Raw genomic sequence first — 42,737 nt, forward strand, 5'->3', positions numbered from 1 at the left:
AAGGCCGAGCACGCGCGAAACCTCTTTCGCAGCCACGCCACTTGCGCTCATGAGCTCAGCTCGCCTCCGCAAAGGAGGACTGGATGACCTTCTGCTCGGTCACCTCGTCGCTGGTCAGATCCGCAACGATCGCGCCGTTGCGGAAGACATAGACATGGTCGCATTGCTTCAATTCATCGGTTTCGGTCGTGTACCAGAGAAAGGTCCGGCCAGCGTCCGCCTCTTCGCGGATCAGATCGTAGACTTCGAGCTTGGTGCCGACGTCGACACCGCGCATCGGATCGTCCATCAGCACGATGCGGGCGTCCGAGCCGAGTGCGCGGGCGAACAACGCCTTCTGCTGATTGCCGCCGGACAGCGAGAGAATGTTCTGGTGAACGTCGGGCGTGCGGATCCTGATCTTGTCGCGCCAGAGATTGGCCAGCGCATCTTCGCGTCGCGGCGAGATCAAGAGGCCCTGGCGCAGGCTGGGCAGCGAACGCACCCCGATATTTTCGGCGATCGACCATAGCGGGAACACGCCGTCAGCCTGCCGGTCACCCGCCACCAAGGCCACGCTGGCCGTGACCTCCGCACGCGCATCAGCGCGCATCGCAGCCGAAAATATGGCGAGCAGGAGCTCGGTCTGGCCATGGCCGGCAAGCCCGGCAAGGCCGATGATCTCTCCCTCATGCGCGACCAGCTCGCCGATGCCACTTTGTCGCCTGGGGCGGCCACGGGCCCGAAGCGGCGATTGCCCGCGCGCCCGGCCCTTGTTCGTGCGAGACTCGCGCGCGTGAACCTCGACGTCGCCCATGGCCGCGACCAGCCTGTCGCGATCGAACGTCGCAGCATCAGCGTCGGCGACCGTCCGGCCATCGCGCATCACCACGATGCGATCGCAATGCTCGAGCACCTCGCCCAGGAGATGCGAAATGAAGATGAAGCTGACGCCGTCGGCGACGGCGCGACGCATGAAGCCGAGCAGCTGGCGAGCGGTGTGGGCATCGAGCGATGACGTCGGCTCGTCGAGGATGATCAACCGCACAGGCTCATCGGTCGCGGTGAAGGCGCGCGCGACCTCGACCATCTGGCGCCGCCCGATCGGAAGATCCTGAACCAGATCGGATGCACTGATGCCGTGCCCCGGAAAAATGGCGTCGAGCTTTTCGAGGATCAGCCGACCCGCCTTGCGGCGCCAGTTGAACCCGGTGAGCGAGGGATGAAAGACGCGGGTGTTCTCGGCGACCGTCAGGTTGGGACAGAGCGAGAGCTCCTGAAAGACGCAGCGAACCCCGAGCTTCTTGGCGACACCAGGCGAGTACCCGGCCGGCGCCTCGCCCAAGATCGTCAGAGATCCACGATCGGCCGATGCCGTGCCCGCGAGGACATGCATCAGGGTCGATTTGCCCGCGCCATTATGGCCGACTAACCCGAGGCATTCGCCCTGCCCGACCGCGAGATCGACACCACCGAGCGCACGGACGGCACCAAAATGCTTTTCGATGCCGTCCAGCTGGACGAGCTTCGGACTCGTGACAGTCATTCCACCCCTGCCACCCTTGGCCCTTGCTCCCTTGCGCTTCGCGAACCGCGCGCCCCTTCAGCCGTCATTTCATGTTGGCTTTGATCGCCGCGATGGCTTCCGCTTGCGTGTATTCGTGGCTCGCGACACCGCCGTTCGGGATGTTGGGCAATTCGGTCTCGAAATTGTCCTGCGTGAAAGCAAGATAAGGCACCAGCAGATCGTGCGGGATGGTCTTGTTGCCGTCCAGCACCTGCTGAGCGACCCAGAACGCCAAGGTCGAGACGCCGGGCGCGATCGAGGCGGACCAGGTCTTGTAGCCGTCCTTGGCCTTCTGCTCCTTCCACCACTGCAATTCGTCCTGCCGGTTGCCCATGATGATGGTGGGGCGCGGTTTGCCGGCGGCTGCGAAGGCCTGGGCCGCACCATAGCCGTCGCCGCCCTGATCGACCACGCCGATAACGTCAGGCAGCGAAGGCAGCACCGTCGCGACGGCCTTCTGGGCCGTGGTCTGATCCCAGTCGCCGGTCACCGAGCTCACGATCTTGAACTCCGGATGCGCCTTGACCCCCTCGAGGATGCCGGCGTGAATGGCGTCGTCGATCGAGGTCCCCGCAAGGCCGCGGATTTCGAGCAGGTTGCCGCCCTTGGGCTGGAACTTGGCCATCTCCGTGACTTCCTGCGTCCCCATCGCCTTGAAATCGACGACGACCCGGTAGGCGCAAGGTTCGGTGACGATGCCGTCGAACGATACGACCACGATGCCGGCATCGCAGGCCTGCTTGACGGCGCCGTTCAGGGCATCCGGCGAAGACGCATTGATGACGATCGCGTCATATCCCTGCAGGATGAGATTTTGAATCTGCGCCGCCTGGGTCGGCACGTCCTTGTCGGCGGTGGTGAAGACATCGGCCGCAGCGACGACCTTGTCGGCGACCGCCTTCTTGGTGACGATGTCATAGCTCTTGAGCATCGCCTGGCGCCAGGAATTGCCGGCATAGTTGTTTGAGAACGCAATCTTCTTTCCGCTGGTGTCGGCGAACGCCGAGCCCGCGAACATTGCGCTACCGATAGCGCAAACAGCCAGAATCCGGATGCCGGACGTCATGAGTTTCCTCTCCCTCATTGGCCGCACTTCAGACTGCGGACCTTGGTTTTTCTGGTAGGAGTGCGCCGGACGATATCGCCGCGCTGACGGTTCGACAAGCTGACATGTGCCATGCATGTCGGTGTCACCGCGCAAGCTGCTGGCCTCGCATGTCGACCGATCATGCGATGATGTCACACGTGCTCCGCGGGCAAGTCGTTCTGGTCACACTGCGGGCGGCGCTGGGAATCGCGCGTCGGACCGCAAAATCAGAGAAAGATGCAGTTGCATTATCTTGGGTGCCACCCCATCTCGGAGGCGCGCGCATCTTTGCGACGTCTCCCTTTCACGAGAGCATCACATGTCCTTTTACGATTCGACCGTTCCCGCCTATCTCCAGATCCTCACCAGCCTCACTGGCCTGCTTGCCAAGGCCGAAGCCCATTGCGAGGCCAGGAAAATCCAGCCGGAGGTGCTGCTGAACGCGCGGCTCTACCCGGACATGCTGCCGTTCACCCGCCAGATCCAGCTCGCCTGCGATTTCGCCGCCAAGGGCTGCGCCCGGCTCTCCCACAGCGAGGTGCCGAGCACCCCCGACACCGAGACGAGCTTCGCGGAGCTGCAGCAGCGCCTGTCAAAGACCATCGATTATCTGAAGACCTTCAAGCCGGCCCAATTCGAGGGTGGTGACACCAAGGACGTCATCTTCCCCAGCGGGCCGAACGCGACCGCGACGCTGAAGGGCCAGGACTTCGTCAACCGCATCTCGTTTCCGAATTTCTATTTCCACGCCGCGATCGCGCACGGGATCCTGCGCCACAACGGCGTCGAGATCGGCAAGCGAGACTTCCTGGGCATGGCCTGACCGATGCAGCCGGCCGCGGCTGCCGATCGCGGCCCTCCTCTGCGCAGTGCGAATGGCTGCCCCGATTGCGACTTTCGCCGCAACGCACAATTGTCCTTCACAGACCATCATCCGGAAAGATCACATGAGCACGTCGTCGAAGTTGTTTGAGCCTTTCAAGCTTGGTCCGATCACGCTGGCAAACCGCGCCGTGATGGCGCCCTTGACCCGCAACCGTGCGGTCGACGGCATGGTGCCGGGTCCACTGGCCGCCGAATATTATGGCCAACGCGCCTCCGCCGGCCTCCTGATTACCGAAGCCAGCCAGATCTCGCAGCAGGGCCAGGGCTACCAGGACACCCCCGGCATCTATTCCAAGGCGCAGGTCGAAGGCTGGCGCAAGGTCACCGACCGCGTGCATGCCAATGGCGGCCGCATCTTCATCCAGCTCTGGCATGTCGGCCGCATCTCGCACGTCTCGCTGCAGCCGAATGGCGGTGCGCCGGTCGCACCCTCGGCGATCCAGGCCAAGACCAAGACCTTCGTCGGCGGCGCCTTCACCGACGTCTCCGCGCCGCGCGCGCTCGAATTGTCGGAAATCCCTGGCCTCATCGAGAGCTACAAGCAGGCCGCGCTGAATGCGATCGAGGCCGGTTTCGACGGCGTCGAAATCCATGGCGCCAACGGCTATCTGCTCGACCAGTTCGCCAAGGACGGCACCAACAAGCGCACCGACGCCTATGGCGGCTCGATCGAGAACCGCGCCAGGCTGATGCTGGAAGTTTCCAAGGTCGTGGCGGACGCAATCGGGCCTGAGAAGACGGGCATCCGCATCTCGCCGGTGACACCTGCCAACGACGTCTCCGATTCCAATCCGCAACCGCTGTTCGATTACATCGTCGACCAGCTCAACGCGCTGAACCTGGTCTATCTCCACGTCATCGAGGGGGCGACGGGTGGTCCGCGCGACATCGCGCCGTTCGACTACGCCTCGCTGCGCAAGCGCTTCAAAGGCGCCTACATGGCCAACAACGGCTATGACCTGGCGCTCGCCAACAAGGTGCTGGACGCCGGTGCGGCCGACCTGATCGCGTTCGGCAAGCTGTTCATCTCCAACCCCGATCTGGTCGAGCGGCTGAAGCGAGGGGCGCCGCTCAACGATTTCGACAAGAACACCTTCTATGGCGGCGGCGCCAAGGGCTATGTCGATTATCCGGCGCTGAAGGAGGCGGCGGAGTAGTCGCGCCTCCCCTCTCACACGGTCATTCCGAGGCGATGCGTAGCATCGCCTCGGAATGACGGACCACAAAGGCCGGGATCGCTCCCGGCCTTTCTTGCCATTGCGCTCACGATCTTTCACCTGAGGCGCGATGACATCGCGCGCACTCAGAACGTCGCCTTGATGCCGGCATAGACTGCGAGCGGCGCGCCGGGCAGCATGCTGCGGGGATCGTTGAAGGTCATCAGGTTGGCCCCGCCCGGGGTCGAGTTGTTGAACCCGGCCGGATTGAAGACGGTGCCCGCCGAGTAATAGTGATTGTTGAACAGGTTCTGCACCAGTCCGAACACTTCGACGTTCTTCGTCACCTGGTAGGAGGTGTGCAGGTTGACGACCCAATAGGCCGGCACCTTGGGATAAACGTTGGAATCGTCGCGCAGCAGATACTGGCTGCCGACATAGTTGATGTCGGCGCCGAGCTTCCAGGCGTCGGTAACAGCATATTCCGCACCGAGCTTCAGGCGATGCGCCGGGACCAGGGGAATGTGGTTGCCGGGCGTGACGGTGACCGTCGTCTGCAGATTGGGATCGTTGACGTTGAAGGTGCTCCGGAACGTTGCGTCGACGAAGGTGTAGTTGGCGTAAGCGGTCCAGCGATCCCAGGACAGATCGACCTTTGCCTCGACGCCCTGGCGCAGGGTGGTGCCGGCATTCGCGAAGTACCCGTGGTTCGGAACCACGAGGCTCGCGATGTTGATGATGTCGTCGCTGTTCTCGGTGCGGAACAGGCTGACTCCCCAGCGCAGCCGCCAACCATTGTCCGCCGCCTTCGGCGCTTTGCGCGGCAGCGGCTCGACAGCGGCTGCGCCGCCCGACCACTCGCCGCGCAGGCCGCCCTCGATCGTGTGCGACACCACCTGCTTCAGCGGCGGATCGGCGATCAGGAAGTTGTCGACCTGACAGGGACGGACGGGATCGGAACATCCGAGCTCGAGCGGCGTCGGCGCGCGGTTCGCTTCGGAATAGCCGGCATAGGCGGTCAGGTTGGGCGTGACCTTGTAGGTCAACCCGACCACCGGATTGAAGCGCTGGAAATTGTTCTTGCTGGTCAATAGCGCATTGAGGCCGGTCTCGTCCTGCAGGTTGATCTGCGCCCAGTTGAAGCGACCGCCGGCGGTGAACGACAGTTGTGAGGTGATATCGAAGGTGTCGGTCGCGTAGAAGCCGAGATAGGTGTTCTTGGCGGTGAGGTTGACGGGCGTGAGGTCGGCCAAAGGCTGATCGATGGTGATGCCCGTGCCGGTGACGAAGAAGTTCTGATCGATCGTGCCGAGCTCGGAATTGGCCTGGAAATTCGACCGGCCGTGATCGAGGCTGGTGCCGACGACGAAATGATTGTCATGGCCGAACAGCTGATCGGTCGAGGTCGCCTGCAGCGAGCCGCCATAGCTGTTCGAACGGGTCCAGTTGCGGTCGATCTCGCCGAGCGCGGAATTGGCCGCCAGCGTATTGAGAACGGCCATGTTCTGGTTGATCGGCGTGGTGCCATCTCCGATGCAGAGCTGTCCGTCGAGCGCGCCGCCCGCGTCGCAGGCCTGGGCATCGGTGCCATTGCCATCGAAATGGAACGCGCGATAGGCACGGAAATAGCCGTTGGCCTGGACGGTCAAGGTGTCCGTCGGCGTCCACTTCGCATTGGCCTGCAGGAAGGCGAGCTGCAGATGCGTGGTCTGCGGCCAGGTGTAGACGCTGGACCAGCGCTGGTTCAGCATCTCGATCGGCGTGGCGACGACCCCGCCGAGCTTGTTGTCGGCCCCGGTGAAGGAGACGTGGAATTCGGTCTGATCGCCGCGCGCGCCGAGATCGACATACATGCGACGGACCTGCGAGGACGACGAATAATCGCGCCAGCCGCGGTCGTAGGCGCTGTCGGCAGCGACATAGGCCGAGAAATTTCCGTCCTGATAGCCGGTCTGCGCGTTGCCCGAGATGCGCCCAAAGGAGCCGCCGAACAACTGAGCCTGGGTGCCATGATAGGTGAAGCCGTTCTTCATCTCGATCGACAGCGCACCGCCGGTCGCGTTGAGGCCGAACAGCGGATTGTTCGGCATCAAGGTCATGCGCGCGATCGCGACTTCAGGAAGCAAGTCCCAGTTGACGACATCGCCGAAGGCTTCGTTGATGCGGGTGCCGTTCTGGTAGACGGCGATGCCCTGCGGCGTGCCCGGCACCGGCGAGGCGGTGAAGCCGCGGTAATCGAGATTGCGCTGGAACGTGTTGCCGGTCTGGTCGCTGAGCGAGACGCCCGGCAGGGACTGAAACATGCCGTCCAATAGCGTCGGCGTCCTGGAATGATCGAGAGCGGCCGCGTCGATAGTCTGGAAGTTAGATGGGATCTTTTCCTTGTCGATCTCTCCTCCCCCCGGCACCGGCGCCACGCCGACCACTTCAATGGTGTGCAAGGTCTCCTGCGCAAATGCAGCCCCCGGCAGCATCGCACAGGTCAAGAGCAGCGCGCGCTTCAGCGCTTTGAACTTGGTCAAGACGTCCCCCATCGCTTCGACCTTTTTTGTCCCTGACTGTCGGTCGCAACTACCGGCCAGCCCGCCCTCGGTCGAACGAAACGATACACAGGGCAACATTGTGAGTGAGCCGACCGGGCGGCCGCAACAAGCATTATTCTCAATGCGAGCAGGAGATTTTCCCGAGGTGTTGTTTGCGCGTTCCGTCCGCGCTCAGCGCGGCCGCAGATGCAGCGGAACGTTCAGGGTCACCTGGCTTTGGGTCATCGCGGGCGGAAACGGCGGATAAGGCTGGGCGCGCTCGACGATGGACATGGCCGCGCGATCCAGAGCTTGTGCGCCCGAGCTCCGCGCGAGCCGGTGCGACCGCAACCGGCCGTTACGATCGATCGCGACGCTGACCATCGCCGTCCCGCTCGCTCCGCCGCCATCGGCGGGATAAGCCGCCGCCCGGGCCAGTCGCGCCTCCACTTCGCGATTCCAGGATGCCTGCCCTGCCCGCGCGCCTTCGCTCTCCGCGCCGGGATTGGGCGCCGAAGCCATCCGCATCGGCCGGCTCGCCGCGGCCGCGGGCTTTGGCGTCGCCGTCCTGTGCGCCGTCTTCTCGCGCGTCTCGTCCTCCTTGCGCCGCGCCTGCTCGTTGGCCCGCATGGGCTTGTGCTGCTCCGGCTTCGCCTCGACAGGCTTGGATGGCGGAGGTGGAGGCGGTGCGACAATCGCATCATCCGCGCGCGGCGGCTCCGGCGTGGTCAGCGCGATCGGCGGCTCAGGCTGCGGTTCGACCTTCTCCGGCTCGGGCTGCAGTGGCGTTGGCGCAGTGACGGCATCCGGCGTGACCGCCGGCTCAGTTGGGGCCGGCTCGTCCTGCGGCGGCGCGAGCATCGACTGCTCGACCGGCGGTATCGGCGTGGCCGGCAGGGCCTCCGGCGCGGCAGGCGCCGGCGGGGCGACCGCCGGCATGAACGCGACGTCGATCGCAGGCGCTTCCGCGCGTCCCTCCGGCGCAGGCCTGAGCAACAAATAGGCTGCGGCGATTCCGACATGAAGCGCAGCGACGACGAGCGCTGCCACCGTCCACAGCGCAGCGTCGCGGCCCTGCTCCCGATCGAACGGATCGAGCGTCAGCACGCTCACGGCGTGCTCCGGTTTTCCAAGGCAACGAGCGCAACCTTCGTATAGCCCGCGTTGCGCAGCAGGTTCATCACATCCATCACCTCGCCATAGGACAGCGCCTGATCGGCCCGCAGCAGCACCCGCTGGCTGCGATCACCGCCGGTTGCGGCATCGAGCGCGGCGGCGACGTCATCGCGTGCGGCCACATTGTCGTCGACGGCGAGCGAGTGGTCGGCCTTGAAGGTGACGAAGATCGGCTTGTCGGGGCGCGCCGCTGGCTCGGCCGAGGCCGACGGCAGGTTGACGGGAATATCGACCGTCGCAAGCGGCGCTGCCACCATGAAGATGATCAGCAGCACCAGCATGACGTCGATGAACGGCGTCACGTTGATCTCATGCGTCTCCGCGAACTCGTCGTCGCGCTTGGCAAGCCGGATCGCCATGGATCTACTCCGCGCTGTCGGCGATCGACAGCGTCGGCGCATCCGCGGCGCGCAAGGTGCGCCTGGTCTCGATCGGCATCGCCGCGCGGTCGAGATCGCGGCTCAGCAAGCGCATGATCGCGACCGAGGAATCCGCCAGCACCGCGCGATAGGTGCCGGTGGCGCGAGCGAACACATTGTAAATCACAACGGCAGGAATCGCGGCGGCAAGGCCGAACGCAGTGGCGAGCAGCGCCTCCGCGATGCCCGGAGCCACCACCGCGAGGTTGGTCGTATGGGCCTGCGAAATGCCGATGAAGCTGTTCATGATGCCCCAGACGGTGCCGAACAGTCCGACGAAGGGCGCGACAGCACCGACGGTGGCGAGGAGACCGATGCCGCGCCCGATGCGCTGCACGGCCGCCGCCTCGATCCGCTCGAACTGCCAGCTGACGCGCTCCTTGATGCCGTCAGCCGGCAGGCCGCGCGACTTCTCGATCTCGTCATCGGCAACGCTAAGAAGACGGCCGGTGACGCTGTTCTGCTCGCCGAGTTGACGGATGGCATCCATCAGCGAGCGCGCCACCATGACGATCGACAGCGCGCGCCGCGCATCACCGCGCACGCTGCGCAGCTGGATCAGCTTGACCACCAGCACGGTCCAGGTCGCAACCGACGCCAGCGCCAGCCCGATCATAACCGCCTTCACGACGACATCGGCCTGCACGAACATGCTCCAGGGCGACAGCGCCGCGGGCAGCGTATCGAGCTGCGGTTGCACCATGTTGTCCTCCCCAGGCGATGCCATGTCGACGCGGAAGCGGGACTCCGGCGGGCTCGCGCTGTTGTTTTGTCGTTTTGCGGGTATGAGAGTGCGTCCGGTTGCCGCCCACTTCAAGGCGATCGTCGGCAGAAAATATCCAAGGGACGCCGGGAAAAATTCCCGAAACGGCCGGGACAAACGTCATCACGGGCTGCACGACCGATGGCGTCCGAGCAATTCCGTTGCGCGACGGAACGCGATAACGTCGCCTGATGACATCGACGCCTGAGGACATCGTGCGCCGCGCCGCGGCCAGCTTCAATGCCGGCCGCATCGACGAGGCGCGCCGGCTCTGCGAGCAGGAGCTGAAGCGCACCCCCGGCGAGCCGATGCTGAGCCATCTGCTGGCCGCGGTGCTGTTTTCGCGTCACGACGTGGCCACCGCCCGCGTCCATATCGCGGCAAGTCTGGCCAGGCGCCCCGACAACGCCGCCGCGCAGCTGCTCGCGGCGCGCATCGCCCGCGCGGGCAAGGATTTTGCCGCTGCGCTCGGCCATGTCGACCGCGCGCTGGCGCTGGCGCCGCAGCGCGATACGTTGGTGGAGAAGGCGCGCATTCTCGACCAGGCCGGGCACCGGACCCAGGCTCGCGAGACCTGGCAGGCCATCCTCAAGGCCGTTCCTGATTCTGGCGAAGCCGCCGCGCGGCTTGGCCGGCTCGCGTTCGAGGATGGCGATCTCGCCGGCGCGGCCTCTTATCTGGAGCGAGCAACATCGGCTGACGCCCCCGCCTCGGCCTGGTTCGACCTCGGCCTGGTGCGACAGGATCAGCGCGATCACATCGCAGCGGCGGCGGCCTACAGGACGGCGCTCGCGCTCAAGCCCGATCATGCCGAGGCCGCGCTCAATCTCGGCATCGCGCTGCAGGAGAGCGGCGATCCAGAGGCGGCGATGCAGTCCTACAGCGAAGCCTATCGGCTGCGGCCCGAGATGTTCGGATCGATTGCGATGGCGCTGACCTCCGCCTCGCACGGCCGGCTGTGGCTCGACGAAGCCGCGCTGCGGCTTGCGTTAACGCGTTAGCCGGCCGCGCCGGGCGCGAAACCGTTTGCGATAGACGTTCGGCGCGGCCAGCACCTCGGCGACCGTCTTGGAATAAGCGGCTTCATGCGCCGCATCGAACGGCTCGAATACAAGCTCCAAGGCGTCGCGCGGCACCGGAAAACATTGCGCGACCGGCGTCCCCTTCGGCACCACGCCGCAAAAATCAGGCGCCGTCCACAGGGCCGGGAAATTGATGCCGCCGTCATGGAAACGATCCGCATCGACGAGGCCGGTCACCGTGCGAAACGGCAGATCGTCGCGATTGACCGGATGGGTCGCAAACAGCGACCAACCGTCGGGGCATTCGATGGTCCAGAAGCTGTTGAACTTGATCGCGGCCTGCTCGCCTTGCGCAAACGGAGCGCCGGCAAATTGCGCGGCGACATGAAAGCTCAGCGGCGCGCGAGGATGTCCCTCGGTCGCGGGCGCCGGGATGTCCCAATCCCAGGAGAAGGCGCCGCGTTCGACTTCGACGTCGCAAGGCAAGAGGATCATCACGCCATGCGCCATCGCGTCGACGAAAGGCGGACACTGCTTGACGGTGCGGATGTCGCGGCCATGCAGGTTGGAATGCGCCGACGCCGGCATCCGCCGCAGCCAGTCCGGCAGCATCGCACGCGCCGGAACCGGCCGCGGCAGATACGGCTCCAGCGCGGGATCGCAGCGGAAGGTCATGCGCATCGAAGAGCTCCATTGCGCCGGCTGACGGCAACACTTGTGCCGGCGAATTAGGGCAGTCACGGGAAGTTAAGGGCCCGGGTGACCTTCGTCCCTTCCAATCACCCCTTCACTGTTCCCGCTTGATCCACGCGGCGCCATTTCGCCAAAGCTCAAGTTTGCTCTTGGCAAACGGCGTCCATTGCGCAGTCGCCGGGAACGTCGTCGTCCAGGCGGCCGGAAACGGATCGCCTTTTTCCCGATGCGGCATCAACGCAAAGAAGAAGCGGCCGCTGCTTTTCTCCCAGACGGCCAGCGCGTCATTCTCCCCGCACTTGAGAACACCGCCATGCATGAACAAACCGCAACCCGAGTAGATCGCACCATCTGGCTCGATGGTCATGCCGTAGTGCTCGCGTCCTGCATCATCACGACACTCGGAACAATCGCCTCCGACCTGCCAAAGGGCGACTAGGAGTCGCTTGCGATCGGGCTCAGGCACTTCACGAACGGCATCATAGAATTCCTTAATCTTCAAGGGCTCTCGATGATGCGCACGCGCATCAGCTGTCAGCCCGCGCATGGTCGTCCCGGGCTCCGGGGAAAAGTTGATCAGATGGGTGGTTGTCTGATTGTTCTGTCCGTCCCAATCGACCTCCTCAGCATCCTCACCCGGAGCGACCGGTGGAATGAACGCTAGACCATGGTCGGTCGCTTTTGTGACGATCTCGTCAAATCCGACGCAACGTAGCCCGAGTTCGTGCCCCGTCAAACCAGTCTCGCTCGTCGCGATCAACGAAATCGTCGAGCATTGCAAGCTGGCTGCTTCACCTGCTTCCAGCAGGATGCCCGCTCCCGTCGGACCCGACCAGCGCGCCAATACGGTAAATGGCGGCTCCACATCAGGGAAATATGCTTCCGCAAGAACCTTCCCTTGATATTCGAGCACCTTGTGCATTTCCTGATTGGTGCCGACGACGAGCGTCGCCGTTCCGACGGTGAGCGTGCCTTCTTTTCCAGAATGCGCAACCGCATTCAGTGCGGCGATGCGCTGATTGATCGTATCTGACACACACGCGCGCATCCGATCCGGGCTCGCAGTGCCACAAACTTTGTCCCTTTCAGACAACCATGTCCTCTGATCGCCCTGCAGCGCGTCGTGAAGAGTGGCATGACCGGCGCCCAATTTCGACGTATCCGCCTTTTTGAGGCTCTCGAAATACAAGCTTGCGAGCCGCGCATCCTGCTTCACCAGTGTCGGGTCCGAGCAAATTGCAGTCTCGACAGGTGTTCTTGCCTTAGCGCAGTCGATCGCTTGTGCCGGCAATGCGAGCAGCCATGCACTGAACAGCGCACCAAAAACATGCCAAGCAAACGCACGCATATCCTTACCGTCCTGAAGCCACTTTCCGAAAGCGACAACTAGGCTATCCCTGCGCGCGTTTCAACCGAGCGTTACCGCCAAACATGATACACGCTCCTCGAACTATAAGAATGTAAAAAAGGCCGGGATCGCTCCCGGCCTTTCGTTTTTTTACTCCGCCGTCATGCCCCGCGCAGGCGGGGCATCCAGTATTCCAGAGAAAGCCGCTTCAACAACGGCTGCCGCGGCCTACTGGATCGTCCGCCTTCGCGGACGATGACAGCGAGAGCGGAGTTGGCAACCTGCTCTCTCACTTCGCTTCCGCACGCTTCGGGGGCGACGCCGGCCACGACTTGATCAGCGTGTCGTAGTCGATGGTTTCGCCCTTCGGCTTCTCGTTGGCGAGCTTGCGCTGCGGCGCGATGTTGCCGTCCTTCGCCGACTTGTTGAACCAGTACTCGGCGGTTTCCTTCTTGTTGAGCTTCGGACCGCAGTCGCCCTGCACCTTGGACTTCTCCAGACGCTCCAGCACCGAGTCCTGGGCCGCCGCGAGCGAGTCCATTGCCTGTTGCGGTGTCTTCGCGCCCGAGGCCGCATCGCCGATGTTCTGCCACCACAGCTGCGCGAGCTTCGGATAGTCAGGCACGTTGTTGCCGGTCGGGGTCCACTGCACGCGCGCGGGCGAGCGGTAGAACTCGATCAGGCCGCCGAGCTTCGGCGCACGCTCGGTGAACGACTTGTCCCAGATGTCGGATTCACGGATGAAGGTGAGACCGACATGGCTCTTCTTCAAGCTCACCGTCTTGGAGACGATGAACTGCTGATACAGCCAGGCCGCCTTGCGGCGATCGACCGGGGTCGACTTCAGCAGCGTCAGCGAGCCGACGTCCTGGTAGCCGAGCTTCATGCCGTCCTTCCAGTACGAGCCGTGCGGCGAGGGAGCCATGCGCCACTTCGGCGTGCCATCGGCGTTCATGACCGCAAGACCCGGCTTCACCATGTCGGCGGTGAAGGCGGTGTACCAGAAGATCTGCTGGGCAATGTTGCCCTGCGACGGCACCGGACCCGACTCGGAGAAGGTCATGCCCTGTGCCTGCGGCGGGGCATACTTCTTCAGCCAGTCGAGATATTTGACGATCGAATAGACCGCCGCCGGGCCGTTGACGTCGCCGCCGCGCTCGACCGACGAGCCGACTGGACGGCAGCCTTCCATGCGGATGCCCCATTCGTCGACCGGCAGGCCGTTCGGGATACCCTTGTCGCCGTTGCCGGCCATCGACAGCCAGGCGTCGGTGAAACGCCAGCCGAGCGAGGGATCCTTCTTGCCATAGTCCATGTGGCCATAGACCTTGACGCCGTTGATCTCCTTGATGTCGTTGGTGAAGAAATCAGCGATGTCTTCGTAGGCCGACCAGTTCACGGGCACGCCGAGCTCGTAGCCATACTTGGCCTTGAACTTGGCCTTGTAGTCGGGGTTGGTGAACCAGTCGTAGCGGAACCAATAGAGGTTGGCGAACTGCTGGTCCGGCAGCTGATAGAGATGGCCGTTCGGCGCTGTGGTGAACGACTTGCCGATGAAATCGTCGACGTCGAGATAGGGATCGGTGACGTCCTTCGCATCCTTCGCCATCCAGTCCGTCAGGTCGACCGCCTGGCCGTAACGGAAATGGGTGCCGATGAAGTCGGAGTCGTTGATCCAGCCGTCATAGACGTTCTTGCCGGACTGCATCTGGGTCTGGATCTTCTCGACGACGTCACCTTCCTGGATGATGTCGTGCTTGACCTTGATGCCGGTGATCTCCTCGAACGCCTTGGCCAGCGTCTTGGACTCATATTCATGGACCGTCAGGGTCTCGGAGACGATGTTGATCTCCATGCCCTTGTAGGGCTGAGCGGCCTTGATGAACCAATCCATCTCCTTCATCTGGTCGTCCTTGGAGAGCGTGGACGGCTGGAATTCGGAATCGATCCATTTCTTGGCGGCCGCCTCGTCGGCGAACGCCGGCGCGCTGACCGTGGCAGATACCGCCATCAGTGCGAACGCGCTCGTCATCATAAAGGCCTTTGCCCTCGTGGCAGGCCCCTTCCTTACCGGCAGATGTCGCATGGTGTTCCTCCGTTGCAGCGACAGACTTTTTTCAGGCCCGGGTTTCCCCCGGATCTGCTCGTTTTCGTCGCTCAGACGGTGCGAAAGATCACAACGGCTGAGACAAGCGAAACCACGGTTGCGAGCCACAGGCTCGAAATGTCGAATCCTTCCTCGCCGATCGGCAAGGACGTAATAGTGTCGGTGCCGATCAGGCCGATCCACGCGAGGTGGATGACAGCGGCTAAAATCAGCGAAATGAACAGGCGGTCACCGCGCGTGGTCGGGATACGCAGGATCCCGATGCGCTCGGCTTCCGGATATGCCGCGGCAAGCCAAGTCATTACGGCCAGCGTGCAGGCAAGCGCGACGAAGAAAATCGCGGTCGGCAGCGTCCAGGCCATCCATGCAATGCTGTCCATGGCTTCAGTGCCTCCACGCAAAGAACATTGGAGAAGACTTGCGAGCGCTCACGCCGACCGCAGCGCGCCCCCTCTCCCATGGGGAGAGGGCCGGGGTGAGGGGGGCCGGTCTCTCGATCGAGCAGAGTCCCCTCACCCGGCTACTGACGCAGCCGACCTCTCCCCACCGGGGAGAGGTGACACCGAGTTCGGAGCGATGGAGCAGCTCGATCATGCCAGTCATCACACCCGTCCCAGCGCGAAGCCGCGCGCGATGTAGTTGCGGACGAACCAGATCACGAGCGCGCCGGGGATGATGGTCAGCACCCCGGCAGCCGCAAGCAGGCCCCAATCCATGCCGGCGGCCGAGACCGTGCGGGTCATGATCGCCGAGATCGGCTTGGCCTCCGTCGCCGTGAGCGTCCGCGCGAGCAACAATTCGACCCAGGAGAACATGAAGCAGAAGAACGCGGCGACGCCGATGCCGCTTGCGATCAGCGGCACCAGGATCTTGATGAAGAAGCGCGGGAAGGAATAGCCGTCGAGGAAGGCGGTTTCGTCGATCTCGCGCGGCACCGAGGAGACGAAGCCTTCGAGGATCCAGACCGCCAGCGGCACGTTGAAGATGCAGTGCGCCAGCGCCACCGCCCAAGGCGTATCGAACAGCCCGATCGCCGAATACAGGTTGAAGAACGGCAGCGCGTAGACCGCGGCCGGCGCCATGCGGTTCGACAGCAGCCAGAAGAACAGATGCTTGTCGCCGAGGAAGCGGTAGCGTGCGAAGGCGTAGGCCGCAGGCAGCGCCACCGCAATCGAGATCACGGTGTTGATGATGACGTATTTCAGCGAGTTGATATAGCCGGAATACCAGCTCTCATCGGTGAAGATGCGCATGTAGTTCGCGGCCGTCGGTTGATGCGGCCACAAGGTCATGGTCGAGACGATTTCGGTGTTGGTCTTGAAGCTCATGTTGACGAGCCAGTAGATCGGCAACAGCAGGAAGACCAGAAAGACCGTCATGATGATGCGGCGGCCCGGGATCGAATGCATCGCGCGCCTCACTTCTTCGCCGGCCGGCGCTCGGCGCCGGCATTGGTCATGATGGTGTAGAACACCCAGCAGACGATCAGGATGATCAGGTTGTAGACCAGCGACAGCGCCGCGGCCTTGCCGAGGTCGAACTGACCCAGCGCGATCTTGACCAGCTCGATCGAGATGAAGGTGGTGGAATTGCCGGGCCCGCCGCCGGTGACCACGAACGGCTCGGTGTAGATCATGAAGCTGTCCATGAAGCGGAGCAGCACGGCGATCAGCAGCACCCGGTGCATCTTCGGCAGCTGAATCGCGGTGAACACCGCCCAGCGCGAGGCGCCGTCGATCTGGGCTGCCTGGTAATAGGCATCCGGTATCGACTTCAGGCCGGCATAGCAGAGCAGCGCCACCAGGCTGGTCCAGTGCCAGACATCCATCACGATGACGGTCATCCAGGCGTCGAACTCATTGGACACGTAGTTGTAGTCGATGCCGATCCGGTTCAGCACGTACCCGAGCAGGCCAATATCCGGGCGGCCGAAGATCTGCCAGATGGTGCCGACGACGTTCCACGGAATCAAGAGCGGCAGGGCCAGCAGCACGAGGCAGAGAGCCACCGTCCAGCCCGCGCGCGGCATCGACAGCGCCACCACGATGCCGAGCGGCACCTCAATCGCCAGGATCACGGCGGAGAAGATCAGGTTGCGCCAGAGCGAAGCGAGAAAGCGGCCGCCGAGGTCGGTCGACGGATCGAGCAGCTCCTTGAACCAGCCGACGCCGTTCCAGAAGAACTGGTTGTTGCCGAAGGTGTCCTGCATCGAATAGTTCACCACCGTCATCAGCGGGATGATGGCGGAGAAGGCGACCAGCAGGAACACCGGCAATACCAGGAACCAGGCCTTGTTGTTGATGGTCTTTTCCATCAGGCGGCTCCCTCGACCAGATGGCTGTCGGCATAGACATGGACGTGCGACGGGTCGAACTTCAGCCCCACGGACGATCCCGAGGGCGCGAAGCCGGCCGGCACGCGCGCAGCGAATTTCACGTCCCCGACCCGCACCCGCGCGAAGCGGATGCGGCCGAGATCGTCGATCCGTTCGACATTGGCAGCGAGCAGCCCGGGCCCTGGCTCGGCGACGTCGACGAATTCGGGACGCACACCGATCTCGATCCTGGCTCCCGACGGCAGCGCGTCATAGCTGCGCGACAGGCTCAGCGTATGGCCGTCGATCCGCGCCTCGCGTCCCCTGACCTCGGCAGCCATGATGTTCATGCCCGGCGAGCCGATGAAATAGCCCACGAACGTATGCGCGGGCTTCTCGAACAGGTCGGCCGGCGCGCCGCTCTGCACCACCCGCCCGTCATGCATCACCACGACGGTGTCGGCGAAGGTCAGCGCCTCGGTCTGGTCATGGGTGACATAGATCATCGTGAGGTCGAGCTCGCGATGCAGCGCCTTCAATTTCGAGCGCAGCTGCCATTTCAGCTCGGGATCGATCACCGTCAGCGGCTCGTCGAACAGCACCGCCGCCACATCGGAGCGGACAAGGCCGCGGCCGAGCGAGATCTTCTGCTTGGCGTCGGCGGTCAGCCGCGTCGCCTTGCGGTCGAGATCCTGGGTCAGGTCCAACAGCCGCGCGATCTCCGCGACGCGCTTGTCGATCTCGGATCGCGGCACGCCGCGGTTCTTCAGCGGAAAGGCGAGGTTCTGCCCGACCGTCATGGTGTCGTAGATCACCGGGAACTGGAACACCTGCGCGATGTTGCGCTTTTGCGTGGTGAGATGGGTGATGTCCTGGCCGTCGAACAGGATCTTGCCGCGCGACGGCGTGAGGATGCCGGAGATCAGATTGAGCAGCGTGGTCTTGCCGCAGCCGGAAGGGCCAAGCAGCGCATAGGCCCCGCCCTGGCGCCAGGTCATCGTCACCGGCTTGAGCGCATAGCTTTCGACGTCGGTGCCGTTGCCACCGTAGGAATGAGCGAGATCGACGAGGTCAATGCGGGCCATGCGGCATCTCCCTCAGCTTGCCGGCGCCGCGACCAGCCGGTCGGCGGCATCGAAGACGAAGACATTGGCGGGATCGAGCACAGCGTCCAGCACCTCACCCGGTTCATACTCATGGACGCCGTGCAGTACGGCGACCCAATTGGTGTCGTCACGCGCCAGATGCACGAAGCTTTCCGAGCCCGTGATCTCCGTGACCTCCACGGTTGCGGCGAATGCGTGCCCGCTTTGGCTTGCGCCGGCCTTGGCAAGCCCGAGCTGATGCGGCCGGAAACCGACGCGATAGTCGCCGTCGGCAAGCGCGGCATAGAGCCCGGTGGCCGGCGCCGTGACGCCGCCGTCGTAATGCACGTTGCCGCCCCGCTTCTCGATGCCGACCGTATTCATCGGCGGGTCGGAAAACACCTGGCCGACGCGCAACGTCTCGGGCCGGCGATAGACGGTCGCGGTGTCACCGGCCTGCAGCGCCTTGCCTTCCCACATGCAGACGGTGCGGCCGCCGAGCAGCAGCGCCTCCGATGGCTCGGTGGTGGCATAGACGAAGATCGCGCCGGATGCTTCGAAGATGCGCGGCAGCTCCGCGCGCAACTCCTCGCGCAGCTTGTAGTCGAGATTGGCGAGCGGCTCGTCGAGCAGCACGAGATCGGCGCCCTTCACCAAGGCACGCGCAATCGCGGTGCGCTGCTGCTGGCCGCCGGAGAGCTGCAGCGGCGTGCGTTGCAGAAAAGGCTCGAGCCGCAGCAGCTTTGCCGCCTCGGCGACACGCTTCTCGATGACGTCGCGCGGCTTGCCCTGCACCCGCAAGGGCGAGGCGATATTCTCGTAGACGGTCAGCGAGGGATAGTTGATGAATTGCTGATACACCATGGCGACCGAGCGCTGCCGCACGTCGGCGCCGGTGACATCCTTGCCGTCGACCACCACGCGGCCGGTAGTCGGTTTGTCCAGCCCGGCGAGCAGACGCATGATCGAGGTCTTGCCCGACAGGGTCGGCCCGAGCAGCACGCTCAACGTGCCGCGCTGGAAGGTCAACGACACGTCGCGGATGGTTGGAATGCCGTCCACGACGCGCGTCACATGGTCGAGCACGACGCTCATGCGCGTCCTCCCGCCTCGCGCGCGGGCGCCACCACAGAGGCGCGGTTGACCGCGATCCAGTCGTCAAGCGTGGCGACCTCTCGCGCAGACAGCCGCAAACCAAGCTTCGATCGACGCCACACGATGTCCTCGGCTGTACACGCCCACTCTTCCGCCATCAGGTACCTGACTTCGCGCTCCGTCAAGCTCGCACCGAAATCCTGGCCGAGATCAGCTGATGTCGCGGCATTGCCGAGCATTTTGGCAGCGCGCGTTCCGTAGGCATGGGCCAGCCGGCGCGCATGTACCTCGGTGAGGAACGGATAGGTCTTGCGCAATTGCGCAATCAGGGACGAGACCGCAGCGACCCCCATGTCGCCACCGGGCAGCGGCGCCCGGCCGGTCCAGCCCTCTTTCGCCTTGCCGCCGTTCAGGTAGGGCGACAGGCGCTCCAGCGCCTCTTCCGAGAGCCGCCGATAGGTGGTGATCTTGCCGCCATAGATCGACAGCAGCGGCAGTCCCCCCGGCGTGTCGAGCTCGAACACATAGTCGCGCGTTGCGGCCTTGGCCTCGGACGCGCCGTCATCATAGAGCGGGCGCACGCCGGAGTAGGTCCAGACCACGTCTTCGGGCGTGACCTTCTTGGCAAGGTATTCGCCGACCGCGGCGCAGAGATAGCTGATCTCCTCGTCGGTCGCTTTCACCTTGGCCGGATCGCCCTGATAGTCGCGATCGGTGGTGCCGATCAGCGTGAAATCCTGCTGATAGGGAATCGCAAAGACGATGCGACCATCGGCGTTCTGGAAGATATAGGCCCGGTCGTGGTCATACAGCTTGGGAACCACGATGTGCGAGCCCTGCACCAGCCGCACCTTGGCCTTGGCATTGACGCCGGCGCCGCGCGCCAGCACCTCTTCGACCCACGGACCGCCGGCATTGACCAGGGCGCGCGCCTTGATGGTTTCGCGCTCGCCGGTCTCGGTGTTCTCGGCGGTGAGCTGCCAGACCCCGGCGCTCTGCCTGATTTCGGTGGCGCGGGTGCGGGTACGGATCACGGCGCCACGATCGGCGGCATCGCGGGCCGTCAGCACGACGAGGCGGGCATCGTCGACAAAGCAATCCGAATATTCGAAGCCGCGGGTATAGCGCGCGCGGATCAGCGGCTTGCCGACCTCATCCTTTGTCAGGTCGACGGAGCGCGTCGGCGGCAGCAGCTTGCGACCGCCGAGATGGTCGTAGAGGAACAGTCCGAGCCGCAGCAGCCAGGCCGGCCGCAAGCCCGCATGATGCGGCAACACAAACCGCAACGGGCTGATGATGTGAGGTGCGATCCGCCACAGGATTTCGCGCTCGATCAGCGCCTCGCGGACCAGACGAAACTCGTAATATTCGAGATAGCGCAAGCCGCCGTGCACGAGCTTGGTTGACCAGGACGAGGTCCCACTGGCCAAGTCGTTCATCTCACACAAGAAAACGGAGTTTCCGCGCCCTGCCGCATCGCGCGCGATGCCGCAGCCGTTGACGCCGCCTCCGACAATGGCGAGGTCGTAAATCCGCTCCAACCGACGTTCCCCCGACAATCGCCTTCACTCCGGCGATTTCACTTTCGTTTGCGACTTAAACACAAACGAAAGCGAAAGCAAACCAATTTCACGGGATTGTCGCGAACGTGGCGGAAACGAGCGCCACAGTCAGGCGCGGCGGAGAATGGTCGGCGATGCCTGCTCGGGCGCCTCGGCGCCCTCCTCCGGCTCGGAGGCCGGCATCGCGACATCGACCTGGATGCCGCGGCTGTGGCAGACGTTCGCGAGTCCGTCCGGCAGCGGCCGATCGGTCACGAAGGTCTGGATCTGGCTCATATGAGCGATCCGCACCGGCGCACTGCGGTGCAGCTTGGTGGAATCGGCCACCAGCATCACGCTGCGCGCGTTGGCGATGATGGCCTGCGCGACCTGGACCTCGCGATAGTCGAAGTCGAGCAGCGCGCCCTCCTCGTCGATCGCGGAGGCACCGATGATGGCGTAATCGACCTTGAACTGTCCGATCAACTGCGTCGCGGTCGAACCGACCACGCCGCCGTCCGAGCGGCGCACCGTGCCGCCGGCCACGATCACCTCGATGCGCGGATGGCGATAGAGCAGCATCGCCACGTTGAGGTTGTTGGTGATGACGAGCAGGTCCTGGTGCGAGGACAGCGCGCTCGCGACCTCCTCGGTGGTGGTGCCGATGTTGATGAAGAGCGAGCAGCCGTTCGGAATTCGCGCCGCGGCCGCCGCCCCGATCGCCTTCTTCTCTTCGGCCGCAACGAAGCGCCGCGCCTCGTAAGCGAGATTCTCGACGCCCGAGGCAATGATGGCGCCGCCGTGAATCCGGGTCAGTGCCCGCTGCTCGCAGAGATCATTCAGATCCTTGCGGATGGTCTGCGCGGAGACATCGAAACGGCGGGCGAGCTCTTCGACCATGACGCGGCCGGAGGCACGCGCCAGGTTGAGGATCTCGGTCTGACGTTGAGAGAGCACAGCCATGGCACGCCTCGTGGTGGGGTTGCCATGGTGAGACGGATTCACGTAAGCGTCAATGTAAGAGCGCGTGACTCAATCCCACGATCCCAGGAGCCACGACGCACGGGCGTCGTCACGGCGCAATCCGCCTCCTCATCGCGGGGAGAGGCAAAGCACCTTCAAGCCGCTGCGCTGAGTTCACCCTGAACGAGCCGCACCGCGGCGCGTTCGGCCTCGCGTGCATTGCGGAATAGCTGTCCTTCGAGTGGATTGAAACGATGCGACGCCGCGAAGAAGCGATAGCCACCGCGGTCGCGAACGACGATTCCTGCCGCCTGACCGCCGACCTCGATGATGTAGGTGTCCGACATTACCCAGTCCTTGAACTTCAGTCCGGGCCTATAACGGTGCATAAAGCTAGCGGTTCCAGTCACGTCACGCGGCAAAAACAAGCCGGATGGTCACGTCCCGTTGTCCGGGACTGGCGCGCCGATCACTTGTCCGCAACGACTCCGAAAACCGCGTCGTGCGGCCGATCACATGATGTCGGCGGAACTCGGCGGCAGATCGTCTCCACTTCGGCAATCGAACGAAGATTTCGCACCTGCGGAAAAACTCAACGGGTCTCGTCGCTCGACAGGCGCGGCGCACCGGACGAAGAGCGTCCGTGCATCAGGCTTTCCTGGTGCCTGCCAAGCAGCTCGTAGATCCGATGCAGGTCCTGCAGCATCGAGATCTGCTGCTCCCGGAACGCGCTCAGCTCGATTTCGTAGACATCAATCTTATTCTCGGCACGATGAAGCCGCTGCTGAAGTTTTTTGAGAACTTCCAAAGTCAGCTTATCGTTAATATCAGACATAATTCGACTCCACCGGTCTTAACTCCCGTCCCACTGCACTCGCCACGTATTCGCTGACCTCAGGCTCGAACCGCAATTAGCGGCGGCACCGGCGGGCGTCATCGAGCGGGACCCAGCTTTGCGTTGCGGCTCTCACGCGCGATCCACCTGAAACAAAATCACGACTAATGCACCACAAGCTCTCATCGTACTAACGCCACAACTATTCGTCGGCAATACGGCAACCGAATGGCGACGCCCTCATATGACTAACGAAGGACACGCGCCCTGGACAGGCTACCGCGTGGCTACAATCATCATCGTACGTGACACGGCAATTCTTGCCGAGTGATTCTTGCCTACCGGAATCGGCGTTCGCTATTCTTGTGCCGTTGCACGCCCGCCTTCCTAACAGATCATGACACGTCAGCCTTCGAACGCGAATAACTTGTGACATCACGAATGAGGGAACAACGCTCCTCACGACGACGCACGTGAATCGGGCTTCGCCTAAGTCATGATGGGCGCACCGTCGCGCTTGATCGCCTGTGGGCGACCGTCATCATCGATCGAGACGTAGGTGAAGTTGCCATCGGTCACCAGAATCGGCTGCTCTTCCCTGCGACGGAGCACCCAGGCTTCGAGATGCACGGTCATCGAGGTGCGCCCGCCCCGAACCAGATTGGCGTAGACCGAGACCAGATCGCCGACATAGACAGCTTTACGAAAATTCATCGCTTCGATTGCAACTGTAACCGTGCGCGACTTCGCGACCTTGGATGCAAATACACCGCCGCCGACGTCCATCTGGCTCAACAGCCAGCCGCCGAAAATGTCACCATTGGCGTTGGTGTCGGCCGGCATCGCCAGCGTCCGGATGCAGAGATCGCCGCGCGGCTCGCTCGATGTCGCCGATGCGGCGTGAACAGAAGCGTCTGTCACTTGAAAGTCTCCCAGCCGGCATCGGGCGTGAACCGATCGCCGAATTTCTGCGCCAGATTGCGCAAGGTGGTCACGACGTCCTCGATGCCGCGCATGCGCGCGTAGTTCAAGGGGCCACCGCGAAACGGTGCATAACCCGTGCCGAAAATCATCGCGCCGTCCACGCTATCAGCGTTGTCCACAATCCCCTCATGCAGCGCAGCGACGCAGACGTTTGAGATCGGCAGGATTAGCCGATCAATCATCTCCTGCGACGGTTCTCGCTCAATCACCTGGCTCGCGATGCGCTCGGGCTTGCCGTCTCGCCAGGTATAGAAGCCCTTGCCGGTCTTACGACCGAGCTCGCCTTTTGCCACCTTCTCGCGCAGCCAGGCGGGCGTCGGCGGCAGCGCATCGCCGAATTTCGCCCGCAACATGTCACCGACGTCGAGGCAGATGTCGAGCCCGACTTGGTCGGCAAGTTCGACCGGCCCCATCGGCATACCGAATTTGCGCGCGGCGTTGTCGATGACCGCCTGGTCGATCTTCTCGTCGAGCAGCACCATCGCCTCGAGCATGTAAGGCGTCAGCGCGCGATTGACGAGAAAGCCGGGCGAGCTCTTCACGGACAGGGGCAGGCGGTCGATGGCGCCGACAAAGGCGCGCGCGCGGCTGAACAAAGTGGCGTCGGTGCCGTCGTGTGCGACCACCTCCACGAGCTGCAGCCGCGACACCGGGTTGAAGAAATGCAAGCCCACGAGGTGTTCCGGCCGTTGCAGGCCGACGCGCAACTCCTGCAGCGGAATGCTCGACGTGTTGGTGGCGAGGATCGCGTCGCGCTTCATCCGCGGCTCGATCGTGGCATAGACCTTCTGCTTCAACTCGAGCTTCTCCGGCACCGCTTCGATGACGAGGTCGGCATTGCGGACACCCTCGCCCGCCAGGTCCGGGATCAGGCGGTCGAGCGCGTCGCGGACCTCGGTGGCTTTTCGGATGGTCTTCTTGAACAGATCGGCGGCGCGCTTGATTGCGGCTGCGATCGGTTCCGGCTTCATGTCGGCGAGCGTGACACGCAGGCCCTGGCTGGTGCACCAGGCCGCGATGTCACCGCCCATCGCGCCGGCGCCGATCACATGGACGTGCTCGATCCCATGGCCGCTGCCTGCGCTCTTTTTCATCTGCTCGCGCAGGAAGAACACGCGGATCAGGTTCTGCGCGGTCGGGCTCACCATCAGCTCGGCAAACGAGGTCTGCTCAGCCCTGAGCATCGCGACCTTGTCGCCGCCATGCCGCTCCCAGAGATCGATCAGCGCGTAAGGCGCAGGATAGTGCTGGCGCGGCGCGGCCTTCTCCGCTTCGCGCCGCATGCGATTGGCAAGAAGCCCGCGGGCCGGGGCCGCGTTGAGAAGATTGTTCAGCAGGCCGGGCTGGGCGCGCTTCAAACGCCCGAACACGGCATCCTTCACCGCGCCCCGGACATGCCGTTCCTGCGTCACGGCGTCGACGAGACCGAGCGATTTCGCCCGGCGCGCATCGATGGTCTTCCCGGTCAGCATCAGGCTCATCGCCTCCGCCGGGTTGATCAACAGCGGGAAGCGCGCGGTGCCGCCGAGCCCCGGATGCAAGCCGAGCATCACCTCGGGGAAACCGAACCGCGCATCGTCGATGGCGATCCGCGACTGGCAGGCGAGCGCCACCTCCAGGCCGCCGCCGAGGCAGAAGCCGTGGATCACGGCCACTGTCGGGATGCGCAAGGCCTCGAGCCGGTCGACCACCGCATGCGCGCGCAGCATCTCGATGCCAACAGCGCGCGCGTCATTCGCGCCACGGAAGGCATTGACGTCGGCGCCGGCGATGAACCCGGACGCTTTCGCGGAGCGGATGACGAGCCCGGCCGGCCGATGCGTCTCCAGCTCGGTCAGGACACGGTCGAACTCCTCCAGCACATCGGCGGACAAGGTGTTGGCGCTGGTGCCGGCACGGTCGAACAAGAGCCAGGCGATGCCGTCGTCATCGCGGGTCAGCTTGAAATTTGTGTACGGAGATGCCGGATCCGGCACAGGTCCCAGCTCGCGCACGCGGTCGCTGAGCACATCCATGATTTGCGATTTGATCATCACACTGCCTCGATCAGCATGGCGCCACCGAGCCCACCGCCGATACATTCGGTCGCAACGCCCCGTCGCGTGCCGAGCCGCTTCATCGCGTTGACCAGATGCAGCACGATCCGGTTGCCTGACGTGCCCACGGGATGGCCGAGGCTGATCGCGCCCCCATCGACGTTGAGCCTGGCGCGATCGATTGCGCCGGCCGCGCCATCGAGCCCGAGCACCTCGCGGCAGAACCGCTCATCCTGCCAGGCGGCGAGACAGCCCAACACCTGGGTCGCAAAGGCCTCGTTCAGCTCCCAGGTTTCGACGTCGGCCAAAGAGAGATTGTTGCGCTTCAACAGCGCAGTCGCCGACAGCACCGGACCGAGCCCCATGATCGAGGGATCGAGCGCCGACCACTGGCTATCCAGGATGGCCGCCTTCGGCGACAGCCCGTGTCTGGCCACCGCGTCTTCCGACGCCAGGATCACCCAGGACGCGCCGTCGGTAATCTGCGAGGAATTGCCGGCCGTCACCTGGCCCCAGGGCCGCTCGAACACCGGACGCAGCTTTGCCAGCGACTCCGGGGTCGAGTCCGGCCGCACGCCGTCGTCATGGTCGTAGAATTGGCCGTCGCGCGCGAACGCGGTCTCGACCTCGCTCTTGAGCCAGCCTTCGGCTTGCGCACGGGCGAGGCGGCGGTGGCTTTCGGCGGCATACTCATCGGACTGCGCGCGCGTGATGCCGAAGAGATGGCCGACCTTCTCCGCGGTCTGTCCCATGTTGAGCTCGGTGACGGGATCGGTGAGCCCGCGCTCGAGCCCAATGATCGGCTTGAAGTCGCTTGGCCGCGCCTTCAAGACTGCGGCGATCTTGGCGACCAACGTCTTGGCGGCCGCAAGCCCTGCAAACCAGCGCACACCCTGCTGTGGCCACACCAGAGGCGCATGGCTCAAGGCTTCCGCGCCGCCGGCGAGGATCAGATCGGCGTGACCCTCGCGGATATAGCGAAAAGCGGTGTCGATCGACTGCATGCCGGAGCCGCAATTGATCTGCATGGTGAAGGCGACCATCCGCTCCCCCATGCCGAGGCGGAGCGCGGCGACGCGGGCCGGATTCATCTCGTCGGCGATGACGTTGACGCAGCCGAGGATCACCTGGTCGAACGCATCCGGTGCGAAGGGCTGGCGTGCCAGCAGCGGACGTCCGCATTGCACCGCGAGATCGACCGGCGTGAACGGCCCGGGACCGGAGCGCGCCTTGAGGAACGGCGTCCGGCTGCCGTCGACGATGTAGACCGCACGCGCCATCAGCCTGCCACCCTGCGTTTGCCACGTTGTTGAGAAAACCGGCGCATGTCGGCCGGCATGCTGATGAAATCGCGTCGAAACGAGTTCATGACAGTGTCCCTCATGACAGTGTCCCTTGACAGTGTCCCTTGGCGATGTCCTTCGGACGGTGTTCTCTGGAGGTGTCACGGCCCCGGCCCGAGCCATTTTAGCGCAAAGCGCGGCGGTTCAGGTGACACTTCACATCAGAATCGAGCGAGGTTGTGGGCGCAACCGATTTGACTGCCAGCGGAAAACAGCGTTCCGCAATGCAGGACGCGCCTCGCCGAGCCCACTCTTGGAGTGCGGCGCCTAATCCGGCCGCACCATCTCGAACATGGCCTCAGGTCGGATTTCGAAATAGTCGCCGCGGCGGCCGGCGCGCACGATCGGGCGCGCCTGCGCCGTCTGGTAGACGCCGTCCTTGATCAGGGACTTGTCGATGTGAACCGCGACGACCTCGCCGAACGTGACCCAGGCATTGACCTTCTTGCCGTCGGCGCCTTGCAGCTGGACGATCTGGGTCAGCTTGCATTCGAAGGCGACCGGGCTTTCGCCGACCCGCGGCACGCTGACGAGCTTGCACGGCGCCGGCGTGAGGCCTGCGAGCTCGAACTCGCTGATATCGCGCGCGACATGCGCCGCCGTCGCATTCATCTGGGTCGCGAGCGCGCGGGTCGCCAGATTCCAGACGAACTCGCCGGTGTCCTGGATATTCTCGACGGAGTCCTTCCAGTTCGTCGACGAAAAGCCAATGATCGGCGGGGTATAGCAGAAACCGTTGAAGAAGCTGTAGGGCGCGAGATTGACGTGGCCATCCTTGTCGCGCGAGGAGATCCAGCCGATCGGACGCGGTGCGATGATGGCGTTGAAGGGATCGTGCTTGAGGCCGTGGCCGTTCTTCGGTTCGTAGAAATGCAGATCCTGTTCGGTCACGCCGGTCTTCCCCTTCAATGATTGTCGTCATTCCAGGACGCCTCGAAGAGGCGAACCCGGAATGACCGGGGAAACTAGACCGTAGGGTCCTTCGAACCAAGCCCGGCCAGGACGAAATCGATCATTTGATCGATGGTCGGACCCGGCTTCCGTTCGCATTGGGCGATCATCTGCGGGTGGAAGAAGCGCATCATCGCTGTCGTGGCGCACATCGCCGTGAGCGGCAGGTCGGCAGGGCGGAATTCACCGGAGGCCATGCCCTGCCCGATCACCCGGGCGATGATCTCGGTGATCAGCAGCATATGCGCCTCGCAGACCTCCCAGCTCTCCTCCATGGCAACCGCGACCATCTCGTGCAGCTTGGCGTCGCCGACATAGCGCTCGGCATTCATGACATGAATGGTGGCGAGCAGCTCGCGCAGGCGCGGCACGACCGGTCCCGACCGCGCGGCAATCTCTTCCGCCGCCACCTCGACCTGGCCCATCAGAGTGCGCGCCACCCCCTGATGAATCGCCCTCTTCGAGTCGAAGAAGCGATAGACATTCGCCGGGCTCATATGGAGCTCCTTGGCGATGTCGGCGACCGTGGTCTTCTGGTAGCCGATCTGCCGGAACAGTCGCTCCGCCACCACGAGAATCCGCTCGCGCGTATCGGGTTCGACATGGTCGGAAACCAGCGTCATGCCTGCAATCACTCTCCTCTGCCCGGCTCCAGCTATTCAGCAGTAGTTATTCAGCAGCCTGGGCGAGCGGAATGGACACCTCCGCATGCCGCTCATGCTGCGCCGCAGGATCGGTCAGACCTTCCGTCCCACGCTGATCGAGGCTCTTGCGGAACCAGAGAGCATACAACCCTGGCAAGTACAAGAGCGTGAGGAAGGTTGCAACAAACAAGCCGCCCATGATGGTGATCGCCATCGGACCCCAGAAGGCCGAGCGCGACAGCGGGATCATCGCCAGGATTGCAGCGAGCGCGGTCAGCACCACCGGACGCGCGCGGCGCACCGTAGCCTCGATGATCGCCTCTTTACGGGTCAGGCCATGGCTGACGTCGGTCTCGATCTGATCGACCAGGATCACGGTGTTGCGCATGATCATGCCGGCCAGCGCGATCAGGCCGAGCAGCGCCACGAAGCCGAACGGCGCGTTGGCGACGTTGAGCCCGAGCGACGCGCCGACGATCCCGAGCGGCGCGGTCAGGAACACCAGGGTCAGCCGCGAAAAGCTTTGCAGCTGAATCATCAGCAGCGTCAGCATCACCGCGACCATCAGCGGGAACAGCACGAAGATCGAGGCATTGCCCTTGGCGGATTCCTCGAACGCGCCGCCCGCCTCGATCCGGTAAGCCGGCTCGAGATGCGCGCGGATCTCAGCAAGCTTCGGCCATATCTGATTGGTCACGTCGGGCGCCTGCACGCCATCGGCGACGTCGGAGCGCACGGTGATGGCCATGTCGCGGTTGCGCCGCCACAGGATCGGCTCCTCATGCGCATACTCGATCTTGGCGATCTGCTGCAGCGGCACCGCCACGCCATTGCGCGAGGTGATGGTGAGGTCACCGACATGGGCGAGGTCGAGCCGCTCGGACGGCACCGCGCGGGCGATGACGCCGACCTTCTCGATTCCGTCGCGGATGGTCGTGACCTGCACACCCGAGATCAGCATCGCCAGCGACTGCGAGACGTCCTGCGGCGTCAGCCCGAGCGCACGGGCGCGATCCTGGTCGACGACCAGCTTCAAGTAAGGAGACTGCTCGTTCCAGTCGAGCTGGGGATCGCGGACATTCGGGTTCTGGCGCATCACGTCGCGCACCTGGTAGGCGATGTCCCGCACCTTCCCGGTATCCGGGCCGATGACGCGGAACTGCACGGGGAAGCCGACCGGCGGACCGAAATTGAAGCGGTCGACGCGGACGCGAGCCTCGTTGATCGCGCCATTGGCGGCGGCATTCTCGATCTTCGCCTTGATCCGTTCGCGTGCGGCGACGTCCTTGGCGACGATCACGATCTCGGCGAAGGCCTCGTTCGGCAGCTGCGGATTGAGGCCGAGCCAGAAGCGCGGCGAGCCCTGGCCGACATAGGCCGTATAGGTCGCGATGTCCTTGTCATCCTTGAGCAGCGCCTCCGCCTTCTTCGCCGCCTTTTCAGTCACGTTGAAAGCCGTGCCCTCCGGCAGCCGGAGCTGCAGGAACAGCTCGGGCCGCTCCGAGAGCGGGAAGAACTGCTGCTGGACATGGCCGAAAGCCACGATCGAGGCGACGAACACGCCGACGGTCGCGGCAACCGTGGTGATGCGGTGGTCGACGCACCAGCGCACGATACGGCGCAAGGCCCGATACATCCGGGTGTCGTAGATCGCGTGCTCATCATGACCGTGATGGGCCTTCATGTCGGGCAGCAGCTTCACGCCGATATAGGGCGTGAAGATCACCGCGACGAACCAGGACGCCACCAGCGCGATCGCAACGATCCAGAAGATGCTGCCGGCATATTCGCCGACCGCCGAATTGGCGAAGCCGATCGGCAGGAAGCCGGCCGCCGTGACCAGCGTTCCCGTCAGCATCGGGAACGCCGTGGACTCCCAGGCAAAGGACGCGGCGCGCATGCGGTCCCAGCCCTGCTCCATCTTCACCACCATCATCTCGACCGCGATGATGGCGTCATCGACCAAGAGGCCGAGCGCGATGATGAGGGCACCGAGAGAGATGCGGTGCAGGTCGAGCCCCATCGCGTTCATGACGACAAAGACGATGCCGAGCACCAACGGCACGGACAGCGCGACCACGATGCCGGTGCGCCATCCCAGCGCCAGGAACGAGACGAACAGCACGATGACGAGCGCCTCGATGAAAGAGTGCACGAACTCGCCGACGGCATGCTCGACCACCTTGGGCTGGTCGGCGATCTGCTCGATCTCGATGCCCTGCGGCACGGCCTTCATGAAATCGTCGGCCGCAGCATGCACGTCCTTGCCGAGCTCCAGGATGTTGGCGCCCTTGGCGGTGACGACGCCGATGCCGAGCGCAGGCTTGCCCTCCTGGCTCACCTTGAAGCTCGGCGGATCGACATAGCCATGGGTGACGGTGGCGATGTCGCCGAGCCGGAACACGCGGCCATTGCTTTCGACCGGCGTCTCGGCCACGGCCTTGGCACCGTCGAGCGCACCGGTGACGCGCAGCGGCACCCGCTGCGCATTGGTCTCGACCGTGCCGGCCGGGGTTACGTTGTTCTGCTTGGCGAGCGAGTCGAACAGCGCCTGCGGCGTGATGCCGAGTGTGGCCAGCTTGGCATGGCTGAACTCGACATAGATGCGCTCGTCCTGGGTGCCGTAGAGATTGACCTTGGTAACGCCGTTCACCTTCAACAGCCGCTGCCGCAGGCCCTCGGCAACCTTCTTCAGCTGCGCGTAGTCGGCGCCGTCGCCGGTCATCATGAACAGGATGGCATCGACGTCGGAGAACTCGTCATTGACGAAAGGCCCGAGAATTCCCGACGGCAACGACGCCTGGACGTCGTCGAGCTTCTTGCGCAACAGATAGAACAGATGCGGCACGTCCTTCGGCGGCGTGGAGTCGCGGAAGGTGACCTGCAGCGCGGCAAAGGACGGCTTCGAATAGGTCTGCACCTTCTCGAAATAAGGCAGTTCCTGCAGCTTCTTCTCGATGGGATCGGCGACCTGGCTCTGCATCTCGGCAGCCGTGGCGCCCGGCCACATCACCGAGACGTTCACCACCTTCACCGTGAAGAACGGATCCTCGGCACGGCCGAGCTTCTGATAGGAGAAGAAGCCCATCAGGCCGAGCGCGAGGATCAAAAACAGCACCAGCGGCGGATGGCTGACCGCCCAGGCCGAGAGATTGAACCGCTTCATGGCTGCTCTCCGATTAGTCTGTTGCCGCTTGCGAGACTGCTTGTTGAAGATCGTCATTCCGGGATGGTCCGAAGGACCAGACCCGGAATCTCGAGGTTCCGGGTTCGATGCTCCGCGTCGCCCCGGAACGACGGTGAACTAAAATGACAGGGCCGAGACGACCCGCACCTTCTGGGTGGGATCGATCTTCTGCACGCCGAGGGCGACGACCTTCTCGCCCTCGTCGACGCCGCCGGTGACCAGCACGTCGTTGCTCTCGTAGGACTTCACCGTCACCGGCTTCAGGGCAACCTGGCCTTTGTCGTCGACGACATAGAAGGACGGCTCGCGGCCTTCGCTGAACAGCGCCGAGAGCGGCAGCCGCGCCACACGCGTGGTGGCGGGATCAGCCAGGGTCAGCGTCGCGGTCATGCCGAGCGAGACGTTGTCATCGGCATCCGGCAGCGAGAATTTGGCGAGATAGGTGCGCGTGGCGGCGTCGGCCGCGGGCGCGATCTCGCGCAAGCGCGCCGTATATTTCTTGTCGGGGTCCGACCACAGGGTGACATAGGCGGTGCCGGTCTTGGCGCGCTCGAGCAGCGTTTCGGGGATCGCCACCACCGCTTCCTTCTCGGCAAAGCGCGCGACACGGATGGCCGCCTGGCCGGAGGCCACGACGACACCGGGCTCGATCATGGTCGCCGTGACCACGCCGCGGGCGTCGGATTCCAGCGTCGCGTAGGACAGCGAGTTCTTGGTCAGCTCGACCGAGCGTTCGGCACGGTTGAGCCGCGCACGCGCCTCGTCGGCTGACGCGCTTGCCTGATCCAGTTGTGCATCCGTGGTCCAGCCGCGGGACCGCAGCTCCTTGGCGCGGGTCTCGGCGGCGGCGGCCTGGGCCAGCACGCCGGTGGCGGCGCGGAACTCGGCTTCGGCCTGCTCGGCCTGCAGCTTCAGGTCGACCTCATCGAGCGTGGCGAGCGGCTGGCCAACCTCGACCTTCTGGCCGACCTCGACCAGGCGCTTGGCGACCTTGCCGGCGACCCGGAAGCCGATGTCGGCCTCGATCCGCGGCCTGATGGTGCCGACGAAGCTCCGCTCCGGCGTTTCGGCCTCATAGTGGACGGTCGCGACCAGCACCGGCCGGGTCGGTTCGGCCTTTTGGGCCACGGTATCGTTGCAGCCGGCCAGGGCAATCGTGCCTGCCGCCAGCGCGACGCCGGTCAACAGCCTGGAATAGCTGAGAAAAAACGAGCGGAGCAGCATCGGACACTCCATTGTTGCAGTTGCAATAGAGTGTCGATTGTCGACTGACGAATGTCAATAATCGTCACTGATCATGACTTCGTGAACGTTAAGACATGTTGCCGCAGGCAACGGTGTTAAAATACTCCTGATAGGATGACCGTCATTCCGGGGCGACGCGCCAGCGTCGAACCCGGAATCTCGAGCTTGTTTTGCGCGACCATCCACGTCGAGATTCCGGATTCGGTCGCGTCGCGACCGCCCCGGAATGACGAGCGAGGTTCACTCCGCCGGCGTCTGCCCTGCGAATTCGATCTTGCTCTCGTGGCCGCCCAGGAAGGTGAGCACCCCCGCAATCAAGGGCAGCACCGCGAGCGCGAGCAGCCCGTTGGCGGTCGAACCGGTGGTGTCCTTCATCCAGCCGATCAGATACGGCCCGCCGAAGCCAGCGAGATTGCCGATCGAATTGATCAGCGCGATCGCGCCGGCCGCGGCCGTCCCCGACAGCCACGCGGTCGGCAGCGTCCAGAACACGCCGAAGACGCAGAACACCCCGATCGCGGCGACCGTCAGCACCACCATCGTCAGAGTGGGATCGGTGAGATAACTCGACAACGCCAGCGCGGCTGCGATCAGAATCAGCGGCGCACCGACATGAAACACGCGCTCCCGCGTCGCATCCGAATGCCGCGCCCACAGGATCATCGCCACCGTGCCGAACAGATAGGGGATCGCGGTGACGAAGCCGGTCTGCGCATTGGTGAGGCCGAACGCCTTGACGATCTGCGGCAGCCAGAACTGCATGCCGTAGAGGGCGCCGACGAAGCCGAAATAGATCAGGCTCAGCATGATGACCTTGGGCGAGGACAACGCCTCGCCCAAGGTCATGTGGCGGGCTGCCTGCTTGGCGGCGATCTCGGCATCGAGCCGCGCGCCAAGCCACGCCTTCTGCTCGGCCGAAAGCCAGGTGGCGTGCTCAGGCCTGTCGGTGAGATAGAACCAGGTGACCACGCCGAGCAGAATCGACGGGATGCCCTCGAGGATGAACAGCCACTGCCAGCCCTGCAGGCCCATGACGCCGTCGAGCCCGAGCAACAGACCCGAGATCGGCGCGCCGATCACGGTCGAGATCGGCACCGCCACCGCGAACGCCGCCAGGAAGCGCGCACGATACTGGGCCGGATACCAATAGGTCAGATAGAGGATGATGCCGGGAAAGAAGCCGGCCTCGGCCACGCCAAGCAGGAAGCGCAGGGTGTAGAAGCTCCAGACCCCGGACACGGTCGCCATCAGCGCGGAAATGATGCCCCAGGTCACCATGATGCGCGCGATCCAACGGCTGGCGCCGAACCGCTCCAGCGCCAGGTTGCTCGGCACCTCGAAGATGAAATAGCCGATGAAGAAGATGCCGGCGCCCCAGGAGAAGATCAGCGGCGTGAACTTCAATTCCGCATTCATGGTGAGCGCGGCGAAACCGAGATTGACGCGGTCGAGATAGGAGAAGAAATAGGCGAGCACCAGGAACGGAATCAGCCGCCAGGAGATGGCCCGGATGGTCGAGGTCTCGATGTCGCTGGCGCGCTCGCGCGCGACGGAGGTGGTGGCGGACAGGCCCATGGCGCTTCTCCCGGACTATTCTTGTTGCTCAATTGCAACCGGGTTTTCAGCATTGCCGGACAGCTGTCAATCGGAATCGCGCTGGTCCCACGCGATCGCAGTGCATCGCGCAAGCGCAAGGGACGCATGACCGCCTCCAGTTCTCGCGCTGTACATCGTCATGCGGCGCTGCGCCGCTCCGGGCTTGCCCTTGGCCTGGCCGTGATCGTGATCGCGCTCGGGCTTGGCATGCGCTTCTATGGCCGCGGGCTCGGCGTGCCGGCCTTCGCCGTCAAATATGGCGGCTCGGTCTTGTGGGCGACGATGGTGTATGTCCTGCTCGCCGCGTTCGCCCCGCGCCTGCGACCGCTGCGAGTGGCTGCCATCGCGCTGGCGATCGCTGTTGTCGTCGAGCTGGTCCGGCTCGTGCACACGCCCTGGCTCGACAGCTTCCGCCTGACGCTTGCCGGCGCGCTGCTGCTCGGACGGATCTTCTCGGTCTGGAATATCGTGGCTTATGCGATGGGGATCACGCTGGGCGTAGTGGTGGATTGCGGGATCGGTTCGATCCGGGGTTACGAAAAGTTCGTGCGAGGTGACGGCTGAGCCACGAGCCAGCTGTCGTCCTCGCGAACGTGAGGACCCATACCGCGGAATCTCGCATAGGCCCGTGTGCTCGACGCTCGGTACGACATGAGCTCCGGTGGTTGATGGTTTGGAACGCCTCTAGGCATCAGTACCTGGGATGGTTTGAACGAGGCGAAACTCATCCTCTCCCTCAGTTTTTTGGTGGGTTTCGCTTCGCTCAACCCACCCTACGATTGGGCGGTCAATCTCCCAGCTGAAACCGCTCGAACCGGTGCAGCTCGTCCTCGATCCGGCGCTTCAGCGCTTTCCGCGCCTCGCCCTTGGCCGCCCTGCCCGGCCCGACCCAGCTCCATTTCTGCATCAACAGCTTGCGCTTCTGCCGGTCGGTCTTGAGATCGAGCGCGGCGACGATGTCCTCGCCGACCAGCACTGGCAGCGCGAAATAGCCGAACTGCCGCTTCTCCTTCGGCACATAGGCCTCGAACCGATGCGCGTAATCGAAAAACAATTCGGTGCGCTTGCGCTGGATGATCAAAGGATCGAACGGCGAGAGAATGTGCACGCGATCCGAGCCGAGATCGCCGATGCCATCGAGCGTCTCCGGCCGCATCCAATGCGCCTGCTTGCCCGCGCCTTCGACATCGACCGCCACCAGTTCGCAGCGCCGCATCCGCGCCTCGATCAGGCGGCGCATCTTGGGCTTTGCCGGCGCATCGAGATGGCAGATGGAGTCGAGGCTCACGACGCCTTGCGCGCGCAGGGCGCGATCAAGGAGATAGGCCGCCGTCTCGGCCTCGCTTGCCGGTTTGGGCGGCTTGTCCCAGCCGAAATGCCGGCTGGTCAGCTCATAGGTCTTGAGCATGCCTTCGCGGCCGGAGATCGTCAGCACGCCCTGGTAAAAGCCGAGCTGCAGCGCCCGCTTCGACGGCTTGCGGCTCGCCCATAGATGCTCCTTCTCGGTCAGCACGTCGTCATCGATGTCGCGGATCGTCAGGGCGCCGCCCTGCCGGATCAGCCGCATCACCTTGCGCATGTCCTCCGGTTTGACCGATTTCAGCCAGCGATGACCTGCGCGGCGATATTGCCGCATGGTGGGCAGGAAGAGGCGGAAATCTTTGCTCGGCACATAGGCCAGCGCATGCGTCCAGTACTCGAACACGCTCTTGTCGACGCTCTGAGCCTGCCTCAGATCGGCGCGCCGATAGGCGGGAATGCGCGTGAACAGGATGTGATGGTGGCAGCGCTCGATCACGTGGATGGTGTCGATCTGCACATAGCCGAGATGGGCTGTAGCCGCCGCCACGGCGTCCGGCCCAGCTCCGAACGGCGCGTCTTCATCGAGCCGCTGGGCCTGCAGCCAGATGCGCCGTGCCTGGAGCTGGGTGAGATGAATGGGGGTGACTGCGCGCAACATCGCGCACAGTCTAGCGGGATTCGGACTAATTCGCATAAGATGGAATCGACATCGCGCCGCCCGCAGGGCGGGCAGCGCGGCGTCGGATCGAACGAAAGCGAGCTTACTTCGGCATTCCCATCATGCCGCCGTCGGTCTTGGTCATGCTCATCTTCTGCGCCTTCATGTAGTGCATGCAAGCGCTGTGCATCTTGCCCTGGCTCATATCGGTGTTGGCCATCGCCATCTCCTTATTGGCCTCGGTCGGCATCGGCGCCATCGCCGCAGCCGATTTCGCCATGTTGTCCGCGGTGCAGGCCATCATGGCCGCGGAGGCCGGAGAGAATGCCAGGACGGAAACGGCGGCGGCGGCGATCAGGATCTTTGTCATCTGGACCTCGGTTCGAAGAGAAGGACGCCGGTGCGCGACCGGCGTTCCGGAGCAGGAACCTTCTTCTCGAAAGATTTCGGCCCGACGACAGTTTTGTGAGAGGAAGCCGACAGAGCGGCCTCAGGGCTTCGCCTTATTGGGGATGCTGCCGGTCGCGGTGTCCGGTTTGCAGGCTGCGCGGCCGAGTTCCGCGGCCTGACATTTGTAGATCCGCCCGGTCAGGCGGTCGACCAGCCAGGCGGTGTCCTCCGTCGGGCTTTCGAGGCCGATATAGCGGCTGCTCAAGGCCGATATCAGCGTCGACAACAGGATGGCAGCCGCGATCATGCCGGCACCGATCAGGATCGACATGGAACTGGACCCTGCCTGATCGGAATTGCCCGTGCGGTAGCCTTGGGTGTCGCGCCGGCGCGGAGAGTTGAACACGTCGTCTGCTTTTCTGCTCGTTTCTTGCTCTTGTCTTGCTCCTGGCGACGACCGTCGCGCGCCCGAAGCTCTGCCAAATTGTGTTGGCGAGACCTCCGCCTAGAGTCGCATCTGGCCGCTTTGTTGTCCGGACATCGGCGGCCTCACGACCGCTTTGCGGCTCGCCGGCAGCAACGCAACCTGCTTGCAATCACAACGAGAACGTACCTCCCTCGGCCGCGTTCCCTGTTCCCGCGATGTGACACCGGATCAAATCAAGCGGTTTGAACCCATCCTAGCGCTTCGGCATCGAATTGCCACCACGCGCGATTACGAGGGCAAAGTTGGGCTCGAACCGCAGGCACTCAGATCCAGCTCTGAAACAGCATCAGGCGGTTGAAGGTCGGCATCGAGGTGCCGACGAAGGCGGCGCTGATCGGCAGCATTGCCATGAAGCCGACCGCGACAAGCGCCACATAGAGCCATAGCAGCCAAGGTACGCGGACCCGGGTCAGAACGTAAGGCAGCGCCAGGCTCGCGAGCGTCGCCGACGGCAGATAATAGTACAGGAAGCTCAGCGCGCGCGGCAGCAGCGCCCAAGGCAGATAGCAGCCGAAATAGAATGCAAGGATCAGGAACGCGCTGTCGCGGCGCGCGGCAATGAAATCGCGCAGACAAACCAGCAGCGCCAGCAACGCCGGCCACAGCACCAGCGGGTTGCCGAGCAGCACCACCGCGGCGATGTGCTGGTCGTCGGTCTTGTCGAACAGCAACCACACCGGTCGCAGCAGCAGCGGCCAGCTCGGCCAGGCGCTCATATAGGTGTGGCCGGCGATCGCGGTGGTGATGTTGTCGGCAAAGATGCGGTGCTGCGCCTCGGCGATGGCCGTGATCGACAGGCCATAGAGCGGGATGAAGCTCGCGACGTAGCAGACTGCGGGGACGATCAGGAAACAGATTGTGATCTGATAGGATGTCATGCCGTCCCAGAGGTCTGGCCGGTACCAGTCATCCTCGTTCGGCTCGGCGAACGAGGTTCGCCAATACTGCAGCAGCCGGACCAGCGCGACGACGCCGATCGCCGTGAGATAAGCAAATACACCGCTCCATTTGCACGCAGCCGCAAATCCGAAGCCCGCACCGGCGAGCGCGAAGGCAAGCTGCGGGCGCGGCCGCCTGTAGCCATATAGGAACGCTGCAATCGCGAGCAGGCTGAAAGCAAGCGCGAAAATGTCGAGCATGGCGATGCGCGCCTGCACATACAGCATCTGATTGAACCATGCGATCAAGGCGGCCGCGATCGCCGGCGCTTGCGTCCCAAACAGCGCAAGACCGCAGAGGTAGATGGCCACCACCGCGAGCGCGCCGAACAGCGCACCTGGATAACGCCAGCCGAAGGCATTGTCGCCGAACGTCCGGATCGACAGCGCAATGAACTCCTTGGCCAGTGGCGGATGCATGGGGTTGAGCTGCGGCACTGCCGGCGCCAGCCCGAGCATCTGCCGCGCGGCGGGCACGTAGTGCACCTCGTCGAAGACGAATTTCTCCGGCTTGGACAGGCCGATCAGGAGCGCGACATGCGTGACCACGAAGATGCTGAGCGCTATCACGAGACAGCGTGCGGCCGAGAGGCTTGGCGCACATGAAGCGACCTGGGAGGCGCGCGGCTTGCCTGGCACGGGCTGATCAAAAGCAGCTCTTCTCTGCATCGCCTTCAACCGAGCTCGAGATTTGCGTCACCAACCGGGGACACCCATGCCCCCGCTGTTGCGCTTCGACAACAATGTGGCTGCCGATCTTGAGCTGCGATCATAGAGCAATCGACCGGTATTGCGCCACTCGCCCTGTCCATCGCCTCCCTGACTGGCCACACATATCGGCATCCCGGGGGACCGCAGCCGGCGGCAATACCGTCGATGGCTGCGTCGGACTGCTCGTCTGACCGCCCCCCATCAACATTTCACGACCCGCATGGGCTTGCGCCTTGCAATCGGCTGGCGATATTGCATGATGATCATCATTTATCAGATCCGCCCCGGAATGTGACACCATGAATAGCGACGCCACCGCCCTTGCACGTGCCGATACGGCCGAGGCCGTGGCGCCGCCACCGATTGCGGCCAGGCCGCCCGCTTCCAAGGCCGACGCCGCCCGGGCCGCGCTCCTGAACGGTCCGGTGCTGCCGACGCTGTTCAGGCTGGCGCTGCCGACCATGACCGTGCTGTTGGCGCAGACCGCAGTGAACGTTGCGGAAGCTTACTATGTCGGCTTCCTCGGCACCGACGCGCTGGCGGGCGTCGCCATGGTGTTTCCGCTGTTCATGCTGATGACGATGATGTCGAATGGCGGCATCGGTGGCGGCGTGTCGTCGGCCGTGGCCCGCGCGATTGGCGCCGGGCGCAAGGACGATGCCGATGCGATCGTGTTCCATGCGATCCTGCTGTCGGTCGGTTTCGGAGCCTTCTTCACCATCGGCACCGCACTGGGCGGCCCGGCGCTGTATCACGCGCTCGGCGGCCGCGCTGGCGCGCTGGAGGCTGCGCAGAAATATTCCAACTATCTGTTCGCCGGCGCCATTCCGGTATGGATCGTCAATCTGCAGGCCGCGGCGCTGCGCGGCTCCGGCAATGTCCGGGTGCCGGCGCTCGTCACCCTGATCGGCGCGCTGGTGATGATCCCGCTGTCGCCGCTTCTGATCTTCGGCTTCGGCCCGGTGCCCGGGCTCGGGATCGGCGGCGCCGGCATCGCCTTCGGGCTCTATTACGCCGGGGCGATGCTGGTGCTGGTGCGCTACATGGCCTCGGGCCGCTCCAGCCTGCACTTTCGCATCGCGCCGCTGCAGCGACGGCTGTTCGCCGACATCCTCAAGGTCGGACTTCCGACCGCAGTCAACGCCGTGCTGGTGAACCTCACCGTGATTCTGGTGACCTCGGCGGTCGGCCGCTTCGGCACCCATGAGCTTGCCGCCTACGGCATCGCGTCGCGGCTCGACTACATCATGATCCCGATCCTGTTCGGCCTCTGCACCGCAACGCTCACCATGGTCGGCGTCAATGTCGGGGCCGGACAAGACGCGCGCGCCCGCCACATCGCCTGGGTCAGTGCAGCGGTCGGCGCCGCCCTGGTCGGCGCGATCGGTTGTGGGGTCGCGTTGCATCCCCCGCTTTGGCTTGCACTGTTCAGCCACGAGCCGGACGTGCTGCGCGAAGGTGCGACCTATCTCCGCGTCGTCGCGCCGGCCTATGCCGCGCTCGGCTTCGGCTTCGTGCTGGCCTTTGCCGGGCAAGGCGCGGGCCATGTGCTGTGGCCGTTCATAGGCTCAGCGGCACGGATCCTGATCGCGGCCGGCGGCGGCTGGCTTGTCGTCGCACAGTTCGGCGGCGGCATGGCGGCGCTTGCCGCCATGGTGATGCTGTCGCTGGTGGCCTATGCGGCGATCTGCAGCGTCGTGCTCGCCTCACGCCGGATCTGGCGGCTCTAGAACATCGTTTCCGTGAAATCGGCTGTCGAGTATGGATCTAGCTCTCGCGATCTCCAACAGTGTCATGCTCCGCGGAGGCGGAGCATCCAGTACTCCGCGGCAGAAGAGATCGAACAGAGACGTCACGGCGTACTGGATCGTCCGCCTTCGCGGACGATGACGGCTGGGGCTGTATCGATAGGACCGAGACTTTAGAAACGGACGTCTAAGTCACGGCCTCATAGGCGCGGCGCAGGCCTTCGAGGTCGAGCTTGACCATCTTCATCATCGCTGCCATCGCGCGGTTCGCGGCGGCGCGATCGGGGCTCGCGAGATATCGCATCATGGCATCGGGCACGATCTGCCAGCGCATGCCCCAGCGGTCCTTCAGCCAGCCGCATTGCACGGGCTGGCCACCATTGGCGCACAGCGCATCCCACAGACGGTCGACCTCAGCCTGATCCTCGCAACCGATCTTGAACGACACCGCGTCGGTGTGCTCGACCTTCGTCCCGCCGTTCAGCCCCATGAAGCGCTGTCCCGCCAGCGTGAACTCCACCACCAGCACCGACCCTGCCGCTCCCGACGGGGTGTCGATCGGACTGCGCTGCACGGTCTCGACTCGCGAGTTGGGGAGCAGCGACACATAGAAATTGGCGGCCTCTTCGGCATCGCCCTTGAACCACAGGCAGGGGACGATCTTGGACATCACAGGTTCCTCGTTGGCTGACAGTGCCCGGAGGACGAAGGAACCGACGCGCTTCCGACAGCGGAACAAAAAAAATTCCGCCGCCGGAAGTCGGCCGATCAATGTCCCTCGTTCGGGTCCCGGTGCACGGGATCGACCCAGAGCACGGTCTCCGGCCTTTCGACCGGCTCGATATCGATGTTGATGGCGACCGCCTCGCCGTCACTTCGCACCAGCACGCATTCCAGCACCTCGTCGGGGCTGGCATTGATCTCCTGATGCGGCACGTAAGGCGGCACGAAGATGAAATCGCCCGGGCCGGCTTCGGCAGTGAACTGCAGCGTCTCGCCCCAGCGCATCCGCGCTTTGCCCTTCACCACATAGATGATGCTCTCGAGATGACCGTGATGATGCGCGCCGGTCTTGGCATCCGGCTTGATCGTCACGGTTCCCGCCCACAGCTTCTGCGCGCCGACACGCGCGAAATTGATCGCGGCCTTGCGATCCATGCCGGGCGTCGAGGGCACGTTCGGATCGAGCTGAGTGCCGGGAATGACGCGCACGCCGTCATGCTTCCAGCGGTCGTCCGGATGATCATGCTGATGGTCGTGAGCGCCGTGATGGTGAGAACCTGACATGAACTTCTTCTTCGATTTTTCTGCGTGGAGGGAACCGCGCCCAGTCTAGCTAAAATGTCGCGATAACGCCATCAAGGTTCCGAGAACCTTTTAGCGCAACAGACGTTGTCTCCGCGAGGTCCTAACAAACGGAGATTGATCATGGGTGCCACCACGGACAAGATCAAAGGCGCGACCAACGAGGCCGTCGGCAAGGCCAAGCAGGGTATCGGCGAGGCTGTCGGTTCGGATCGCATGCAGGGCGAAGGCGCGGTCCAGGAGGTGAAGGGCAAGGGCCAGAAGGCCATGGGCGACGCCAAGCAGGCCACCAAGGATGCCGCCAACAACGCGGCGTCTTCCGTGAACAAGAACCTCTAAGCGAGGTTCGCTCGACGCCATTTTAGGTGCGCGCACGTCGAAAGACCGGCTCCCTCGCGGGAGCCGGTCTTTTTTGTCGCTGTCGATTACCCCTCACCCAAGTGAGCATGACGCCAGCACCGGTGTAGCCCTCTCCCACAAGGGGAGAGGGCGCAGCCACCGGCGCCGTAGCAGTCTCAGCACCGTACGTCGACCGAAGGGATCAGTTCCGCGAAACCGGTGCATCCTCTCCCCTTGTGAGGGCTTTGCGCAAATGCGGCATTGTGATTCGATGATTCTATCGTGAATCGGGGCGATAATCATGGTCGAGCGCAG

General features: G+C 64.0%; 39 protein-coding genes (1 of these 39 running past the window's edge). 6 read left to right on the forward strand and 33 right to left on the reverse strand.

What is annotated here, in order from left to right:
- The 3 genes from ACQR1W_RS32510 to ACQR1W_RS32520 form a co-directional block, all read right to left on the reverse strand.
- A protein-coding gene (locus tag ACQR1W_RS32510; RefSeq protein ID WP_434854588.1) for an ABC transporter permease crosses the window boundary here: on the reverse strand, positions 1–51 show its 5' portion. Its footprint begins 933 nt before the window's first position; 51 of the gene's 984 nt are visible here — the first part of the coding sequence; the start codon lies at positions 49–51; its stop codon lies beyond the left edge, outside the window.
- Between the two features lie 4 nt (positions 52–55).
- Complete coding sequence (locus ACQR1W_RS32515) at positions 56–1,525, reverse strand: sugar ABC transporter ATP-binding protein (RefSeq protein ID WP_434854589.1); 1,470 nt, start codon at positions 1,523–1,525, stop codon at positions 56–58.
- Positions 1,526–1,589: 64 nt separating this feature from the next.
- Positions 1,590–2,612 carry a substrate-binding domain-containing protein gene (locus ACQR1W_RS32520; protein WP_434854590.1) on the reverse strand — a complete coding sequence of 341 codons (1,023 nt, stop codon included), beginning with the start codon at positions 2,610–2,612 and terminating at the stop codon, positions 1,590–1,592.
- A gap of 340 nt (positions 2,613–2,952) precedes the next feature.
- Between ACQR1W_RS32520 and ACQR1W_RS32525 the strand changes: the two genes are divergently transcribed.
- Positions 2,953–3,456 carry a DUF1993 domain-containing protein gene (locus tag ACQR1W_RS32525; RefSeq protein WP_434854591.1) on the forward strand — a complete coding sequence of 168 codons (504 nt, stop codon included), beginning with the start codon at positions 2,953–2,955 and terminating at the stop codon, positions 3,454–3,456.
- Between the two features lie 124 nt (positions 3,457–3,580).
- A complete protein-coding gene (locus tag ACQR1W_RS32530; RefSeq protein WP_434854592.1) occupies positions 3,581–4,675 on the forward strand; it encodes an alkene reductase in 1,095 nt (364 codons plus the stop codon).
- A gap of 146 nt (positions 4,676–4,821) precedes the next feature.
- On the opposite strand, the gene ACQR1W_RS32535 is transcribed toward ACQR1W_RS32530, so the two are convergent.
- The 4 genes from ACQR1W_RS32535 to exbB form a co-directional block, all read right to left on the reverse strand.
- Positions 4,822–7,197, reverse strand: a complete 2,376-nt coding sequence (locus ACQR1W_RS32535) for a TonB-dependent receptor (protein ID WP_434854593.1) — start codon at positions 7,195–7,197, stop codon at positions 4,822–4,824.
- Positions 7,198–7,389: 192 nt separating this feature from the next.
- Positions 7,390–8,310 (reverse strand): TonB family protein, encoded by a 921-nt coding sequence (locus ACQR1W_RS32540; RefSeq protein ID WP_434854594.1) that lies wholly within the window; start codon positions 8,308–8,310, stop codon positions 7,390–7,392.
- Complete coding sequence (gene exbD, locus ACQR1W_RS32545) at positions 8,307–8,732, reverse strand: TonB system transport protein ExbD (RefSeq protein ID WP_434854595.1); 426 nt, start codon at positions 8,730–8,732, stop codon at positions 8,307–8,309. Before exbD ends, ACQR1W_RS32540 begins: the two co-directional genes overlap by 4 nt.
- 4 nt (positions 8,733–8,736) lie before the next feature.
- Complete coding sequence (gene exbB / locus ACQR1W_RS32550) at positions 8,737–9,495, reverse strand: tonB-system energizer ExbB (protein ID WP_434854596.1); 759 nt, start codon at positions 9,493–9,495, stop codon at positions 8,737–8,739.
- Positions 9,496–9,746: 251 nt separating this feature from the next.
- Here exbB and ACQR1W_RS32555 point away from each other — a divergent pair, with 251 nt between their 5' ends.
- Positions 9,747–10,556 carry a tetratricopeptide repeat protein gene (locus tag ACQR1W_RS32555; RefSeq protein WP_434854597.1) on the forward strand — a complete coding sequence of 270 codons (810 nt, stop codon included), beginning with the start codon at positions 9,747–9,749 and terminating at the stop codon, positions 10,554–10,556.
- Here ACQR1W_RS32555 and ACQR1W_RS32560 read toward each other — a convergent pair.
- The 20 genes from ACQR1W_RS32560 to ACQR1W_RS32655 form a co-directional block, all read right to left on the reverse strand.
- Positions 10,545–11,258, reverse strand: coding sequence for a hypothetical protein (locus ACQR1W_RS32560; RefSeq protein WP_434854598.1), 714 nt, complete (start codon positions 11,256–11,258; stop codon positions 10,545–10,547). The two genes, ACQR1W_RS32555 and ACQR1W_RS32560, sit on opposite strands and share 12 nt — an antisense overlap.
- 106 nt (positions 11,259–11,364) lie before the next feature.
- Positions 11,365–12,618 carry a lysozyme inhibitor LprI family protein gene (locus ACQR1W_RS32565; RefSeq protein WP_434854599.1) on the reverse strand — a complete coding sequence of 418 codons (1,254 nt, stop codon included), beginning with the start codon at positions 12,616–12,618 and terminating at the stop codon, positions 11,365–11,367.
- Positions 12,619–12,907: 289 nt separating this feature from the next.
- Positions 12,908–14,650, reverse strand: a complete 1,743-nt coding sequence (locus ACQR1W_RS32570) for an ABC transporter substrate-binding protein (RefSeq protein ID WP_008973483.1) — start codon at positions 14,648–14,650, stop codon at positions 12,908–12,910.
- Between the two features lie 125 nt (positions 14,651–14,775).
- Positions 14,776–15,105: a DUF2160 domain-containing protein gene (locus tag ACQR1W_RS32575; protein ID WP_434854600.1), complete on the reverse strand. Its 330-nt coding sequence runs from the start codon at positions 15,103–15,105 to the stop codon at positions 14,776–14,778.
- Positions 15,106–15,327: 222 nt separating this feature from the next.
- Entirely contained in the window at positions 15,328–16,134 is an 807-nt protein-coding gene (locus ACQR1W_RS32580; RefSeq protein WP_008973481.1) for a carbohydrate ABC transporter permease, read from the reverse strand.
- A gap of 8 nt (positions 16,135–16,142) precedes the next feature.
- Positions 16,143–17,039, reverse strand: a complete 897-nt coding sequence (locus tag ACQR1W_RS32585; RefSeq protein WP_434854601.1) for a carbohydrate ABC transporter permease — start codon at positions 17,037–17,039, stop codon at positions 16,143–16,145.
- Positions 17,039–18,124, reverse strand: a complete 1,086-nt coding sequence (locus ACQR1W_RS32590; protein ID WP_008973479.1) for an ABC transporter ATP-binding protein — start codon at positions 18,122–18,124, stop codon at positions 17,039–17,041. The genes ACQR1W_RS32585 and ACQR1W_RS32590 overlap by 1 nt, the downstream gene beginning before the upstream one ends.
- Before the next feature lie 12 nt (positions 18,125–18,136).
- Positions 18,137–19,219 (reverse strand): ABC transporter ATP-binding protein, encoded by a 1,083-nt coding sequence (locus ACQR1W_RS32595; protein WP_434854602.1) that lies wholly within the window; start codon positions 19,217–19,219, stop codon positions 18,137–18,139.
- Complete coding sequence (gene glpD, locus ACQR1W_RS32600; protein WP_434854603.1) at positions 19,216–20,760, reverse strand: glycerol-3-phosphate dehydrogenase; 1,545 nt, start codon at positions 20,758–20,760, stop codon at positions 19,216–19,218. The genes ACQR1W_RS32595 and glpD overlap by 4 nt, the downstream gene beginning before the upstream one ends.
- Before the next feature lie 129 nt (positions 20,761–20,889).
- Complete coding sequence (locus tag ACQR1W_RS32605; protein WP_434854604.1) at positions 20,890–21,723, reverse strand: DeoR/GlpR family DNA-binding transcription regulator; 834 nt, start codon at positions 21,721–21,723, stop codon at positions 20,890–20,892.
- Positions 21,724–21,878: 155 nt separating this feature from the next.
- On the reverse strand, positions 21,879–22,070 hold the full coding sequence (locus tag ACQR1W_RS32610) for a hypothetical protein (RefSeq protein WP_008973475.1): 192 nt from the start codon (positions 22,068–22,070) through the stop codon (positions 21,879–21,881).
- 245 nt (positions 22,071–22,315) lie between these two features.
- Positions 22,316–22,558, reverse strand: coding sequence for a hypothetical protein (locus ACQR1W_RS32615; RefSeq protein ID WP_434854605.1), 243 nt, complete (start codon positions 22,556–22,558; stop codon positions 22,316–22,318).
- A gap of 489 nt (positions 22,559–23,047) precedes the next feature.
- Positions 23,048–23,479: an acyl-CoA thioesterase gene (locus tag ACQR1W_RS32620; protein ID WP_434854606.1), complete on the reverse strand. Its 432-nt coding sequence runs from the start codon at positions 23,477–23,479 to the stop codon at positions 23,048–23,050.
- Positions 23,476–25,575 (reverse strand): 3-hydroxyacyl-CoA dehydrogenase NAD-binding domain-containing protein, encoded by a 2,100-nt coding sequence (locus tag ACQR1W_RS32625; protein WP_434854607.1) that lies wholly within the window; start codon positions 25,573–25,575, stop codon positions 23,476–23,478. Before ACQR1W_RS32625 ends, ACQR1W_RS32620 begins: the two co-directional genes overlap by 4 nt.
- Positions 25,575–26,858, reverse strand: a complete 1,284-nt coding sequence (locus ACQR1W_RS32630) for an acetyl-CoA C-acetyltransferase (protein ID WP_434854608.1) — start codon at positions 26,856–26,858, stop codon at positions 25,575–25,577. Before ACQR1W_RS32630 ends, ACQR1W_RS32625 begins: the two co-directional genes overlap by 1 nt.
- Positions 26,859–27,188: 330 nt before the next feature.
- Complete coding sequence (locus tag ACQR1W_RS32635; protein ID WP_434854609.1) at positions 27,189–27,812, reverse strand: flavin reductase family protein; 624 nt, start codon at positions 27,810–27,812, stop codon at positions 27,189–27,191.
- 74 nt (positions 27,813–27,886) lie between these two features.
- A complete protein-coding gene (locus ACQR1W_RS32640; protein WP_434854610.1) occupies positions 27,887–28,495 on the reverse strand; it encodes a TetR/AcrR family transcriptional regulator in 609 nt (202 codons plus the stop codon).
- Positions 28,496–28,541: 46 nt separating this feature from the next.
- Positions 28,542–31,682 (reverse strand): efflux RND transporter permease subunit, encoded by a 3,141-nt coding sequence (locus tag ACQR1W_RS32645; RefSeq protein WP_434854611.1) that lies wholly within the window; start codon positions 31,680–31,682, stop codon positions 28,542–28,544.
- A 138-nt stretch (positions 31,683–31,820) separates the two neighbouring features.
- Positions 31,821–32,927: an efflux RND transporter periplasmic adaptor subunit gene (locus ACQR1W_RS32650; protein ID WP_434854612.1), complete on the reverse strand. Its 1,107-nt coding sequence runs from the start codon at positions 32,925–32,927 to the stop codon at positions 31,821–31,823.
- A gap of 261 nt (positions 32,928–33,188) precedes the next feature.
- Positions 33,189–34,517: an MFS transporter gene (locus ACQR1W_RS32655; protein ID WP_434854625.1), complete on the reverse strand. Its 1,329-nt coding sequence runs from the start codon at positions 34,515–34,517 to the stop codon at positions 33,189–33,191.
- Between the two features lie 132 nt (positions 34,518–34,649).
- Between ACQR1W_RS32655 and ACQR1W_RS32660 the strand changes: the two genes are divergently transcribed.
- Positions 34,650–35,108, forward strand: a complete 459-nt coding sequence (locus tag ACQR1W_RS32660) for a DUF2809 domain-containing protein (protein WP_434854613.1) — start codon at positions 34,650–34,652, stop codon at positions 35,106–35,108.
- Between the two features lie 223 nt (positions 35,109–35,331).
- Here ACQR1W_RS32660 and ACQR1W_RS32665 read toward each other — a convergent pair whose 3' ends face one another.
- The 4 genes from ACQR1W_RS32665 to ACQR1W_RS32680 form a co-directional block, all read right to left on the reverse strand.
- Entirely contained in the window at positions 35,332–36,504 is a 1,173-nt protein-coding gene (locus ACQR1W_RS32665; RefSeq protein ID WP_434854614.1) for a winged helix-turn-helix domain-containing protein, read from the reverse strand.
- Between the two features lie 103 nt (positions 36,505–36,607).
- Complete coding sequence (locus tag ACQR1W_RS32670; RefSeq protein ID WP_434854615.1) at positions 36,608–36,874, reverse strand: hypothetical protein; 267 nt, start codon at positions 36,872–36,874, stop codon at positions 36,608–36,610.
- A gap of 120 nt (positions 36,875–36,994) precedes the next feature.
- The gene (locus ACQR1W_RS32675) at positions 36,995–37,225 is read right to left on the reverse strand and encodes a hypothetical protein (protein WP_008973461.1); all 231 of its coding nucleotides are present in this window, start codon (positions 37,223–37,225) and stop codon (positions 36,995–36,997) included.
- Positions 37,226–37,644: 419 nt separating this feature from the next.
- Complete coding sequence (locus ACQR1W_RS32680) at positions 37,645–38,988, reverse strand: phospholipid carrier-dependent glycosyltransferase (RefSeq protein WP_434854616.1); 1,344 nt, start codon at positions 38,986–38,988, stop codon at positions 37,645–37,647.
- Between the two features lie 341 nt (positions 38,989–39,329).
- Between ACQR1W_RS32680 and ACQR1W_RS32685 the strand changes: the two genes are divergently transcribed.
- Positions 39,330–40,760: an MATE family efflux transporter gene (locus tag ACQR1W_RS32685; protein WP_434854617.1), complete on the forward strand. Its 1,431-nt coding sequence runs from the start codon at positions 39,330–39,332 to the stop codon at positions 40,758–40,760.
- Between the two features lie 205 nt (positions 40,761–40,965).
- Here the strand turns inward: ACQR1W_RS32685 and ACQR1W_RS32690 are convergent, their stop codons facing one another.
- Together ACQR1W_RS32690 and ACQR1W_RS32695 are read right to left on the reverse strand one after the other, a co-directional pair.
- Positions 40,966–41,448: a VOC family protein gene (locus ACQR1W_RS32690; protein ID WP_035983570.1), complete on the reverse strand. Its 483-nt coding sequence runs from the start codon at positions 41,446–41,448 to the stop codon at positions 40,966–40,968.
- Positions 41,449–41,546: 98 nt separating this feature from the next.
- A complete protein-coding gene (locus tag ACQR1W_RS32695; RefSeq protein WP_434854618.1) occupies positions 41,547–42,065 on the reverse strand; it encodes a cupin domain-containing protein in 519 nt (172 codons plus the stop codon).
- 141 nt (positions 42,066–42,206) lie between these two features.
- Between ACQR1W_RS32695 and ACQR1W_RS32700 the strand changes: the two genes are divergently transcribed.
- Entirely contained in the window at positions 42,207–42,422 is a 216-nt protein-coding gene (locus ACQR1W_RS32700) for a CsbD family protein (protein WP_008973455.1), read from the forward strand.
- Positions 42,423–42,737: the final 315 nt, after the last annotated feature.

It is taken from the genome of Bradyrhizobium sp. HKCCYLS1011 (assembly GCF_051167795.1).
In the GTDB taxonomy this organism is placed as follows: Bacteria; Pseudomonadota; Alphaproteobacteria; order Rhizobiales; family Xanthobacteraceae; genus Bradyrhizobium.

Bases quoted from the DNA above. Each gene is read 5' to 3' on its own strand.
- ACQR1W_RS32615 (WP_434854605.1), bottom strand. From the start codon at position 22,558: ATGTCTGATATTAACGATAAGCTGACTTTGGAAGTTCTCAAAAAACTT.
- ACQR1W_RS32530 (WP_434854592.1), top strand. From the start codon at position 3,581: ATGAGCACGTCGTCGAAGTTGTTTGAGCCTTTCAAGCTTGGTCCGATC.
- ACQR1W_RS32665 (WP_434854614.1), bottom strand. From the start codon at position 36,504: ATGTTGCGCGCAGTCACCCCCATTCATCTCACCCAGCTCCAGGCACGG.
- ACQR1W_RS32560 (WP_434854598.1), bottom strand. From the start codon at position 11,258: ATGCGCATGACCTTCCGCTGCGATCCCGCGCTGGAGCCGTATCTGCCG.
- ACQR1W_RS32660 (WP_434854613.1), top strand. From the start codon at position 34,650: ATGACCGCCTCCAGTTCTCGCGCTGTACATCGTCATGCGGCGCTGCGC.
- ACQR1W_RS32650 (WP_434854612.1), bottom strand. From the start codon at position 32,927: ATGCTGCTCCGCTCGTTTTTTCTCAGCTATTCCAGGCTGTTGACCGGC.
- ACQR1W_RS32690 (WP_035983570.1), bottom strand. From the start codon at position 41,448: ATGTCCAAGATCGTCCCCTGCCTGTGGTTCAAGGGCGATGCCGAAGAG.
- ACQR1W_RS32670 (WP_434854615.1), bottom strand. From the start codon at position 36,874: ATGACAAAGATCCTGATCGCCGCCGCCGCCGTTTCCGTCCTGGCATTC.
- ACQR1W_RS32575 (WP_434854600.1), bottom strand. From the start codon at position 15,105: ATGGACAGCATTGCATGGATGGCCTGGACGCTGCCGACCGCGATTTTC.
- ACQR1W_RS32675 (WP_008973461.1), bottom strand. From the start codon at position 37,225: ATGTCGATCCTGATCGGTGCCGGCATGATCGCGGCTGCCATCCTGTTG.
- ACQR1W_RS32610 (WP_008973475.1), bottom strand. From the start codon at position 22,070: ATGTCGGACACCTACATCATCGAGGTCGGCGGTCAGGCGGCAGGAATC.
- ACQR1W_RS32580 (WP_008973481.1), bottom strand. From the start codon at position 16,134: ATGCATTCGATCCCGGGCCGCCGCATCATCATGACGGTCTTTCTGGTC.
- ACQR1W_RS32525 (WP_434854591.1), top strand. From the start codon at position 2,953: ATGTCCTTTTACGATTCGACCGTTCCCGCCTATCTCCAGATCCTCACC.
- ACQR1W_RS32630 (WP_434854608.1), bottom strand. From the start codon at position 26,858: ATGGCGCGTGCGGTCTACATCGTCGACGGCAGCCGGACGCCGTTCCTC.
- exbD (WP_434854595.1), bottom strand. From the start codon at position 8,732: ATGGCGATCCGGCTTGCCAAGCGCGACGACGAGTTCGCGGAGACGCAT.
- exbB (WP_434854596.1), bottom strand. From the start codon at position 9,495: ATGGTGCAACCGCAGCTCGATACGCTGCCCGCGGCGCTGTCGCCCTGG.
- ACQR1W_RS32555 (WP_434854597.1), top strand. From the start codon at position 9,747: ATGACATCGACGCCTGAGGACATCGTGCGCCGCGCCGCGGCCAGCTTC.
- ACQR1W_RS32695 (WP_434854618.1), bottom strand. From the start codon at position 42,065: ATGTCAGGTTCTCACCATCACGGCGCTCACGACCATCAGCATGATCAT.
- ACQR1W_RS32640 (WP_434854610.1), bottom strand. From the start codon at position 28,495: ATGACGCTGGTTTCCGACCATGTCGAACCCGATACGCGCGAGCGGATT.
- ACQR1W_RS32700 (WP_008973455.1), top strand. From the start codon at position 42,207: ATGGGTGCCACCACGGACAAGATCAAAGGCGCGACCAACGAGGCCGTC.
- ACQR1W_RS32605 (WP_434854604.1), bottom strand. From the start codon at position 21,723: ATGGCTGTGCTCTCTCAACGTCAGACCGAGATCCTCAACCTGGCGCGT.
- ACQR1W_RS32590 (WP_008973479.1), bottom strand. From the start codon at position 18,124: ATGGCCCGCATTGACCTCGTCGATCTCGCTCATTCCTACGGTGGCAAC.
- ACQR1W_RS32585 (WP_434854601.1), bottom strand. From the start codon at position 17,039: ATGGAAAAGACCATCAACAACAAGGCCTGGTTCCTGGTATTGCCGGTG.
- ACQR1W_RS32520 (WP_434854590.1), bottom strand. From the start codon at position 2,612: ATGACGTCCGGCATCCGGATTCTGGCTGTTTGCGCTATCGGTAGCGCA.
- ACQR1W_RS32565 (WP_434854599.1), bottom strand. From the start codon at position 12,618: ATGCGTGCGTTTGCTTGGCATGTTTTTGGTGCGCTGTTCAGTGCATGG.
- ACQR1W_RS32570 (WP_008973483.1), bottom strand. From the start codon at position 14,650: ATGACGAGCGCGTTCGCACTGATGGCGGTATCTGCCACGGTCAGCGCG.
- ACQR1W_RS32645 (WP_434854611.1), bottom strand. From the start codon at position 31,682: ATGAAGCGGTTCAATCTCTCGGCCTGGGCGGTCAGCCATCCGCCGCTG.
- ACQR1W_RS32680 (WP_434854616.1), bottom strand. From the start codon at position 38,988: ATGCAGAGAAGAGCTGCTTTTGATCAGCCCGTGCCAGGCAAGCCGCGC.
- ACQR1W_RS32685 (WP_434854617.1), top strand. From the start codon at position 39,330: ATGAATAGCGACGCCACCGCCCTTGCACGTGCCGATACGGCCGAGGCC.
- ACQR1W_RS32515 (WP_434854589.1), bottom strand. From the start codon at position 1,525: ATGACTGTCACGAGTCCGAAGCTCGTCCAGCTGGACGGCATCGAAAAG.
- ACQR1W_RS32595 (WP_434854602.1), bottom strand. From the start codon at position 19,219: ATGAGCGTCGTGCTCGACCATGTGACGCGCGTCGTGGACGGCATTCCA.
- ACQR1W_RS32625 (WP_434854607.1), bottom strand. From the start codon at position 25,575: ATGATCAAATCGCAAATCATGGATGTGCTCAGCGACCGCGTGCGCGAG.